This is a genomic window from Streptomyces sp. NPDC085900, from assembly GCF_044540925.1.
Taxonomy (GTDB): domain Bacteria; phylum Actinomycetota; class Actinomycetes; order Streptomycetales; family Streptomycetaceae; genus Streptomyces; species Streptomyces gilvifuscus.
This window is the reverse complement of sequence record NZ_JBITSP010000003.1, coordinates 338,260-394,874: the sequence shown is the minus strand read 5'-3', so window position 1 is coordinate 394,874 and position 56,615 is coordinate 338,260. Positions and strand designations below refer to the sequence as shown.

Genomic DNA, 56,615 nt, shown 5'->3' with positions numbered 1-56,615 from the left:
CATCGAACTGCCCGGTCACCGCACGGCCTTGGTCGTCGGCGACGTCATGGGCCGCGGGCTGCGCGCCGCGGTGGCCATGGGCGAACTCCGGTCCGCGGTCAGAACGCTCGCCCTGCTCGACCTCGAACCGGCCGAGGTGCTCAGCGCGTTGGACGAGATCGCGCGGGGCCTCGGCGCGCCGGGCGGTGTCCAGCAGGCGACCCGCGCGGCCCGCCGCCCGCGCGAGGCGGACCTCTCCGAGGTGTACCTCGCGACCTGCGTGTACGCGGTCTACGACTCGGTGACCCGCCGCTGCACGTTCGCCAACGCGGGGCATCTGCCGCCGGTGCTGGTCGAGCCGGGCGAGGACGCGTTGATGCTGGACGTGCCGCCCGGGATGCCGCTCGGCGTCGGCGGTGAGCCCTTCGAGGAGGTGGAGGTCGAGCTGCCCGAAGGCGCCCTGCTCGCGCTCTACACGGATGGACTGGTCGAAAGCCGCGATCACCCCCTGGACGAGGGCCTCCAGGCCTTCGTCGGCGCCTTGACCGACCCCGCCCACCCGTCACCCGACCAGCCCTCGGCGACGGCGCCGCGCGCCGGCACCCACCGAAACCTGGAGGACGTCTGCGACCACGTCCTCGCCACCCTCGACACCCACCACGGCGAGGACGACATCGCCCTGCTGATGGCCCGTGTCCAGGGGCTGCCGGCCGACTCCGTCGGCGACTGGACGCTGCCGCGTGAGCCGCGCAGTGTCGGGCGGGCGCGGGAGTACGCGCGCGGTCAGCTGCTGTCGTGGGACCTGGAGCCGCTCGTCGACACCACGGAGCTGCTGGTCAGCGAGCTGGTGACGAACGCCCTGCGGTACGGCGAGGGTGAGATCCGTCTGCGGCTGCTGCTCGACCGGACGTTGGTGTGCGAGGTGTGGGACTCGGGGCTGGTGCAGCCGCGCCGGCGGCGGGCCCGGGACACGGACGAGGGCGGCCGAGGGCTTCAGCTGGTGGGGCTGCTGAGCGCGGCCTGGGGGTCGCGGCGGACCCCGCGGGGCAAGACGGTCTGGTTCGAACTGCCGCTGCCCGACGGGGAGACGGGGCTCACGGACCCGGCGGAGGCACTGCTGAGCCTGTTCTGAGTCGCGTCCGGCAGGGCGGGAGACAGCGCGGGCCCGTTGTGGCTGGTCGCGCGGTTCCTCGCGCCCCTGAGGGGGCGCTTGGGCTGGGGCCGGTGGTGTTGCGTGCCGGTAGTGGCTGGTCGCGCAGTTCCCCGCGCCGCTATGGGGGCGCTTGGTGGGCGAGTTGCAGTGCCTGTGTGGCCATGGTGTCCGCCGCCGGTGGTTGGGTGAGGAGCAGTCTGCGGGCTTCCGCCAGGCGGGTGCGGGCCTCGGCGCCGACCAGCCCCCGGTGCGTGGTGACGAAGTCGTCCGCGGTGGTGACGGAGGCGCGCGCGACCAGCCACGCGGCGGCCGACAGCACACCGTCCGGTGGAGCGCCGACCGCCCGCACGATGCGCCGCAGGGCGTCGAGCGGATCGTACGGCCCGCCGGTCAGGTCCTCCCGCACCGCGGCCAGCACCCGGTCGGCCGCGGGGTCCCGCCTCCCGGCGAGTGCCGCCTCGGCGCCCGTGAGCGCGGCCGGAACCAGGGACGCGGCCGAGGTCAGGGCCGAGTCGAGGCGGTCGATGCCGGTGACGAGCGACGCGGCCAGGGCGATGTCCTCCTCGGCGGTACGAAGATGCTGCGCGGCCTGCTCCGCCTCTCCCAGGTCGGAGCTCTGACGGGCCTGGTTGAGGCGGGTCGTGGCGGACACCAGCCGGTCCTTGGCCTGTTCGACGTGGCCGGTGACGGAGGCGGTCGCGGTGCGGCCGTGGCGGCCGGTGAGGTCGGCGACGGTCGCCTCCGCGGCCGCGGTACGGCCGGTGAGGTCGCGGAAGCGGGCCTCCGCGATCTCCAGCGCCGGCCCCAGCCCGTCGCCCTCCAGAGCGCGCAGCCGGTCGAACGCCTCCCTCTCCGCGTCCAGGCGCCGGACCGCCTCGGTGCACCGGCCGACGATCCCGGCGAGCGTGTGCCGGCGGGCCGTGCCGTCGTCCGGGACCCCGTCGTCGTACCGCTGCCGCATCCGGAAGGCGGCGGAGAGTTCGGCCTCGGCGCTCTCCAGGGCGCGCGCGAAGGGCGCTACGGCCTCGGCGCCCGCCCGTTCCCCGGCGAACCCGAGTTCCTCCCTGGCCGCCCGCACCCGGTCGTCCGCCTCGGCGAGCAACGCGCGCGTGCGTCCGTCGAGTTCGGAGGTGTCGGGCAGGGCGGCGGGCACGAGGTCGCCCCCGGCGGGTGTCGTACGGGTCCGGCTCCGGCGGGCGCGCCGTACGTACCCGTAGCCGGCGAGTATCCCCACGGCCCCCACGACGGCCAGCGGCAGGACCAGATCGGTTGTCGACGTCTCGTCCCGCGCGGCGAGGCTCGCGCTCGCGGCCGGCGGATGCCTACGTGTGTCCGGAACCGGGACGGCGGCATTGATCGTCATCCCCGGCAGCACCAGCCACACCACCCCGGCCAGTCCGCCCACCAGGGTGTGCACGACCCGCACGGATATGTGGGACGGCGAGGCCCGCCGCGGCCGTCCCCGGATCAAGGATGACGTCACATTCCGGAGCGTATGGGCAGGAATGCGGGCCCGCGACCGGTATGCGTCCGGGGTGGGGGAGGGGCGGCGTACGGGGCGGGCGAGGGGGCCAAGGGGATGGACACCGCGGAGCGCACGGAGGACACCGGCGAGGAGACCACCGGACGCCGCCGCTGGGCCCGGCTGCCCCGGTGGCCTCGCTGGGCCCGGCGGGTCCGTCGGATCACGGTCGGTGTCCTCCTCGCCGTGCTCCTCCCGCTGCTGGCCGCCGAGGTCACCCTGCGCGTGAACTACACGGGCGATCCGGCCGAGGGCACCCGCACCCGCGACCGCGACGCGCTCTGGCTCGGCCACGCCTGGGTCGACGGGCGCAGGACCGACGCGGACGTCACCGCCCTCGCCCGCCGGCTGCGGGACACCGGCGTCCGCGACCTGTACGTCCACGCCGGCCCCCTGGAGCACGACGGCACACTGCCGAAGTCGGCCTACTCGAAGGCGCGTTGGCTCGTCGACAGCCTGCGGCAGAAGGCCCCGCGGCTGCGGGTGCAGGCCTGGCTGGGCGACGAGGTCGCCCCCGAGAAGCCGTACGCGATGCATCTGGAGCGCCCGGCGACCCGCGCGGCCGTCGTCGCCTCCACCCGGCAGATCCTGGCCGCCGGATTCGACGGCGCGCACTTCGACCTGGAACCCCTGCACTCCGGCGACCGGAACTACCTCGCCCTCCTGGACGCGCTGCACCGCGTCACCCGCGCCCACGGCGCCGTGCTCTCCGTCGCCGCCCACCAGATCGACCCGCTGCCGGGCTTCCACTCCTTCTGGGGCACGGTCACCGGCCACCCCAAGTGGTGGTCGCAGGCGTACTTCGGGCAGGTCGCGCGCCGGGTGGGCCAGATCGCCGTGATGTCGTACGACACCATGCAGCCGCTGCGGAGTCTGTACGGCGGCTATGTGGCGCAGCAGACCTCGCTGGCCCTGGAGGTCACCCCGGACTCCACCGACCTGCTGATGGGCCTGCCGTTCTACCACGAGAACCGGTTCGGCCACTGGGCGCGTGCCGAGACCGTGCCCGCCGCCGTCCGCGGTGTCCGCCTCGGCCTGTCCCGCACGGACGCGCACCGCCCCGGCTTCGGTGTCGCCCTGTACGTCGACTTCGCGGCGACAGAGGCGGACTGGACGGCGTACGAGGAGGACTGGGTCCGGTGAGCCGTACCCGGCAGCACCCGACCCGCGCCCTCAGTCCGCTGCGGACCGCCTCCTGATCTTCGAGCCCAGCCACACCAGCGGGTCGTACTTGCGGTCCACGGCCCGTTCCTTCAGGGGGATCAGCGCGTTGTCCGTGATCCTGATGCCCTCGGGGCAGACCTCCGTGCAGCACTTGGTGATGTTGCAGTAGCCGAGGCCGTGCTCGTCCTGGGCCGTCTTCTTGCGGTCCAGGCCGGTGTCGGCGGCCGCGTCCAGCGGGTGCATGTCCAGCTCAGCGACCCGCATCAGGAAACGCGGCCCGGCGAACGCCGGCTTGTTCTCCTCGTGGTCCCGCACGACATGGCAGGTGTCCTGGCACAGGAAGCACTCGATGCACTTGCGGAACTCCTGCGAGCGGTCCACGTCCTCCTGCATCATCCGGTACTCGCCGGGACCGAGACCGGCGGGCGGCACGAAGGCCGGGACCTCCCTGGCCTTCTGGTAGTTGAAGCCGACGTCCGTGACGAGATCGCGGACGACCGGGAAGGCGCGCAGCGGGGTGACGGTGATCGTCTCCTCCTGCGTGAACACCGACATGCGGGTCATGCACATCAGCCGCGGCCGTCCGTTGATCTCCGCCGAGCAGGAACCGCACTTGCCCGCCTTGCAGTTCCAGCGGACCGCCAGGTCGGGCGCCTGGGTGGCCTGGATGCGGTGGATGATGTCGAGGACCACCTCACCGTCGTTGACCTCGATCTCGAAGTCCTCCAGGCCGCCGCCCTTGACATCGCCCCGCCACACCTTGAAGCGGGCCTTGTAGCTGCTCACTCGTACAGCTCCTCTTCGGCGAGGTACTTGACCAGCTCTTCCTTGTCGAAGAGGGCGAGCAGGTCGGCGCGGATGGGTTCGGTGGTCTCACGGGTGAGCTCGATCTGGCCGCGGACGGGATCCGTCGCGGCCAGCCCTCCCGTGGGGTCGGTCAGCCGGCACAGCAGGTTGATGTTGCGCCACTTGCGGTCCATCGCCCCGAAGTCCTCGCGGGTGTGGCCGCCGCGCGACTCGGTGCGCTCCAGCGCCGCCCGGGCCACGCACTCGCTGACCAGCAGCATGTTGCGCAGGTCCAGGGCGAGGTGCCAGCCGGGGTTGAACTGGCGGTGGCCCTCGACGCCGGCCCTGCGGGCCCGTACGCGAAGCTCCGCGAGCTTCTCCAGGGCCTGCTCCATCTCGCCCTCGCGGCGGATGATGCCGACCAGGTCGTTCATGGTCTGTTGGAGTTCCTGGTGGAGGGTGTACGGGTTCTCCGGCGGCCTGCCGTCGTCCTCACCCGGCGCCGGGCCCTCCGCGGAGAACGGCCGCAGCGCCTCCGCCGCCGCCGTGTCCACCTGTACGTCGTCCACCGGGGGGCGCGCCCCGGTCAGCCCCGTCGCGTACTCGGCCGCGTGCCAGCCGGCCCGGCGTCCGAAGACCAGCAGGTCGGAGAGGGAGTTGCCGCCCAGGCGGTTGGAGCCGTGCATGCCGCCCGCGACCTCGCCGGCCGCGAACAGCCCGGGCACCCCGCGCGCCGCCGCCGAGTCGGAGTCGACGGCGATGCCGCCCATCACGTAGTGGCAGGTCGGGCCGACCTCCATCGGCTCCGCCGTGATGTCGACGTCCGCCAGCTCCTTGAACTGGTGGTACATCGACGGCAGCCGGCGCCGGATGACCTCGGCCGGCATACGCGTCGACACGTCCAGGAAGACACCGCCGTGCGGCGAGCCGCGGCCGGCCTTCACCTCGGAGTTGATCGCGCGCGCCACCTCGTCACGCGGCAGCAGTTCCGGGGGCCGCCGGTTGTTGTCCGGGTCCTCGTACCAGCGGTCGCCCTCCTCCTCCGACTCCGCGTACTTCTCCTTGAAGACGTCGGGGATGTAGTCGAACATGAACCGCTTGCCCTCGGAGTTCCGGAGCACCCCGCCGTCACCGCGGACCGACTCGGTGACGAGGATGCCCTTCACCGAGGGCGGCCAGACCATGCCCGTCGGGTGGAACTGCACGAACTCCATGTTCAGCAGGGGCGCGCCCGCCAGCAGCGCCAGCGCGTGGCCGTCGCCCGTGTACTCCCACGAGTTCGACGTCACCTTGAAGGACTTGCCGATGCCACCGGTGGCGATCACGACGGCGGGCGCTTCGAGGACGAAGAAACGGCCGGTCTCGCGCTCGTACGCGAAGACCCCGGAGACCCGCGAGCCGTCCTTCAGGATCCTGGTGACCGTGCACTCCTGGAAGACCTTCAGCCGCGACTCGTAGTCGCCGGTCTCCTTCTTGTCCTCCTGCTGCAGGGAGACGATCTTCTGCTGGAGCGTGCGGATGAGCTCCAGGCCCGTCCGGTCGCCGACATGCGCCAGGCGCGGGTACTCGTGACCGCCGAAGTTGCGCTGGGAGATCTTTCCTTCCTTCGTACGGTCGAAGAGGGCGCCCCAGGTCTCCAGCTCCCAGACCCGCTGCGGGGCCTCCTGGGCGTGCAGCTCGGCCATCCGCCACTGGTTGAGGAACTTGCCGCCGCGCATGGTGTCGCGGAAGTGGACCTGCCAGTTGTCGTGCGGATTGGCGTTGGCCATCGCGGCCGCGATGCCGCCCTCGGCCATCACCGTGTGCGCCTTGCCGAACAGCGACTTGCAGATCACGGCCGTACGGGCGCCTCGCTCGCGCGCCTCGATGGCGGCTCGGAGGCCCGCGCCCCCGGCGCCGACCACGACGACGTCCCACTCCTGGCGGTCGACCACGGACATCAGTTAGGCCCCACTCATCTCAGTCAGAAGAAGCGCGGATCGTCGAAGGCACCGGACGCGAGCAGATAGACGTAGAAGTCGGCGAGTGCCACGCTCACCAACGACGCCCAGGCGAGCAGCATGTGCCGGGCGTTGAGCTTCCCGACGAACTGCCACGCCTTGTAGCGCACGGGGTGTTTGGAGAAGTGCTTGAGCTTGCCGCCGACGATGTGCCGGCAGGAGTGGCAGGAGATCGTGTACGTCCAGATCAGCGCGATGTTGATCAGGAAGATGACCGTCCCGAGGCCCATGTGGCCCCAGTTCTCGTCCGTGTCGCGGAAGGACAGCACGGTGTCGTAGGTCAGCACGCCGGCGACCAGGATCGCCGCGTAGAAGAAGTACCGGTGGATGTTCTGCAGGATCAGCGGGAAGCGGGTCTCGCCGGTGTACTTCTTGTGCGGTTCGGCGACCGCGCAGGCCGGGGGCGAGGCCCAGAAGCCCCGGTAGTAGGCCTTGCGGTAGTAGTAGCAGGTCAGGCGGAAGCCCAGCGGGAAGATCAGGATGATGATCGCCGGGGAGATCGCCCACCAGCTGCCGAAGAGGTCGGCGTTGGGGCCCGAGGGCATGTTCTTGCAGTTCTCCGCCAGGCACGGCGAGTAGAACGGCGAGACGTACGGCGCCGAGTAGTAGTCCGCGTTCGCGAAGGCCCGCCACGTCGAGTAGACGATGAAGGCGAGCAGACCGGCCGCGGTGGCGGCGGGGGCCAGCCACCAGCGGTCGGTGCGCAGATGCGGGGCGCCGATCGCGGCGCGCGTACCGGTGCGTACGCCGCCGCTGTTCAGATGTGGTTCCGTACCAGTGGCCAATTCTTGACTCCGGTCGGTTTCGGGGGTGCTGCTCAGCGGCGGTGTTCGGGCCCGTGGTGCGCGCCGAGACCCTCGTCGTCGCAGTCCGTCCACTGAGTGTCGTCGTACGGCTGGTCGGGGATCGTGACGAGCTCGGGCTTGCGCGAGGAGGCCTGGAGCGTGGCCGAGGCGCGCAGAAGCGCGACGCTCTCGCGCAGGTGGTCCGCGTCGGCGCGGACACGACGTATGTCCAGGCCACCGCTGCCGAGCTGCTGCTCCAGGCGGCCCACCGACCGGCTCAGGTCGTCGAGGCAGCGCTGGACTGACGTCAGGTCGTCTTGCACGGACATGACGTGACCTCACTTCCTTGGGCCCTGCGGGCCTCAGGTGGCAACGTTCATGCGCCTGCGAGTGTTGCGCGTCACACCTGTCGGTGGGAAGGGATGTGCAGCGATTGGCGGATTGCACGCCTCCAGTGCACGCCCGCATGCGCTTCTTGTGCGCCGGGATGCGCGTTGCGCCCATCGGGTGGCCTTGGCCGCCCCGCCGCCGTGTCGCCCCCGGCAGGCGAACCCTTTCCTCTTCAGTGGTGCCGTAGATCTGATCAACTCCAAAATACCGCCAAATGTGATCAGAAGCCTTATTCACGGCTTGGGCGGGAGCGGCTCCCCGGAGGTAACCAGAGATGTCCCACGACGGCGTCGGACCGCGCGCAGTGACGCGATCGGTAGCCTTCCTCACCGCGGGCGCCCTGGCGGTGCCCCTGCTCGCCGGATGCGGTTCCGACGACGAGTCGGGCAAGCCGCTGGCCGGGCCGGAGATCGCCCCCGCCGCCCGCGCCCAGGTCGCCGACGGCGGCACTCTGCGCTGGGCCGTCGACGACGTGCCGGAGACCCTCAACACCTTCCAGTCGGACGCCGACGCCGTCACCGGCCGGATCGCCCAGGCCGTCCTGCCGTCCATGTACCGGCAGGACGCGGCCGGCCGCCCGGTGCGCAACGCCGACTACCTGGAGTCCGCCAAGGTCGTCGACACCGAGCCCAAGCAGGTCGTGCTGTACAAGCTGAACCAGCAGGCGGTGTGGAGCGACGGCCGCGAGATCGGCGCCGCCGACTTCGCCGCCCAGTGGCGCGCCCTGTCCGGCAAGGACGGCGCCTACTGGACCGCCCGCAACGCCGGCTACGACCGCATCGAGAAGATCGAGCGCGGGGCCAACGACCTCCAGGTCAAGGTCACCTTCGCCCGGCCGTACGCCGACTGGCAGTCGCTGTTCTCGCCGCTGTACCCGAAGGACGTCATGGGCACCCCCGACTCCTTCAACGACGGGGCCCGCCGCGCGCTCAAGGTCACCGCGGGGCCGTTCGCCGTCCAGAAGGTCGACCGCAAGGACGACCGGGTCACCCTCGTCCGCAACCCGCGCTGGTGGGGGCACCCCGCCAAGCTCTCCGAGATCGACCTGGAGGCCGTGGCGCGCGACAAGCGCGCCGAAGTGCTGGCCGCCGGGAAGATCGACCTGGCCGAGATCGACCCCGCCGACGCCGAACGCATCGACCTCGCGGCCCGGGCCAAGGGCACGAGCACCCCGCTGCAGGGCGCCTCCCCACTGCTCGGCCCCGGCGGCGGCCGCCTCGCCGCCAAGTCGCTGCGCTCCTGGGTGCGGGCCCACGACGGCGAACTGTCCGACAGCCGGCTGCGCGCCCTGAAGAAGCGGCTCAGGCAGCTCGAGCGGAAGGAGAAGCAGCAGGCGAACCTGCGCGGCTTCGAGGTCCGCAAGTCGCTGGAGCCCGCCTACACCCAGCTCGCCCTCAACGGCTCCGCGGGCCCCCTCGCCGACGAACGCGTCCGCCGTGCCGTCGCCCGCGCCCTGGACCGCAAGGCCCTCGCCGAGACCGTCCTCAAGCCGCTCGGGCTGCCCGCCCAGCCGGTCGGCAGCCACCTCGCGCTGGCCGGACAGGCCGCCTACGCCGACAACAGCGGCGCCATCGGAGGCCAGGACACCGCGGAGGCGCAGGCGCTGCTCGCCGACGCCGGATGGGTGCGCGGCGGTCCCGTCAAGCCGCAGAAGAAGAAGGGCGACAAGGCCGCGGGCAGCCAGGGGAAGAAGGCGCGGGAGACGTCCGAGGACAGCGACGGCACCTACATCGTGGGCGAGGACAACAAGGCGGACGACCGCAAGGACCGCGGCGGCGAGGACGGGGCCAAGCACCTCGCGGACGGCAAGCAGTACGGCGACGGGCACCTGCGGCAGGGCGGGGCGGCCGGCGCCTACGCCCCCAAGGGCACGGCCGCCCCGGCCGGCGCCTCCTCCGGTCTGCTCGCCAAGGACGGCAAGCCGCTCGTCCTGCGCTTCGTGATCCCCTCCGGCCCCGGCTCCGAGACCCTGCGCACCGTCGCCGAGCGGATCGGCACCATGCTGGCGCGGGTCGGCATCCGTACCGACATCACCAAGGTCTCCGACGACAGCTACTTCAAGGACCACATCGCCAGCGGCGAGTACGACCTCGCCCTGTACTCCTGGCCCGCGTCCGCCTTCCCCGCGACCGACGCCCGGCCCATCTACGCCAAGCCGGTCCCGGCCGCCGACGGCTCCCTGAACGTCGAGCAGAACTACACCCGCGTCGGCACCGACCAGGTCGACCAGCTCTTCGACCAGGCGGCGTCCACGCTGGACAGCGGCGAGAACCACGCCCTGATCCGCAAGGCCGACTCCCGCATCTGGGCCGCGGCCGGCTCCATCCCCCTCTACCAGCGCCCCCAGCTGACGGCGGCCCGCAAAACCCTCGTCAACACCGGCGCCTTCGGCTTCCAGACGCCGGTGTACGAGGACATGGGCTTCCTGAGGAAGGGAGCGAAGCCGTCGGCGAGCGCGTCGGCGAAGGGGTGAGGGCGCGGTAGCTCAGGGGTCGCTCAAGTCGATTGCGGTCACCGCCCGGTGTCCGGACCATGAAACCGGTATGGATCATGGTGCGGGCGCCGGGCGTCCGTGCGCGGGGGAACGGGGACGGGCATGCGTGGTACGAGCCGGGGAAGCTGGGCGGTGGGGCTCGCGGCGGTGACGCTGGCGGCGGGGCTGACGGGGTGCACCGGGGGCGGAAAGAGCCACGGCGCGGAGGCCAGGGCCGTGGTGAAGGCCTGCGCCGACGGCACCTTCACCTGGTCCGGGATCAGGAGGACGGACGAGCTGACCGGCGTGTCCGAGATGGAGGTGCTGGGCGCCGGCGGCGGCCCACTCACCGACACGGTGCGGCGCGTGCATACGCCCCGCCCCTCGGTGCGCGCGACGGGGCCGGACCTGTCCGCCGCCGAGGTCCTCTTCTCGCTGGGCAAGAGGATCGGCGAGATCGACTCCGACGCGCGCACCCTTGCCGAGGACGACGAGGGCACGACGTACACCTTCACGGACGTGCACGCCAAGGCCCCGACGCTGGGCAACCGCATCACCCGGACCCATGGAGCCGGGCACATCGTGCAGTACGCCGGAGTGCGAATGGTGGAGGGTGACTTCCGCTACTCCTGTCCCGGGGACGGGATCACCACGGGCCACGCGCGCAACTGGACGGTCGACATGGCCGGAATCCTCGACTGCCAGACGGATGTCGGGCACTCCGTCCTCGCCCGTCAGGCGGCCGGGCGCTCCTGCGAACCGGGCTCTCCGGCCACCCGGAAGCGCTGACGCCGGCCGCCCGCGCGAGCCGCCGCGGCCGACGCCCCGTACCATGGGGTGAGGCCGTGGCGTGTCCAGCCCGGCAGGGTCCGCGTATCACCGACGTACGTGCTGGCCTTCCTCACACTCCAGGAGTACGCCTTCATGGCCACGCGCCACGACATCCGTAACGTCGCCATCGTCGCCCACGTCGACCACGGCAAGACGACCATCGTCGACGGAATGCTGAAGCAGGCCGGCGCCTTCGCCGCCCACCAGCTCGACTCGGTCGACGACCGCATGATGGACTCGAACGACCTGGAGCGTGAGAAGGGCATCACGATCCTCGCCAAGAACACGGCGGTGAAGTACCACCCCAAGGACGGCGGGGACGTCATCACCATCAACATCATCGACACCCCCGGCCACGCCGACTTCGGCGGCGAGGTCGAGCGTGGTCTGTCGATGGTCGACGGCGTCGTGCTGCTCGTCGACGCCTCCGAGGGCCCGCTTCCGCAGACCCGCTTCGTCCTGCGCAAGGCCCTGCAGCAGCGCCTGCCCGTCATCCTGTGCATCAACAAGACGGACCGCCCGGACTCCCGAATCGACGAGGTCGTCAACGAGACCTACGACCTCTTCCTCGACCTGGACGCGGACGAGGAGCAGATCGAGTTCCCGATCGTCTACGCCTGCGGCCGTGACGGCATCGCCTCGCTGACCAAGCCGGAGAACGGCACCGTGCCGGCGGACTCCAACAGCCTGGAGCCGTTCTTCTCCACGATCCTGGAGCACATCCCGGCCCCCACCTACGACGAGGCCGCCCCGCTCCAGGCCCACGTCACCAACCTGGACGCCGACAACTTCCTCGGCCGTATCGCGCTGCTCCGCGTCGAGCAGGGCGAGCTGCGCAAGGGCCAGACCGTCGCGTGGATCAAGCGGGACGGCTCCATCGCCAACGTCCGCATCTCCGAGCTGATGATGACCGAGGCGCTGACCCGCAAGCCGGCCGAGATGGCCGGCCCCGGTGACATCTGCGCCGTCGCCGGTATCCCGGACATCATGATCGGCGAGACGCTGGCCGACCCGGAGAACCCGATCCCGCTGCCGCTGATCACGGTCGACGAGCCCGCGATCTCCATGACCATCGGCACCAACACCTCGCCGTTGGTCGGCCGTGGCGGCACCGGCAAGGGCGCCGACAACAAGGCGGCCGTCAAGGACCGCAAGGTGACCGCCCGTCAGGTCAAGGACCGGCTGGACCGCGAGCTGATCGGTAACGTCAGCCTGCGCGTGCTGGAGACCGAGCGCCCGGACGCCTGGGAGGTCCAGGGCCGTGGTGAGCTGGCGCTGGCCATCCTCGTGGAGACCATGCGCCGGGAGGGCTACGAGCTGACGGTCGGCAAGCCGCAGGTCGTGACGAAGGACGTGGACGGCAAGGTCTACGAGCCCGTCGAGCGCATGACCGTCGACGTCCCCGAGGAGCACATGGGCGCGGTCACGCAGCTCATGGGCGTCCGCAAGGGCCGGATGGACAACATGTCCAACCACGGCTCGGGCTGGGTGCGCATGGAGTTCGTCGTGCCCTCGCGCGGACTCATCGGCTTCCGGACCGAGTTCCTGACCCAGACCCGCGGCACCGGTATCGGCCACTCCATCCATGAGGGCTTCGAGCCCTGGTTCGGCACCCTGCAGACCCGTAACAACGGTTCCCTGGTCGCCGACCGCGCGGGTGCCGTCACGGCGTTCGCCATGACGAACCTTCAGGAGCGCGGCGTGCTGTTCGTCGAGCCCGGCACCGAGGTGTACGAGGGCATGATCGTCGGCGAGAACTCCCGCGCCGACGACATGGACGTCAACATCACCAAGGAGAAGAAGCTCACCAACATGCGGTCCTCGACGGCCGACGTGGCCGAGTCGATCGTGCCGCCGCGCAAGCTGTCGCTGGAGCAGTCGCTGGAGTTCTGCCGCGACGACGAGTGCGTCGAGGTGACCCCGGAGGCCGTCCGCATCCGCAAGGTGAACCTGGACGCCCGCGAGCGCGCCCGCGCGGCCAGCAGGGCCAAGCACGGCTGATTCAGGCCGTCGTACGACGTTGCCGGGCGCTCCGCGAAGGCGGGGCGCCCGGTTTCGCGTTGTGACGCAGGCGACCCGGCAGGGGTGACGGCGTGGCAGGGGGGCGGCGCCGCAGGGATAGGGAAAACCCTACTTCTGGTTCCGGATCGGCAAAACGCGGAAGGGGCCGCATTACCCTGCTGGCAGTGTGGTCCTTTGCTCCCCCTGTGAGTGCCGTTCAACGGCATTGCGGCGCAGGTCTGTTGGCCGAAAGCCGTGCGGGCGGAGGAGCTGTCGGCGTCGATGCACAGCCGCTGGGGAACCGCAAGCGAATTTTCATGCCCTCCGCGTCCGGTATACGGACATGCGGGTCCGATAGGTGTGTAACAAGTCCGTTTCGCAGGGATCTTTCGGCAAACCCTTTGTCCGGATTTTGGAAGATGTACGCGTCAGGTGTGATCGAACCGAGACCTTGTGGGTGTGGTTCGGCCAGGGCGCATGGCAGATAGTTAGGCGCGTAGAGCTCGGATCAACGGGTCACGCGCTGCAGGCGGCGCCGACTCACGAGCGCGGGGGACACCTGACCGTTTCAGGCACCGGTGACGGTGACGTGTCATGTGTCCCTCCATGCGGTGAACCAATGGACTCATGAGGAGGAGCCCCATGCGTGGTGCCAAGAGCGCCAAGTGGGTTGCGATAGCTGCGGTTGTGGCGCTGGGGGCCACTGCGTGTGGCGGTGGCGGGGACAGCAAGGGCGACAGCAAGGCCGCGGTCGACCCGAACGGGATTTTCTCGGTCGAGTCCGGTGAGCCGCAGAACCCGCTGCAGCCGGCCAACACCATGGAGTCCTACGGCAGCCTTGTCGTCAAGTCGCTGTTCTCGCAGCTGGTCAGCTACGACTCCGCGGGCAAGATCGTCATGGTCAACGCCCAGTCGGTGGACAGCAAGGACAACAAGACCTTCACGGTCAAGCTGAAGTCGGGCTGGAAGTTCCACGACGGCACCCCGGTCACCGCCACGTCGTACGTCAAGGCGTGGAACTGGGCGGCGAACCCGGCCAACAAGCAGACCAACAGCTTCTGGTTCTCCGACATCCAGGGCTACGACCAGGTCGCGCCGGCCAAGGGCAAGCCCAAGGCCACCGAGATGTCCGGTCTGAAGGTCGTCGACGACAACACCTTCACCATCACGCTCTCCAAGGCCATGCCGTACTTCGTGTACAAGCTCGGCTACGAGGTCTTCTCGCCGCTGCCGGAGTCCTTCTACAAGGACCCGAAGGCCGCCGGCGAGCACCCGATCGGCAACGGCCCGTACAAGTTCGTCAGCTGGCAGCACAAGAAGCAGATCCAGGTCGCGAAGTACGCCGACTACAAGGGTCCGGACGCGGCCAAGAACGGCGGCGTGATCTTCAAGAACTACGCCAGCCCCGAGACGGCGTACGAGGACCTCAAGTCCGGCAACGTCGACGTCCTCACCCAGATCGCCCCCAAGGACCTGCCCGTCTACAAGCAGGACCTCGGCAGCCGCGCGATCGACCAGTCGTTCTCCGCGATCCAGACGATCGCCGTGGCGTACTACACCAAGCAGTGGAAGAACATCGACCCCAAGGTCATCCAGGGCCTGTCGATGGCGATCGACCGCAACACCATCACCAAGACCGTCCTGAACAACACCCGTGAGCCCGCCACCGGCTGGGTCGCCAAGGGTGTTCTGGGCTACAAGCCGAACGTCGCGGGTGACGTCACCACGTACAACCCGACGAAGGCCAAGCAGCTCATCAAGGAAGGCGGCGGCGTTCCGGGCAACAAGATCTCCATCCAGTTCAACGCCGACGGCGGTCACAAGGACTGGGTCGACGCGGTCTGCAACTCCATCACCAACGCGACCGGCGTGAAGTGCGTCGGCGACTCCAAGGCCGACTTCCAGGCCGACCTGAACGCGCGTGACGCGCACCAGGTCAAGTCGCTGTACCGCTCCGGCTGGGTGCTGGACTACCCGTTCATCGCCAACTTCATCCGTGACCTCTACGGCACGAAGTCGGACGGCAACCAGGGCGGCTTCTCCAACAAGAAGATCGACGAGGAGATCGCCGCCGCCGACAGCGCCGGCACGCTGGAGGAGTCGGAGCAGAAGTACCAGGAGATCGAGGCCCAGCTCAAGGACTCGATGCCGAGCATTCCGCTCTGGTACTACAAGGTCAACGCGGGCTACTCCGAGAAGGTCAGCGGCGTCAAGTTCAACCAGGCCGGCGACCCGATCCTGGAAAGCGTTCAGGTCGCGAAGAAGTAACCACAAGCCCGTATCCGGGGCGCGGAGGAGTCGCGCCCCGGCAACGGCCGTGGCTGGGGGGCCCTTTCCGCGCGCATCATTCAACGATGCGCGGGGAAAGGGCCCGTCGGCTGCCGCTGTGACTGACATGGAGGCACGATGGGGCGCTACGTCGCACGACGACTGCTCCAGATGATCCCGGTGTTCCTCGGGACAACCCTGCTGATCTTTCTCATGGTCTACGCCCTGCCCGGTGACCCCGTGCGCGGGCTGTTCGGCGACAAGGGCGGCAGCCCACAGGTGATTGCCCAGCTCAGGCACCAATACGGCCTGGACCAGCCGATCTGGATGCAGTACTGGCACTACATGAAGAACATGATCGTGCATGCCGACTTCGGCACGCAGATCGCGAGCGGCCGTCCGGTCACCGACGTCCTCGGCGACGCCTTCCCCGTGACCCTTCGCCTGGCCGCTCTCGCGTTCCTCATCGAGATGGTGTTCGGCATCGCGCTCGGCATCGTCGCGGGCCTGCGCGCAGGACGCATCACGGACAACGCCATCCTGCTGTTCACGCTGCTGCTGATCTCGGTGCCGGTGTTCGTCCTCGGTTACATCCTCAAGGTCATCTTCGCCTTCGACCTGAACTGGCTGCCGCCGAACGTCAACGACTCCACGAACGTCAACGAGTTGCTGATGCCGGCGATCGTGCTGGCGACCGCGTCACTGGCGTACGTGACCCGCCTCACCCGTACGTCGATCGCCGAGAACCTGCGGGCCGACTACATCCGCACGGCCGTCGCCAAGGGCCTGCCGAGGCGGCGTGTGGTGGGCGTGCACCTCATGCGCAACTCGCTGATCCCCGTGGTCACTTACCTCGGTACGGACATCGGCGCGCTGATGGGCGGCGCCGTCGTCACCGAAGGCCTGTTCAACATCCAGGGCATCGGCGGCACGATCGCCCAGTCGATCGTGCGCCGCGAGGGCACCACCCTGGTGGGTCTCGTGACCATCCTGGTCCTCGTGTACCTCCTCGCCAACCTGCTCGTAGACCTGCTTTACGCGGTCCTTGACCCGAGGATTCGCTATGCCTGACGTGACCAAGACCGTGCCCGAGGCCGCCGCCGAGGACGCCGCAGTCGCGGCCGCCGGCGGACCGCTGCCCGAGCCGAAGCCGGAGAAGACCCGCAGCCTGTGGGGCGACGCCTGGCAGGATCTGCGGCGCAGCTGGATCTTCATCGTCTCGGCGGGGCTCATCCTCCTGCTGCTGACGATCACCTTCTTCCCCGGCTGGTTCACCGGTGCCGACCCCACCCACGGCGACCTGGCCAAGCACTTCCTGCAGAAGCCGAAGATGGGCAACTTCTTCGACCCGGACTGGCTGGGCTACGACCAGCAGGGCCGCAGTGTCTACGCCCGTGTCATCTACGGTGCCCGGGCCTCCATCGCGGTGGGCTTCGGCACCACCATCGCGGTGACGCTCGTGGGCGGCCTGGTCGGCATGATCGCCGGCTACTTCGGCGGGATCGTCGACTCGATCCTGTCCCGGCTGACCGACGTGTTCTTCGGCATCCCGTTCCTGCTCGGCACCATGGTCGTGCTCAACTCCTTCCAGGACCGCACGACCTGGGTCGTCATCGGCGCGCTGAGCTTCTTCGGCTGGACCCAGATAGCCCGCGTGATGCGCGGCGCGGTGATCACCACCAAGCAGGCCGACTACGTGCACGCCGCCCAGGCCCTGGGCGCGAGCACGCCGCGCATCCTGTTCCGGCACATCCTGCCGAACACCCTGGCCCCGGTGATCGTCGTGGCCACCATCTCGCTCGGCGTCTACATCTCCGCCGAGGCGACCCTGTCGTACCTGGGCCTCGGCCTGAACGGCGTGTCCTGGGGCAACGACATCTCCGACGGCGGCAACCAGATCCGAGTGGCGCAGTGGATCATGCTGTACCCGTCGATCATGCTCATCATCACCGTGTTGGCGTTCATCATGCTCGGTGAGGCCGTCCGCAACGCCCTTGACCCGAAGATGCGCTGAGGGAGGCGTACGTGACCATCATCGAAGAAGTTTCCGTGCCCTCGCCGCGCGAAGGCGACGGCGGTCCGCTGCTCGAAGTGCGTGACCTGCACGTCGAGTTCCACACCCGCGAGGGCGTGGTCAAGGCCGTCAACGGCGTCAACTACAGCGTCGGCGCGGGCGAGACGCTCGCCGTCCTCGGCGAGTCGGGCTCCGGCAAGTCGGTGACCGCGCAGGCCATCATGGGCATCCTCGACATGCCTCCGGCGAAGATCCCGCACGGCGAGATCCGCTTCCGGGGCGAGGACATGCTCCAGATGTCCGGTGAGGACCGCCGCAAGATCCGCGGCCGGCGCATCGCCATGATCTTCCAGGACGCGCTCAGCTCGCTGAACCCGGTGCTGTCGGTCGGCTACCAGCTCGGCGAGATGTTCCGTGTCCACCACGGCATGTCCAAGAAGGACGCCAAGGCCAAGGCCATCGAGCTGATGGACCGGGTGAAGATCCCGGCCGCCGCGGCCCGGGTGAACGACTACCCGCACCAGTTCTCCGGCGGTATGCGCCAGCGCATCATGATCGCCATGGCGCTGGCCCTGGAGCCCGAGCTGATCATCGCCGACGAGCCGACCACGGCCCTCGACGTGACGGTCCAGGCCCAGGTGATGGACCTGCTCGCGGACCTGCAGCGCGAGTACAACATGGGCCTGATCCTGATCACCCACGACCTCGGCGTGGTCGCCGACGTCGCGGACAAGATCGCCGTGATGTACGCGGGCCGGATCGTCGAGACGGCCCCCGTCCACGAGCTGTACAAGCGGCCCGCGCACCCCTACACGCGCGGTCTGCTGGACTCGATCCCGCGCCTGGACCAGAAGGGCCAGGAGCTGTACGCGATCAAGGGTCTGCCGCCCAACCTGCTGCGCATCCCCACCGGTTGTGCCTTCAACCCGCGCTGCCCGAAGGCCCAGGACATCTGCCGCACGGACATCCCGCCCCTGCTGCCGGTGACCGAGCAGGACGGTGGCGAGCTGCCGGGCCGCGCCTCGGCCTGCCACTTCTGGAAGGAGACGCTCCATGGCTGAGCTCAGCAAGAACGACGAGCCGCAGGACGCCACGCCGAACGTCTCCGAGGTGGACGTCGTGGACGCCCACTCCGAGGAGGAGGCGGTCGCCGCCATCGAGGCGCCCGTCGAGCGGGGCGAGCCGATCCTTCAGGTGCGCGGCCTGGTCAAGCACTTCCCGCTGACCCAGGGCATCCTGTTCAAGAAGCAGGTCGGCGCGGTCAAGGCCGTCGACGGCGTCTCCTTCGACCTGCACCAGGGCGAGACCCTGGGCATCGTGGGCGAGTCCGGCTGCGGCAAGTCGACGGTGGCCAAGCTCCTGATGAACCTGGAGCGGGCGACGGCCGGCGAGATCTTCTACAAGGGCCAGGACATCACCAAGCTGTCCGGGCGCGCGCTGAAGGCGGTCCGCCGCAACATCCAGATGGTGTTCCAGGACCCGTACACCTCGCTCAACCCCCGTATGACGGTGGGCGACATCATCGGCGAGCCCTTCGACATCCACCCCGAGGTGGCCCCGAAGGGCGACCGGCGCCGCAAGGTGCAGGAGCTGCTGGACGTCGTCGGCCTCAACCCCGAGTACATCAACCGCTACCCGCACCAGTTCTCGGGCGGTCAGCGCCAGCGCATCGGCATCGCCCGCGGCCTGGCCCTCAACCCCGAGATCATCATCTGCGACGAGCCGGTCTCGGCCCTGGACGTGTCCGTCCAGGCCCAGGTCATCAACCTGATGGAGCGACTGCAGGACGAGTTCAACCTCTCCTACATCTTCATCGCGCACGACCTGTCGATCGTCCGGCACATCTCGGACCGTGTGGGTGTGATGTACCTCGGCAAGATGGCCGAGATCGGCACCGACGAGCAGATCTACGACCACCCGACGCACCCCTACACCCAGGCGCTGCTGTCGGCGGTCCCCGTGCCGGACCCGGAGGCCCGCGACCACCGCGAGCGGATCATCCTGACCGGTGACGTGCCCTCCCCGGCCAACCCGCCCTCCGGCTGCCGCTTCCGCACCCGGTGCTGGAAGGCCCAGGACAAGTGCGCCGAGGAGGTCCCGCTGCTCGCGATCCCGGAGCGCTTCAAGGACACCGACTCCCCGGCGGCCCACGAGTCGGCCTGCCACTTCGCGGAGGAGAAGGACGTCGTCCACGCGTAGCCTGCGGCGGCTGAGCGGTTCGTTCCCGGTACCCCGAGTTGCAGGGGGTGCCGGGAACTTGCGTTTCGGGGGGCGGGGCGATGTGCGGCTGCGGCGCCGTCGTGGTCGGTCGCGCAGTTCCCCGCGCCCCTTGGGTGTTTCCGGTGCCCCCTCACTTGGGGTGCTGGGAACTTTCGTTTCGGGGGTGGGGCGTTGTGCGGCTGCGGGGTCGTTGTGGCTGGTCTCGCAGTTCCCCGCGCCCCTTGGGTGTTTTCGGTACCCCCTCACTTGGGGTGCCGGGGACTTGCGTTTCGGGGGTGGGGCGTTGTGCGATTGCGGGGTCGTTGTGGCTGGTCGCGCAGTTTCCCGCGCCCCTTGGGTGTTTTCGGTACCCCGCTCTCCGGGGGTGCGGCGTTGTCGTGGAAAGAAGGCCGAGTTGCTGCATCACGTCGAGTTGTGGGTGCCGGATCTGGGCCGGGCGGTGGGGGAGTGGGGCTGGCTGCTGGAGCGGCTCGGATGGACGCCGTACCAGGAGTGGGAGCGGGGCAGGAGCTGGCGGGCGGCCGGGACCTACCTGGTCGTCGAGGAGTCCGCGGCGATGAACGGCACCGCCCACGACCGGATGCGGCCCGGCCTCAACCACCTGGCCTTCCACGTCGGTTCGCGGTCCGGCGTCGACGCGCTGGCCGAGGCCGGTCCGGCGCACGGCTGGCAGCCGCTCTTCGCCGAGCGCTACCCGTATGCCGGCGGGCCCGGCCACTACGCCGCCTACCTCGCCAACTCCGACGGGTTCGAGGTCGAGTTGGTGGCGCGCGAGGCTACGTAGTCACCCGTGCCCGTGCCCAGTGGCAGGCCACCTGGGCCTCGCCGCTGCCGGCCAGGATCTCCAGGTCCCGGGTCCGGCAGGCGTCCGCCACCCCGGCGCGTTCCGCCTCGCCGCCCGCCAGGATCTGGCAGCGGGCGTGGAAGCGGCAGCCGGAGGGGATGCGGGAGGGGTCGGGGGGTTCGCCGGTCAGGACGACCGGGGCGCCGGGCGCCTCCGGGAGGACCGACAGCAGGGCCTGGGTGTACGGGTGCCGGGGTGCCGTCAGGACCTGCTCCACCGTGCCCGTCTCCACGATCCGCCCCAGGTACATCACCGCCACCCGGTCGGCGACGTTCCACGCCAGCCCCAGGTCGTGCGTCACCACCAGCGCGGACAGGCTCAGTTCGGTGCGCAGACGCAGCAGCAGGGAGAGGATCTCACCGCGCACGGAGGCGTCCAGCGAGGCCACCGGCTCGTCGGCGACGATGAGTTCGGGCTGCAGGACCAACGCGCCCGCGATGACGACCCGTTGGCGCTGGCCCCCGGACAACTCGTGCGGGTAGCGCAGGAAGAACCGCTCGGGGGGCCGCAGTCCGGCACGGGAGAGGGCCTCGGCGACCGCCGCCCGCTCGTCGCCCGGATGCCCGTGGATGCGCAGCCCCTCGGCCACCGCCTCGTACACCGTGTGCCGCGGGTTCAGCGAGCCGCTGGGGTCCTGCAGGACCAGCTGGACGCGTCGGCGGTAGGCCTTCAGCGCCCGGGAGGAGTACTCCAGCGGCTTCCCGTCGAAGCGGACGCTCCCCGAGGACGGTTCGACCAGCCCCAGCAGCGAGCGCGCCAGTGTCGTCTTGCCGCAGCCCGACTCGCCGACCAGCGCCACGATCTCCCCGGCGCCGATGTCGAGCTCCACGCCGTCCACCGCCCGGGCGGGCGCGGCGCCGTGGCGGCCGGGGAAGGTCACGTGCAGGTCCCGCGCGCTCAGCAGGGGCGCCGGAGTCGTCATGTCGTGCTCCTCACGTCCTCCGCCGGGCCGGCCGGCGGCGGAACCGTCGCCCCGACGTGCACACAGGCCGCCCGGCGTCCCGCACCGGCCTCCCGGAGCCACTGGTCCTCGACCGCGCACGCGCCGAGGGCGACCGGGCAGCGCGGGTGGAAGGTGCAGCCGGAGGGCAGGTCCGCCGGGTCGGGCGGGTCACCGGCCAGGCCGCGCGGGGCGAACCGGGACGCCGGATCGCCGATGCGCGGGAACGCCGACGACAGGGCCTTGCCGTAGGGGTGCAGGGCGTCTTCGTACACGGCCCGCGCGGGGCCCTCCTCCACCACCCGGCCCGCGTACATCACGGCCAGCCGGTCGCAGGTGTCGGCGAGGACCGCCAGATCATGGCTGATCATGATCAGGCCCAGCTCCTGCTCGGACACCAGCTGTTCGATGAGCCGGAGGATCTGCGCCTGGATCATCACGTCCAGGGCGGTGGTCGGCTCGTCGGCGATGACGAGCCGCGGGTCGCAGGCCAGCGCCATGGCGATCATGACGCGCTGCCGCTGGCCGCCGGAGAGCTCGTGCGGATACGCCCGCGCCCGCGCGCCCGGCAGGCCCACCTGCTCCAGCAGCTCACCGGCCCGCCGCTTCGCCGCCGCCGGCGTCGCGTCGCCGTGCAGCAGGATCGGCTCGGCGATCTGGTCGCCGACCCGGTGCACGGGGTTGAGCGAGTGCATGGCCCCCTGGAAGACGATCGAGGCGCCCGCCCAGCGCACCGCGCGCACCCGCCCCCACCGCATCGTCAGGACGTCCTCGCCGTCGAGCAGGACCTGCCCGCCCACCTTCGTGCCGGCCGGCAGCAGCCGCAGCAGGGCCAGCGCCAGCGTGGACTTGCCGCAGCCCGACTCACCGGCGACCCCGAGCTTGCGGCCCGCCTCAAGCGACAGGTCCACACCCCGTACGGCCTCGGCCCCGCCCGGATACGTCACGGTCAGATCCCGGACCTCCAGCAGCGTCAACGGGCCACCCCCAGCCTGGGATTGAGCACGGACTCCACGGCCCGGCCGCACAGCGTGAACGCCAGCGCCACCAGGGCGATCGCGATGCCCGGCGGCACCAGGTACCACCAGTCGCCGGCGCTGACCGCGCCCGCCTCGCGCGCGTCCTGCAGCAGCCCGCCCCACGAGATCACCGTGGGATCGCCGAGCCCGAGGAACGCGAGCGTCGCCTCGGCGAGGACGGACGAGGAGATCATCAGCGTGGTCTGCGCCAGCACCAGCGGCATCACGTTGGGCAGCACGTGCCGGCTCATGATGTGCCAGTGCCCGCCGCCGAGCGCCTTCGCCCGTTCGATGTACGGCCGTGACTCCACCGCCAGTGTCTGGGCGCGCACCAGCCGGGCCGTCGTCGGCCAGGAGGTGACGCCGATGGCGAGGATCACCGTGCCCAGGGAGCGGGTCATCACGGTGGCCAGCGCGATGGCGAGGACCAGCGCCGGCATCACCAGGAACCAGTCGGTGATCCGCATCAGCACGGTCGCGTACGCGCCCTTGAAGTGCCCGGCGGTGACCCCGACGACCGTGCCGATCACCACCGACAGCACGGCCGCGAGCAGCCCGACCAGCAGCGAGACGCGCGAGCCCCACACCACCAGCCCCAGCACACTGCGCCCGAACCGGTCGGTGCCCAGCGGGAAGTCGAGGCTCGGCGCCTGCAGCGGATCGCCGGGTGCGTCGGTCACGCCGGCCACGCCGGAGCCGACGGTCAGCGGCGCGGTCAGCGCCATCAGGGCGAACAGGACGAGCGCGGCCAGGCCGATCACTCCTGCGCGGTGGGTGCGGTAGCTGCGCCAGAACCGGGCGGCGGACAGGCGGCGGCGCTGCCAGGCGAGCCGGCCGGGCGTCGTTGGCGCCACGTCGGTCGTCATCGGCCCACCCGGGGGTCGAGCAGCGGATAGAGCAGGTCGGCCAGCGTGTTCATGACGATCACCGCCGAGGCGAAGAAGAGGAACAGGCCCTGCACGAGCGGCAGGTCGGGCACGCTCAGCGCCTGGTAGAACAGTCCGCCCAGGCCCGGCCAGGAGAAGACGGTCTCGACCAGGATGACGCCGGCGACGGTCCGGCCGAGGTTGACGAAGACGAGGGTGACCGTGGGCAGCAGGGCGTTCGGTACGGCGTGCCGGCGGCGCACCAGGTCGTCCCTGAGCCCCTTGGCGCGGGCCGTCGTGAGGTAGTCGCTGCCCATCTCGTCCAGCAGCGCCGAGCGGGTGACGAGCAGCGTCTGGCCGTACTCGACCGCGACCAGGGTGATCACCGGCAGGACCAGGTGGTGGCCGACGTCGAGGACGTAGGCGAAGCCCTCCTTGCCGCCCGACTCCATGCCGCCGGTCGGGAACAGCCCGGGGATCGGGCCGAGGCCCACGGCGAACACGATGATCATCAGCAGGCCGAGCCAGAAAGACGGGACGGAGTAGAGGGTGAGCGCCAGGCCGGTGTTGAGCTTGTCGCCGAGCCTTCCGTGCCGCCAGGCCGAGCGGGTGCCGAGGAACATGCCGAGCGCGGTGTAGAGCACGAAGGCGGTGCCGGTCAGCAGCAGGGTGTTCGGCAGCGCCTCCGTGATCTTGTCGATGACCGGGGCGCGGAACTGGTACGAGGTGCCCAGGTCACCGGTGAGCGCCTTGCGGCAGTAGTCGGTGAACTGCTCCCACATCGGCAGGTCGAGCCCGAACTCACGGCGGTACTCGGCAAGTTGGGCGGCCGAGACCGGCCGGCCGCCCGTCATGGTCTTGACCGGGTCGCCCGGGATCAGCCGGAACAGGAAGAACCCGGTGACCAGGACGGCCAGCAGCGAGACGGCGGCACCGCCCGCCTTGCCGGCCACGTACCGGGGATAGGCGGTGCCGGTACGGGGCCGTCTCGCCCGGGCGACGGGCGCGGTGACTGCGTCGGAGACCATGAACCACCTATTCGCGGTCGTCGGCGGTCGTACGGCGGCGCATCGCGAAGAACACCCCGGCCGCGGCGAGGACCACGACCCCCGCTACTACGCCGACGATCACCCCGGTCGAGGAACCCCCGGAGGAGGAGCCGGAGTCCGCCGGCACGGCCGACCACCAGCTCCAGTAGCCGTCCTGGCCGTAGATGTTGCCGGCGGACTTCGGCATCGTCTCGATCGACTTGATCTGGTCGGTGCGGTAGGCCTCGACGGCGTTCGGGTACGCCATGACGTTCATGTACCCCAGGTCGTACAGCCGCGACTCCATCTGCTTGACGATGTCGGCCCGTTTGGCGGAGTCGTACTCGGCGAGCTGCTTGGAGTACAGCTCGTCGTAGGGCTTGTCGCAGATGAAGTTGTCGGTCGCGCCGGTGTCCTTCGGGGTGGCCGGCAGGGCGCCGCAGGTGTGGATCGACAGCACGAAGTCGGGGTCGGGGTTGACCGACCAGCCGTCGAAGGCGAGGTCGTACTTCCCGGCGAGCCAGGGGTCGGTGACGTTGTCCAGGCAGTCCAGGGTCATGCCGATGCCGAGCTTGCCCCACCACTCCTTGAGGTACTGGCCGACCGCCTTGTCGTTGGGGTCGGTGGCGTGGCACAGGACGCGGTAGTTCAGCGGCTTGCCGTTCTTGCCCGCTCGCTTGCCGTCGGCGTTCTTCTTGTAGCCCGCCTGGTCCAGGAGTCGAGCGGCCTTCGCGGGATCGTAGGAGAGGTCCTGGCTCGTGGAGGGCTTCCAGAAGTACGTCGAGAAGCGGGGCGGGATGTAGCCCTGGCCCTCGACCGCGTGGCCCTGGAACACCTTGTCGATGACGGCCTTGCGGTCGACCGCCATGAACAGCGCGTTGCGCACCCGCTGGTCCAGCAGGGAGGGGTCGCCGTCGCCGAACTTCTGGCCGTTCCGCGCCTTCGCGCCCGGGTTGGTGGCCAGGGCGTAGAAGCGGCGGCCGGGGCCCTCGTTGACGTGGATGTCCTTCTGGCCCTTGAGGGAGGCCGCCTGAGCGGGCGTCAGGGCGGGCTGGCCCGCCACGAAGGAGACCTCGCCCTTGCGCAGGGCGGCCACCGCGGCGTCCTGGTCCTTGTAGTACTTGAAGACCAGCTCGTCGAACTTGGGCGCCCCGCGCCAGAAGTCCTTGTTGGCCTTCAGCCGGACGTAGCTGTCCGCCTTGTAGTCGGTGAGCACGAACGGGCCGTCACCGACGATGGGGAAGGACTTGTCGTTGTTGAACTTCGAGAAGTCCTTGACGTCCTTCCAGATGTGCTCGGGCACGATCGGCACGTCCAGCGCCGTCATCGTCGCCTGCGGCTTCTTCAGCCGGATGACCAGCTGGGAGGGGCTCGGGGCGGACACCGTGCGGAAGTTGGCGACGAAACTGCCGTTCGCCGTGGCCGCCGCCTCGTCGGTCATCATCTTGTTGAACGTCCAGGCCGCGTCCTGGGCGGTGACCTTCTGTCCGTCCGACCACTTGGCGCCGGAGCGGATGGTGTACGTCCAGGTGAGCTTGTCGGCGGACGGCTTCCAGCTGGTGGCGAGGCCCGGCACGGGGTGCGCGTCCCCGGGGTCGTAGTCGGTGAGGTACTCGTACGTCAGCCGCAGGATGCTGGTGCTGAGCAGCCGTACCGCGAGGAAGGGGCTGAGCGAGTCGACGCTCTGGGCGACCGCGACGGTGAGCGTCTTCTTGCCCTCGGCCGCCTGGGCCCGCTGGGGCGCCGGGTTGAGCGGGGTCGCGAGGCCTGCCGAGACGGTCAGGGCGACGGCGCCGGCGGCCGCGACGAGCCGGGCCGTGCGGTGGCGTGGGCTTCTCGGCTGTGAACGCCTGGTGCCGTGCTGGTCTTGTGGACTCATGAATCGTGACCTCGCGTCATCGCTCGCACAGGGAGGGCTTGTTCGGACTTCAGGACCGGGTTCCGCCTGGTGACGCCAGCTGGGTGATGAGTGTGTCTATCAGCGGGTGTCTTCGCCCGTCAACGGCCCACCAAACCTGATGTGGCCTGCGGAAACGGTGATTTGATGTTCGATCCGGCCAATATTGGTAGAGACCGGTGAAGGGGCCCTGGTGGAGGGCTGGCGCCGTCAGAGGACGGATTCGGCCACCGTGATGATCTCGTGACTGTCGGCCTTCAGCGGGCCGCGTTCCCAGTCGCCGTACTGTTCCGTCACGCGAAGGCCCGCGCCGTCGAGCGACCTTGACAGAGCGTCGGCCGAGAGGAAGCGCCGGGTGGAGCGGCAGCTCTGCGGGCGGGGCCAGGGGGCGCCCTCGAACGTCGTCGTGAAGGTCACCCGTTCGCCGCCGCCGGTCCCCTCCACCTCGCGCCACACCCGTACGGCACGGCCGTCCGGGCCGGCGACGCGGCGCGCGTGCTCCGGCGTCCACTCCGACCAGGCGCCCGCCGCCGGATTCCGGGTGCCGAACACGAACCGCCCACCGGGGGCCAGCGCGGCGCGCACACCGCTCAGCGCGAGCCGCAGCTCCTCGTCGCCCACGAGCACCTGGAAGGTGTGCCCGGTCATCAGGACCAGCTCGAACTCGCCACCCCAGGCCCGCGATCCCAGATCCCCGAGCACCCATTCGACGCCGGGTTCGCGACGCCGTGCCTGGACGAGCATCGCGGCGGCCGGATCCAGCCCGGTCAGCCGCCCCCGGTGCCCCGCCCGACGGGCCCGCGCGAGCAGCCGGCCGGTGCCGCAGCCCGCGTCGAGCACCGACCCGGCGGACATCGCCAGACCCAGACAGAAGTCGTCGCCCGGCCCCCACGGGTGGAGGGCGTCGTAGAGGGAGGCGAGGGAAAGATCGGCGAACGATCGGTCGACCACGCGCGGAAGTGTGTCACAAGCCACCGAACGCAAGGACGTGAACAACCGTCTTCTTGCCTCACTCGACGCCGCTTCTTGCTTTCGCCGTTTCCCGGCCCCTCAGCGCACCACCATCCCGCGCAGCACGATGCGCCGCGGATGCCGCAGCACCCCGGGCTCGCGGCGCGGATCGGTGTCGTAGACGGTGATGTCGGCCAGGGCGCCCTCGGTGAGACCGGTCAGTCCCAGGAAGGCGCGGGCGGTCCAACTGGCCGCGCCGACCGCACGCTCGGCGGGCAGACCGGCCGCGATCAGGTGCTCCACCTCCGCGGCGACGTTGCCGAAGGGCGCGGAGTCGGTGCCGGCCAGCACGGTGACTCCGGCGTCGTGGGCCTCGCGCACCCTGCGGATCATGGTCGCGTGGCCCGCGTGCCACAGGCGTCCGCGCGCGGTGTCCCTGGGGCGGTGCGGGGCGCTGCGGGCGAAGGCGGTGAGCGTGGGCACGTACACCGTGCCCTGCCCGGCCATGAGTCCGACGCACTCCGCGGGCATCGCCATCCCGTGCTCCACGGAGTCCACCCCCGCCCGGACGGCGTTCAGCACACCCGCGGCCGACTGACAGTGCGCCGCCACCCGTCCGCCTGCCGCGTGCACCGCGTCGGTGACGGCGCGCAGCACCTCGTACGGCACCGGGTCCGCCTCGAAGTCCCAGTCGCCCATGAGCTTGCACCAGCCGTCGTGCGCCGCCGCCTCGGCGACCGCCGCCGCGACCAGGTCGTCGGTGACGGTGTGGAACGGCGCGCTCCGTGACAGGCCGGCCCAGGCCGGCCAGCGCCCCGCGGTCACCATCCGGGGCGCGTCCGGCGCCTCGCGCAGCCCGGCCGGTATCTCGCCGAGCAGCCCGGGAAAGCGCAGCGCCGTCGTGCCCGCGTCCCGGTGCCGGGCGACCTGCGCGGCGAACACCTCGGGATCGAACGTCGTTTCGTCATCCGGCCGGCTGCCCGGATGTGTGTGCACGTCGACCAGACCGGGGAGCAGGAACCCTCCGTCGGCCACGGTGTCGGCCGGCTGCGACGGGCGGTCGAAGGTGATCCGGTCGCCGAGCGTCCACAGGTCCCGGACCGACCCGTCGGGCAGCACGGTTCCGCGCAGGTGAAGGGGCATGTGGGCGGAGCCTATCGGGCGCCGTCCTGCGAATGGGTGCGTCGGAGTGCGGGGTGTTCGTATTGATCACATATTGGCCCGTAACGGACCGGTATTCCTGAGGAGGCACTCCATGCGCGGAGCCACGCACGCCAAGTGGGCCGCATGCGCGGCGGCGGTCGCGCTCGCCGCGACGGCCTGTGGTGGCGGTGGGAGCGACAGTGGAAGCGGCAGCGGGTCCGGCGGCGGGGTGCTCAGCTCGTCCTGGGGTGATCCGCAGAACCCGTTGGAACCGGCCAACACCAACGAGGTGCAGGGCGGCAAGGTCCTGGACATGATCTTCCGCGGGCTGAAGCGGTACGACCCCAAGACGGGCGCCGCCCAGGACATGCTCGCCGAGAAGATCGACACCACGGACTCGCAGAACTTCACCATCACCGTCAAGAGCGGCTGGAAGTTCAGCAACGGCGAGGCGGTCACCGCCAAGTCCTTCGTCGACGCGTGGAACTACGGCGCCAGCCTGAAGAACAACCAGAAGAACGCGTACTTCTTCGGCTACATCGAGGGCTACGACAAGACGCACCCGGACACCGGCAAGCAGACCGCGGACACCCTCTCGGGCCTCAAGGTCACCGGCGACCTCACCTTCACCGTCAAGCTCACCCAGAAGTTCTCGACCTTCCCCGACACCCTCGGCTACGCGGCCTACTCCCCGCTGCCGCAGGCGTTCTTCAACGACCACGCCAACTGGATCAAGAAGCCGGTCGGCAACGGCCCGTACACCGTGCAGTCGTACACCAAGGGCTCGAAGATGTCGCTGCGCAAGTGGGACGCCTACCCCGGCACCGACAAGGCGCAGAACGGCGGCGTCGACCTCAAGGTCTACACCGACAACAACACCGCCTACACCGACCTGATGGCGGGCAACCTCGACCTCGTCGACGACATCCCCGCCGCCCAGCTCAAGAACGTCAAGAACGACCTCGGCGACCGCTACCTCAACACCCCCGCCGGCATCATCCAGACGCTCGCGTTCCCGTACTACGACAAGGCCTGGAACACGAGCGGCTCGGTGAAGGTCCGCAAGGGCCTGTCCATGGCGATCAACCGCCAGCAGATCACCCAGACGATCTTCCAGAAGACCCGCACCCCCGCCACCGACTGGACCTCGCCCGTGCTCGGCACCAAGGGCGGCTTCCAGGACGGGCTGTGCGGGGACGGCTGCACCTACAACCCGAGCCAGGCCAAGAAGCTCGTCCAGGAGGGCGGCGGCCTGCCCGGCGGACAGGTCAAGATCACGTACAACGCGGACACCGGCTCGCACAAGGAGTGGGTGGACGCCGTCTGCAACTCCATCAACAACGCCCTCGGCAACGACAAGGCCTGCGTCGGCAACCCGGTCGGCACCTTCGCGGACTTCCGCAACCAGATCGGGCAGCACAAGATGACCGGGCCGTTCCGGGCCGGCTGGCAGATGGACTACCCGCTCATCCAGAACTTCCTGCAGCCGCTCTACTACACCAACGCCTCCTCCAACGACGGCCAGTGGTCCGACAAGGACTTCGACAACCTCGTCAACCAGGCCAACGCCGAGACCGACACCGCCAAGGCGATCGGCATCTTCCAGAACGCCGAGAAGGTCGTCCGCGACAACATGGCCGCCATCCCGCTGTGGTACCAGAACGGCAGCGCCGGCTGGTCCGACCGCCTGTCGAACGTGGCCCTCAACCCGTTCAGCGTCCCGGTGTACAACGAGATCAAGGTCGGCTGAGCCCCCATGGGCAGGTACGTGCTCCGGCGTCTGCTCCAGATGATCCCGGTGTTCATCGGGGCCACGCTGCTGATCTTCCTGATGGTGAACGTGATGGGCGACCCCATCGCGGGCCTGTGCGGCGAGCGGCAGTGCGACCCGGCCACGGCCGCCCAGCTGAAGAAGGAGTTCGGGCTCGACAAGCCCGTGTGGCAGCAATACCTGACCTACATGGGGAACGTCTTCACCGGCGACTTCGGCACCGCCTTCAACGGGCAGAAGGTGACCGAGCTGATGGCGACGGCGTTCCCCGTCACCATCCGCCTGACGATCGTCGCGATCTTCTTCGAGATCGTCATCGGCATCACGCTGGGCGTCATCACGGGCCTGAAGCGGGGCCGCCCCGTCGACACCTCCGTCCTCCTCCTCACCCTCGTCGTCATCTCCGTCCCCACCTTCGTCACCGGCCTGCTGCTGCAACTGCTGCTCGGCGTCGAGTGGGGCTGGATCAAACCCTCGGTCTCCCCGGAGGCCACCTTCGGCGAGCTGATCGTGCCGGGCCTGGTCCTCGCCTCGGTCTCCCTCGCCTACGTCACCCGGCTGACCCGCACCTCCATCGCCGAGAACCGCCGCTCCGACTACGTCCGCACCGCCGTCGCCAAGGGCCTGCCCCGGCAGCGGGTGATCGTCCGGCACCTGCTGCGCAACTCCCTGATCCCCGTGGTCACCTTCATCGGCACCGACATCGGCGCCCTGATGGGCGGCGCCATCGTCACCGAGCGGATCTTCAACATCCACGGCGTCGGCTACCAGCTCTACCAGGGCATCCTCCGGCAGAACACCCAGACCGTCGTCGGCTTCGTGACCGTCCTCGTCCTCGTCTTCCTGGTCGCCAACCTGCTCGTCGACCTCCTGTACGCCGTACTCGACCCGAGGATCCGCTATGCCTGAGCAGCCGTACGAACCGGAGGGCGCCATCGCCGGCACCGGCATGGGCGGCGCGATGGACCTCGCGACGAGCGAGGCGACGACCCTCGAGAAGACGCCGGGCGGACCGGAGGGCACCGGCCCGGCCGGCAAGCCCCGCTCACTGTGGTCGGACGCCTGGCGCGACCTGCGCCGCAACCCCGTCTTCATCATCGCGGGCGTCGTCATCCTCTTCCTGGTCTTCATCTCCCTGTGGCCCTCGTCCATCACCTGGATGAGCCCCCTCAAGTGCGACCTGGCCAAGGCCCAGCAGGGCTCCCAGCCCGGTCACCCCTTCGGCTTCGACGGCCAGGGCTGCGACGTCTACACGCGCACCGTCTACGGCACCCGTACGTCCGTCACGGTCGGCGTCTGCGCCACGCTCGGCGTCGCGCTCCTCGGCTCGGTGCTGGGCGGCCTCGCGGGCTTCTTCGGCGGCGCGTGGGACTCGTTCCTCTCCCGAATCACCGACATCTTCTTCGCCATCCCGGTCGTGCTGGGCGGTCTGGTCCTGCTGTCGGTGGTGACCAGCAACACCGTGTGGCCGGTCGTCGGTTTCATCGTGCTGCTGGGCTGGCCGCAGATCGCCCGCATCGGCCGCGGCTCCGTCATCACCGCCAAGCAGAACGACTACGTCCAGGCCGCCCGCTCCCTCGGCGCCTCCAACTCCCGCATCCTGCTGCGGCACATCGCGCCCAACGCGGTCGCCCCGGTGATCGTCGTCGCCACCATCGCGCTCGGCACCTACATCGCCCTGGAAGCCACCCTGTCCTTCCTCGGCGTCGGCCTGAAACCCCCGAACGTCAGCTGGGGCATCGACATCTCCGCCGCCTCCCCCTACATCCGCAACGCCCCGCACATGCTCCTGTGGCCGGCCGGCGCCCTCGCCATCACCGTCCTCGCCTTCATCATGCTCGGCGACGCCGTCCGCGACGCCCTCGACCCGAAGCTGAGGTGAGCCGTCGTCATGCTGCTCGAAGTGCGTGACCTGCACGTGGAGTTCCGGACCCGGGACGGGGTCGCCAAGGCCGTCAACGGGGTCGACTACAGCGTGGACGCGGGCGAGACGCTCGCCGTGCTCGGCGAGTCCGGGTCCGGCAAGTCGGTCACCGCGCAGGCCGTGATGGGGATCCTCGACATCCCGCCCGGGCGGATCACCAGCGGCGAGATCCTCTTCCAGGGCAGGGACCTGCTCAAGCTCAAGGAGGAGGAGCGCAGGAAGGTCCGCGGCGCCGAGATGGCGATGATCTTCCAGGACGCCCTCTCCTCCCTGAACCCCGTCCTGACCGTGGGCGACCAGCTCGGCGAGATGTTCATCGTGCACCGCGGGATGTCCAGGAAGGACGCGCGGGCCAAGGCCGTCGAGCTGATGGACCGGGTCCGCATCCCGGCCGCGGCGGCACGCGTCGGGGACTATCCGCACCAGTTCTCCGGCGGTATGCGCCAGCGCATCATGATCGCCATGGCGCTGGCCCTGGAGCCGGCCCTCATCATCGCCGACGAGCCCACCACCGCCCTCGACGTCACCGTCCAGGCCCAGGTCATGGACCTGCTCGCGGACCTGCAGCGCGAGTACAACATGGGGCTGATCCTCATCACCCACGACCTCGGCGTGGTCGCCGACGTCGCGGACAAGATCGCCGTGATGTACGCGGGCCGGATCGTGGAGTCGGCGCCGGTGCACGACATCTACAAGGCTCCCGCCCATCCCTACACGCGCGGCCTCCTCGACTCCATCCCGCGCCTCGACCAGAAGGGCCAGGAGCTGTACGCGATCAAGGGTCTGCCGCCCAACCTGATGCACATCCCGCCGGGTTGCGCCTTCAACCCGCGCTGCCCGATGGCCCAGGACGTGTGCCGGACCGACGAGCCGCCGCTGTACGAGGTCGACGAGGACCGGGGCAGTGCCTGCCACTTCTGGAGGGAGTGCCTCCATGGCTGACCGGTCCGAGCCGATCCTCGAAGTGAGCGGGCTGGTCAAGCACTATCCGCTGACCCAGGGCATCGTGATCAAGAAACAGGTCGGCGCCGTCAAGGCGGTCGACGGTGTGGACTTCACGCTCCACAAGGGCGAGACCCTCGGCATCGTCGGGGAGTCCGGCTGCGGCAAGTCGACCGTCGCCAAGATGCTCGTCAACCTCGAGCGGCCGACCCAGGGGCTGATCAAGTACAAGGGCGAGGACATCGGCAAGCTGTCCGCCAGGGCCCTGAAGGCCGTCCGCCGCAACATCCAGATGGTCTTCCAGGACCCCTACACCTCCCTCAACCCCCGTATGACGGTGGGCGACATCATCGGGGAGCCGTACGAGATCCACCCCGAGGTGGCACCCAAGGGCGACCGGCGCAAGAAGGTCCAGGAACTGCTGGACGTCGTCGGCCTCAACCCCGAGTACATCAACCGCTATCCGCACCAGTTCTCCGGCGGCCAGCGCCAGCGCATCGGCATCGCGCGCGGGCTGGCGCTGCGCCCGGAGATCATCGTCGCCGACGAGCCGGTCTCCGCGCTCGACGTCTCCGTGCAGGCCCAGGTGGTCAACCTCCTCGACCGGCTGCAGAGCGAGTTCGAGCTGAGCTACGTCTTCATCGCCCACGACCTGTCGATCGTCCGGCACATCTCCGACCGGGTGGGCGTGATGTACCTGGGGCGGATCGTGGAGATCGGTCGGGACGAGGAGATCTACGACCACCCCACGCACCCGTACACCCAGGCGCTGCTGTCCGCCGTCCCCGTGCCCGACCCGGAGGCCCGCGAACACCGGGAGCGCATCATCCTCACCGGCGACGTCCCCTCCCCGACGAACATCCCCTCCGGCTGCCGTTTCCGCACCCGTTGCTGGAAGGCGAAGGAGCGGTGCGCGCAGGAGGTGCCGGCGCTGGCGGTACCGGCGGAGTTCCGGCACACCAGCGGCCCGGCCGCGCACGCCTCCGCCTGCCACTTCGCGGAGGAGAAGCAGGTGGTCCCGCCCGAGGAGGCGCAAAGCAACGGACCGGGGTGACATGGCGCACCCCGGTCCGTTCACGGCACCCGCACGGCCGTACGTTCTTCAGAGTGGCGCGTCCGTATATCGGGACCGGGTCGGCCAAGTTGCCTGCGTGTTAACGCGGTTCATGCGTTTTTGTGCGGTTGTGCGAGCCCCAGCGACCGCTTGAGGAAGTCGACCTGGAGCAGCAGCAGGTTCTCCGCGACCTGTTCCTGCGGGGTCATGTGCGTCACCCCGGACAGCGGCAGCACCTCGTGCGGACGGCCCGCGGCCAGCAGGGCGGAGGACAGGCGCAGGGCGTGCGCGACGACCACGTTGTCGTCCGCCAGGCCGTGGACGATCATCAGCGGGCGGTGCGGTTCGGCGGGCGCCGACAGGCCGTCGTCGGTGACGAGCGAGCTGTTCGCGTACGCCTCCGGGCTCGCCTCCGGGTCGCCCAGATACCGCTCCGTGTAGTGCGTGTCGTACAGCCGCCAGTCGGTGACCGGGGCGCCGGCGATGCCCGCGTGGAAGACGTCCGGCCGGCGCAGCACCGCCAGGCCCGCCAGCCAGCCGCCGAAGGACCAGCCGCGGACGGCCACCCGGGAGAGGTCCAGCGGGAAGCTCTTCGCGAGGTCCTGCAGCGCCTCCACCTGGTCGTCCAGGGAGACGGTGAAGTCGCCGTGGACGGCCTTCTCCCAGGCGGGGGAGCGGCCCGGGCTGCCCCGCCCGTCGGCGACGACCACCGCGAAGCCCTGGTCGGCGAACCACTGCGAGGTGAGATGGGCGTTGTGCGCGGCGACCACGCGGGGTCCGTGCGGACCGCCGTACGGATCCATGAGCACCGGCAGGGGGGTCTCACCGTCGTGATCACGGGGGAGCAGGACGGCGCACGGGATGCGCCGTGCGCCCCCCTCGGTGAGCCGCACGCGCGGGGACATACCGGGATCTTCCGCGTACGAGGCGATCGTCGCCGTGTGCTTGTCGCCGCGCAGCACCCGCACGCGGGCGCCCGGCCGGTCCAGTGCGGCCGACGCCAGCACGGTCACGCCCCCGGCGCGCACCGCGGAGTGCACGCCGGGTTCCTGCGAAAGGCGCTCCACTCCGAGTTCGTTGACGCGATAGACGTGCACCTCGCCGACCTCGGCGGCGCCCTCGGGGGCCTCCTCGCCGGCCGAGGCCGAGACCAGCACGTCCTCGGCCGTCACGTCCAGGACCGCGCGGACGTGCAACTGCGGTCCAGTCAGCGGGCGTTCACCCACCGCGAGCACTCGCGCGCCGCCCTCGTCGGCGATCCGCACGAGCTGCCCCGAGGGGCTCCAGCAGGGGACCCCGGGGAAAAGATCCAGCCAAACTGGATCTTCGTCCGCGTGCACCAGCCGGGTCGCCCCGGTGCCCGGGTCCACGGCCAGGTAGAGCTGACTGCGCTGGTCGCGCGCCTGTACGAGCAGCAGTGGCGCTCCCGCCTCTGACCAGTGAACATGCGCCAGATACGGATAGCGCGCCCAGTCCCAGACCACCTCCGTGCGCGACCCGTCCAGGCCGATCACGAACAGCCGTACGTCCGCGTTGTCGGTGCCCGCCGCCGGATACGGGACGTGCTGTGGATCACGTTCCGGATGGGCAGGGTCGGAGATCCACCAGCGCCGCACCGGCGTGTCGTCCACGCGCGCGACCAGCAGCCGGTCCGACTCCGGCGACCACCAGAAGCCCCGCGAACGGCCCATCTCCTCGGCCGCGACGAACTCGGCGAGCCCGTAGGTGACGTTCTCCGACTCCGGCTCCGCGAGCGCCCGTCCGCCCTCCCCCTCGGCGCCCACGACCCGCAGGGCGCCCCGGGCGACGTACGCGACGAACCGGCCGTCGGGGGAGGGGCGCGGGTCGATCACCGGTCCCGGAGCGGGCAGTTCACGTGCCGTGCCGGCCCTCAGCTCGGCCGTGAAAAGCCGCCCTGACAACGCGAAAGAGGCCAACTCCACGTCCGCGTCGGTGGCATAGCCGACGATGCCCGCACCGCTCTCGCGGCTGCGTTCGCGGCGCGCCCGCTCCTCGGCGGACAACTTCTCGTGATCCCCTCCGAGCAGGGCGCGCGGATCGGCCGCGACGCGCTCCCGGCCCCCCGACACATCCAGCACCCACAGGGAACTCGCCCTGTCGGTACCGGAGGTGGAGCGCAGGAACACGACACGGGCGCCGTCGGGCGCCACCGTGAAAGCCCGCGGCGCGCCGAGGGTGAAACGCTGGGTGCGCGCGTGCCGGCGGGGGAAGGAGTCGGACCTCGTCGTCATGGACCGACCATATTGGCCATGCGCCCCCTTGTGCGGCCGTGCGCCGATCGATGCGCAGGCCCGGATAGTTATGATCACTAGCGCATAGTGGGTATGAACCTGCTGGTCCTTGTGGATTTATCTGCGAGGAATGCGTTGCCCCTTGGTCCGACCCCCGCGTACTTGGGATCTTTGGAGGTGAGCCGCCGTGGCACTCTCGATTTCGGCGGTGGTGCTGCTGGCGATCGTCGTCTTCCTGTTGGTCAAGAAGTCCGGACTGAAGGGCGGGCATGCGCTCGTCTGCATCCTGCTGGGGTTCTACCTCGCCTCATCGACCGTCGCACCCACGATCAACGACCTGACGACGAACATCGCCAGCATGATCGGCAGCATCAAGTTCTGACATGCGTAGGGTGGGGGCCATGACGGAATCCCCCGCCCGGCGCCTCCTCCTGGTGCACGCGCACCCGGACGACGAGTCGATCAACAACGGCGCGACCATGGCCAGGTACGCGGCCGAGGGTGCCCGGGTGACCCTGGTCACCTGCACGCTCGGCGAGCGCGGCGAGGTCATCCCGCCCGAGCTGCGCCACCTCACCGGCGCGGCCCTGGGCGAGCACCGGCTGGCCGAGCTCACCGCGGCCATGGGCGAGCTGGGCGTCGAGGACTTCCGTCTGCTCGGCGGCCCGGGCCGCTACGGCGACTCGGGAATGATGGGCATCGCCGACAACGACGACCCCGCCTGCTTCTGGCAGGCGGACGTCGACGAGGCCGCCGCCCTGCTCGCCGAGGTGATCCTGGAGGTGCGCCCCCAGGTCCTCGTCACCTACGACGAGAACGGCGGCTACGGCCACCCCGACCACATCCAGGCCCACCGTGTCGCCATGCGCGCCGCCGAACTGGCCGCCGCACAGGGCTGGGAGATCCCCAAGGTGTACTGGAACCGGGTGCCCCGGTCGGTCGCCGAGGAAGGCTTCGCCCGGCTCGGGGGCGAGTTGTCCGGTACGCCCTTCTCCAAGGCCGCCGCCGTCGACGACGTACCGGGCGTGGTGGCCGACGACCGTGTCACCGCCGAGATCGACGGCACCGCGTACGCGGTCGCGAAGGCCGCCGCGATGCGCGCGCACGCCACGCAGATCGACGTCGCCCCGCCGTACTTCGCCCTCTCCAACGAACTCGCGCAACCCCTCTTCACCACCGAGTACTACGAGCTGGTGCGCGGGAAGGCCGCGGCGGAGAGGGAGAACGACCTGTTCGCCGGGCTGGTTTCCGGCAAGGAGGAGTCATGAACGACCGCGGCTCCGCGCTCGCCCAGCCCCTGCGGCCCCCGTCCGCGGGGCGGGTCCTGCTCTACCTCGGCCTCTTCCTGCTCGGCGCGGTCGTCGGGGCGGCCGGTTCGCTCGTGCAGGCCGGCTGGTTCCCCGGCGGGCTGCTGCTCGCGCTCGCCGGCGAGGCCGGGCTCTGCCTCGGCGGCGGATGGGCCGTCCGCGGCCGGGGCGGGGCCGTCGCGCCGGCCGCCGGCTGGATCGTCGCCGTCATCCTGCTCACGGCCACCCGGCCCGAGGGCGACTTCCTTTTCGGCGCGGGAGGCGGCTCGTACCTCTTCCTCCTCGGTGGCATGGCCGTTGCTGTGATCTGCGCCACCATCGGGCAGGGGCGGCAACCGGGTGGCGGTGACGCCCGACTTGGCAAGTGACGTACCACTTCGCCATTAACCGTGCGTGGGAGTCCCGTGTGGGTTTCCCCGGCGGTCGTGGGATACGGGCCAGAAGTGGCCAGTATGGTGGTGCGCGCCGCCGAGCTGCCCGTGAGGTCGTGTCGGGCGGTGGAGCCAACCGGGAGAACCTGCCTTGAGTCGTGAAACTGACACTCCGTCCTCCGGGCCCAACGGGCGCGGCGGAGCCGCATACCCGTCGGGGACGCCCCCGTACGGGACCCCCACGGCTTCCGATGCCGGTGCGGACGCGGCCCGTTCGGCCGAGCGGCCGGAGGAGCGCAAGACCGAGACCACGCTGACGACCCGGATCCGGATCAACATCCCCGGGTCGCGGCCCATCCCGCCGGTCGTCGTGCGCACGCCCGTGGCAGAGGCCGAGGGCGGCTCCGAGGAGACCGGCCAGACCGAGCTCCCCACGTCGGGGACGACCCAGACCATGGGCGTCGTCGAGGCCCCCGCCGAGCCGGCCGGGCCCGCCGACGAGAAGACGAGCGACTGGTTCGCGCCACGCAAGTCCGGTCCGGCCAAGGGCGGTCAGGGCGGCGGCGCCACCAACGGCGCCGGATTGCCGGGCGGTTCGGCCCCCGCCGCGGGCGCCCCGGCGGCCGGCGCGCGTCCGTCCGGTCCCGGCGCGGCCCTGCCCGGCGGTTCCCGGCAGGGCGCGGGCCGCCCCGGTGGTGTGGTCGGCTCCATGAGCGTGCCCGGCGGCGCACGGCCCGGCGGGACGAACGGCGCCGGACTCCCCGGTGCGACCGGCGGACCGGTGGCTCCCGGACACGGCGGCGGCACCGGCTCCTTCGACGTGACCGAGGCGCTGGCCGCGGGACCGCTCGGCGGCAACGGCACCCGCAACGGCGGTGAGCCGCGCCGCGACGAGCTGCCGTACTTCGCCGAGGGCGACCGCGGCGGACAGAACGGGCACAACGGCCAGAACGGTCAGGGTGGTTACGGCGGCCAGGGCGGCGCCAACGGCTTCGACGCCCCGGGCGGCCAGGGCGGTCCCCAGGGCCCCGCGGGCCCGACCGGCGGCCCGGTGACCGGCGACGGCCCGAAGGTGCCGCCCATCGGCACCGGTCCCTCCGGCTTCGCGGGCCCGTCCGGCCCCGGCACGGGCACCGGCCCGCTGGGCCCCGGCGCCGGCCACGGCCCCCTCGGTCCGGGCGCCGACACCGGCGCGGGCCCCTACGGCCCGGGCTCCGGCAACGGCCCCCTCGGTCCCGGCTCCGGCATCGGCGTCGGCCCCCAGGGCGCCGGCCTCGGCCCCGGCGGCGGCCTCAGCGACGACACCGCGATCCTCACCCCGCAGAAGCCGGCCCCCGAGCCCGGCCCGCAGGGCTACCCGGCCCCCGACAACATCTCCGGGCAGACCGTCACCAGCGGCATCCCGGTCGTGCCGCCGGGCGCGGGCTCGCCGTTCGGCCAGAGCGAGCGCCCCGAGGGCGCGGGGCCGCACACGCCCCCGAAGCTGCCCGAGCCGAACTCGCAGAAGCAGAAGTCGTCCGCGTCCTCCGCCCCGAAGAAAAAGAAGGGGCGCAACAAGCTGGTCCTTCTCGCCGGCGTGGTGATCGTCGTCGGCGTCGGCGCGTACGGCGCCGGGCTGCTGATGAACCACTCCGACGTCCCCAAGGGCACCACCGTGCTGGGCGTCGACATCGGCGGCGGCACCCGCGACGACGCCGTCAAGAAGCTCGACGCCGCCTTCGGCGACCGGGTCGACAAGCCGCTGAAGCTGTCCGTCGGCGGCAAGACCGTCGCCCTCAAGCCGGACCAGGCGGGCCTGCAGTTCGACGAGCAGTCCACGGTCGCGAAGGCCGCGCAGGCCGACTACAACCCGGTCTCCGTCATCGGCTCCCTCTTCGGCAACCACCGGGTCGTCGACCCGGTCATGCCGGTCGACGAGGAGAAGCTGAACGCCGCCCTGCAGTCCGTGGCCGGCGGCTCCGGCTCGATGACCGAGGGCACGATCAAGTTCGAGTCCGGCAAGGCCGTCGCCGTCTACGGCAAGGCGGGCAAGGGCATCGACCCCGCCAAGTCCGCCCAGGCCGTCGTGGAGGCGTACCGCAACCAGGTCGGGACCGGCTCCACCGACCCCGTCGCGGTCGTGACCACGACCAAGCAGCCGACGATCTCCAACGCCGAGGTCGACCGCGAGATGAAGGCCTTCGCGAAGCCCGCGATGTCGGGGCTCGTCACGGTCAAGACGGACACGGGCGTCACCCTGCCGCTGAGCCCGCAGAACTCCCTGTGGAAGTTCCTCAGGGTCGAGGCGGTCAACGGCAAGCTCGTCGACAAGCCGGACCTCAACGCGCTCAAGCAGCTGTACGGCGGTCAGTTCGACGGCGTCCTGATCACCCGCGGCACCGGCAAGAAGACGGCCGTCACCCCGCAGGACGTCTACGTCGCACTGCGCCAGGCCCTGCTGAGCAAGACCAACCGGGTCGGGGTCATCCAGACCAACCCCTGACGTCAGGCCCGCGAAGGGGGCACCCGGCACTCGCCGGGTGCCCCCTTGCGTCGTATGACATCTGTCATCCGGCAGTCAGGACCGCCGACACTGCCGGGGCCCGGGCCCTCGCGGCCACGATGGATCACATGACGACGACAGCGAAAGCGGCCACCGGCACCCCGGTGGTCGGCTTCGACCAGGTGAGCAAGACCTACGGGACCGTACGGGCCGTCGACGGGCTGACCCTCGCCCTGCACCCGGGGGAGACGGTCGCCCTGCTCGGCCCGAACGGGGCCGGCAAGTCGACCACCCTGGACCTGCTGCTCGGCCTGAAGAACGCCGACAGCGGCTCGGTACGGGTCTTCGGCACCAGCCCGCGCGAGGCCATCGTCGCCGGGCGCGTGGGCGCCATGCTGCAGAGCGGCGGGCTGATGGACGAGGTGACGGTCGCCGAACTGGTCCGGCTCGGCTGCGACCTGCACCCCAGGCCGTACAAGGTGGCCGACGTCCTCGCCCGCGCAGGCATCACCCAGATCGCCGACCGCAAGGTCAACAAGCTCTCCGGCGGCCAGGCCCAGCGCGTCCGCTTCGCCCTCGCCACCGCCGGCGACAGCGACCTGATCGTCCTGGACGAGCCGACCACCGGCATGGACGTCTCCGCCCGCCAGGCCTTCTGGGCCACCATGCGCGAGCAGGCCGACCAGGGCCGGACCGTGCTGTTCGCGACCCACTACCTGGAGGAGGCGGACGCGATCGCCGACCGCGTGCTCGTCCTGCACCGGGGACGGCTCCTCGCGGACGGCACCGCGGCCGAGATCAAGGCGAAGGCCGGGGCGCGGCGGGTCTCGTTCGACCTGGAGGGCCCCATCGACGAGGCGGCCCTGCGCGACCTGCCCTTCCTCACCTCCCTCGACGTTTCAGGCCAGACCGTCCGCATCCAGTCCGCCGACGCCGACGCGACCGTGCACGCCGTCTACGGCCTCGGCCTCTACCCCCGCAACCTCGAAGTGGCCGGGCTCGGCCTGGAGCAGGCCTTCGTCGCCATCACCGCAGCCGAGGAGGCCAAGCAGTCGTGAACAGTCTCATCAAACTGGAACTCACCCGTGCCCTGCGCAACCGCAGGTTCCTGTTCTTCTCGGTGATCTACCCCTCGGTGATCTTCCTGCTCGTCTCCAACCAGAGCGGGAACGTCGACGGCTCCGGCCTGAGCGTCGCGAAGTACGTCATGGTCTCCATGGCCTCCTTCGGCGCCCTGACCGCCGTCCTGATGGGCAACAGCGAACGCATCGCCAAGGAACGGGAGGGCGGCTGGGTACGGCAGCTGCGGCTGACCACGCTGCCCGGGCGCGGATACGTCCTCGCCAAGACCGCCGGCGCCGCCGTGATCAGCCTGCCGTCGATCGTGGTCGTCTTCCTGGTCGCCGCCGCCGTGAAGGACGTACGGCTCGACGCCTGGCAGTGGTTCGCCCTCACCGGCGCCATCTGGGCCGGCAGCCTGGTCTTCGCCGCCCTCGGCGTCGCCATCGGCTACCTCGCCTCCGGGGACGCGGTCCGCCCGATCACGATGATCGTCTACTTCGGCCTGTCGATCCTCGGCGGCCTGTGGATGCCCTCGTCCACGTTCCCGGGCTGGCTGCAGGACATCGCCAAATGGCTGCCCACGCACGCGTACGCTGCCCTCGGAAGGGCCATCGAGCAGAGCCAGGCCCCGCACGCCCAGGACATCGCCATCCTCGTCGCCTTCTTCTTCCTCTTCGCGGGCGGCGCGGCCTGGCTGTACCGGAAGGACACGCTGAAGGCGTGAGCACGATGACGGACGACGGGCTGCCCGAGGAACTCCGGGCCGAGAACGCGATCCGGGTGGGGCAGCCGCCCCGCAGCCGGGCCGAGGCGATGCGCAAGATCGTCTGGATACTGCCCTGGCTGATCTTCCTCGGTTCGCCGGTGCAGGACCTGAACTCCGGCCACCACACCCCCGCCGCGACCGCGGCGGGCTGGGTGGCCCTGGCCTGCTTCACCGGCGTCTATCTGACCCTGGTCTTCCGGAACATGGGCCGGCCGTTCTCCGGCGGGGCCGTAGGGGCGTTCGTCGCCCTGCTCGGCGCGCTCGCCGTGGCCCTGACCCTCACCCTCGGCGGCAACTGGATCGGCCTGTTCGTGTACGTCTCCGTCGCCTGCGGCGCCACCCTGCCGCAGCGCATCGCGTACTGGGCGGTCGGGGCGAACACCCTGGCGATGATCCTGGTCGGACTGCGCGTCGGCGAGGACGACTGGAGCCTGGTCCTGGTCGTGCTGCTGCTCGGCTTCGCGATGATGGGCGTCAAGCAACTGGTGCGCACGACGGTCGAGTTGCGCAAGGCGCGCGCGACGGTGGCCCAGCTGGCCGCCAACGAGGAGCGGCTGCGGCTCGCCCGCGACCTGCACGACCTCCTCGGCCACTCCCTCTCCCTGATCACGCTGAAGAGCGAGCTCGCCGGCCGGATGCTCCCCGACCACCCCGACAAGGCGGCCCAGCAGGTCGCCGACATCGAACAGGTCAGCCGGCAGGCCCTCGTCGACGTCCGGGCGGCCGTCTCCGGCTACCGGCGCACCCGCCTGACCGACGAACTCGCCGGCGCGCAGGTCGCCTTGAAGGCGGCCGGTGTCATCGCCGAGGTGCCCACCGAGCCGGACCTCACGGACGTCCCGGAGGAGAGCGAGTCCGCCCTCGCCTGGGCGCTGCGCGAGGCGGTCACCAACGTCGTACGGCACAGCGGCGCCACGCGCTGCACGGTGGAGCTGCTGCGCCGCCAGACCTTGGACGGCGCGGTGCTCGAACTCTCCGTGGAGGACAACGGCTCGGGCGGCTCCGGCAAGGGCCCCGGCAACGGGCTGACGGGCCTGACCGAGCGGCTGGAGAAGGCCGGCGGCACCCTGGAGGCGGCCCGTGTCAGGAAGGGCTTCCGGCTGGTCGCCCGCGTCCCCCTGGGCGCCGCACCGGCCGTAGGATCCGGTGCATGAGCCCTACGATCAAGGTGCTGCTCGCCGAGGACCAGTCGATGGTCCGCGAGGCCCTGGCCGCCCTGCTCGGCCTGGAGGACGACATCGAGGTCGTCGCCCAAGTGGCGCGTGGCGATGAGGTGCTGGCCGCGGTGCGCGAGCACGAGGTGGACGTGGCCCTCCTCGACATCGAGATGCCGGGCTGCACGGGCATCGAGGCGGCGGCCCAGGTCCACAAGGCCCTGCCGGCGGTGAAGCTGGTGGTCCTCACCACCTTCGGCCGCCCCGGCTATCTGCGCACCGCGATGGAGGCGGGCGCCGACGCCTTCCTGGTGAAGGACGCTCCCGCCGCCCAACTGGCGCAGGCGGTACGGAAGGTGCTGGCGGGGGAGCGGGTCATCGACCCGACCCTGGCGGCGGCGGCCCTGGCGGAGGGCGCCAACCCGCTGACCGACCGCGAGCGCGAGGTGCTGCGCGCGGCGGCCGACGGCTCGACGAACGCGGAACTGGCCGCGGCCCTGCACCTCTCGCAGGGCACGGTCCGCAACTACCTCTCCACGGCGATCCAGAAGCTGGCGGTCCGCAACAGGGCGGAGGCGGTGCGGACAGCGCGGGAGAAGGGCTGGCTGTAACCCCCAAGGGGCGCGGGGAACTGCGCGACAAGCCACGACGAACCCGCACCCGCGCTGCCACCGAAGCCCCTCCGGCGAACCGGCGAACGACGAGCCTCAGTTGAGCATCGCCCGCGCCGAACGGGCCTGCCCCCGCACCCGCTCCGCCGCACCCTCGTCGACCGCACTGATCAACTCCGCGTACTCCTCCAGCTCCACGGCCCCGTCGACGAAGTCACCCCGCTGGACGAGCAGTTGCGCCCGCTCGTACCGCAGCCGCGCCGGATGCGAGGGCAGCAGCAGCGACAGCTCCACCGCCCACAGCGCCACGTCCGACCGCTCGGGCCGGGCGGCGGCCCACGCGCGGATGTTGTTCAGAATCCGCAGGATCACCTCCAGCGGGTCCGCGGGCGTGAGCATCGACGGATGCAGCGGCGCCCCCGTGGCCCCGGCGACCAGCAGCTCGGCATCGCTGCCGCTCAGCACCCGGCCGCCGTCGAACGGGTCGGCGAGCACCTGCTGCTCCTGCGGACCGAAACCGACCACGAAGTGCCCCGGCAGCGCCACCCCGTACACCGGCGCCCCGGCCCGCCGCGCGACCTCCAGCCAGACCACCGACAGCAGGATCGGCAGCCCGCGCCGCCGCCGCAGCACCTCGTGCAGCAGCGACGACTCCAGCCGCTGGTAGTCGGCCGGGGAGCCGCGGAAACCCTCTCTCTCGCCCAGCAGGTGCTGCAGCGCCGTCGCCCACGACAGGGGGCCGCCGGGCCGGAACGGCAGCTGCCCGGCCAGCCGGTCCAGCTCCATCTGTGCCGTGTCCATGCCCGCCTCGTCGAGCGCCCCGTCGGCCTCGGCGCCCAGCAGCAGACAGAGCGTGGACAGGTCGGGCCGCTCGGACCGGGCCTCTTCGGCGAACCGCCGCCGCAGTTCCGCGGACCGCTCGGGGGGCGGGGGATAGGGGGGACGCATAGCAGGCTCGTGCCCTCTCGCGGCGATCCGTTACCGGCCACCGCCGCCGGCGGCCGGTTCCCGGTAGTGGTGGTACGCGTGGTGCGCGGCGAACCCCATTCCGGCGTACAGCGCCCGCGCCCCCGCGTTGTCCTCCTCGACCTGCAGCCAGGCGGCCGAGGCGCCCTCGTCGAGCGCCCGCCGGGCCAGCGCGGCCATCACGGTCGTCGCAAGGCCCCGGCGCCGCATCGCGGGATCCACCTCGACGGCGGCGAAGGAGGCCCACCGCCCGTCCACGACACACCGCCCGATCGCGGCGGGAACCTCGGCCCCCGGCACCGTGGCGAACCACACCGAGGGGCCGCTCCCCAGCACCTTCAGCGCCACCTCGCTCACTCCCTTGCGCTGGTACCGCCCGAGCCACGCCTCGTCGGCCTCCCGGGACAGCACGACACCGGTGCCCTCCGCCCGGTCGGCGAGCGGCGCGAGCGCCCCGGTCCACAGCTCGGCCGTCACCTCGCGCAACCAGCCGCGCCGCTCCAGCTCGGCGCAGAGCAGCTCCTGAGTGCCCTCGCCGCCGGTCGCGGTCTGGACGTACGCGGGCAGCCCGCGGTCGCCGTACCAGCGTCGTACGACGGTCAGGGCCTCGTCGAGGGGCAGGCCGGGGTCGCCGAGCGGCAGCACGGAGTTGGCCCGGCGCGTGAAGCCGGCGGCCGCCCGCAGCTCCCACTCACCGAGCCGCTCGCTCTCCACCGGCCGCCACGCGCGCGCGGCGACGAGCGCCAGCTCCCGGTAGGAGGCGGCGGGCCCCCGGCGACGGGCCGGCGCCGCCGGCACGACCTTTCCCGCGACCAGCGAGGATTCCGGGATGCGGACGCTCTCGCCGCCCTTTCTTGTGATGAGCAGCACACCGTCGTCCCATGATGTGAGAACACCCACCGTGTCGGTGAACTTCTCGATGGAGTCCCCAGGATCGCTCAAGCGTCGTACGGAGACACGTTTTCCCACGTCAGCAGCGGTGATACGGACCTCGAGACGTCCGCCGGCCGAGATTTCCACAGGTCAGTTCACCCCTCCTGTTCGGATCATGCCCCGGAACGGAGATACTAGGGGCGGGCATCGACGACGCCGCGCTCCCGCGCGCCAGGCGGCGGAGCCTGAGGAGGCCCGCCAGCGCCCTATCGAGGAGGAACGACAGCGTGACCTACGTCATCGCGCAGCCTTGTGTCGACGTCAAGGACAAGGCGTGCATCGAGGAGTGCCCGGTCGACTGCATCTACGAGGGCCAGCGGTCCTTGTACATCCACCCGGACGAATGCGTCGACTGTGGTGCCTGTGAGCCGGTATGCCCGGTCGAGGCGATCTTCTACGAGGACGACACTCCGGAGGAGTGGAAGGACTACTACAAGGCGAACGTCGAGTTCTTCGACGAGCTCGGCTCCCCGGGCGGCGCAAGCAAGCTGGGCCTGATCGAGCGCGACCACCCCTTCATCGCCGCGCTGCCGCCGCAGGCCTGATCACGCGAGCGGCCCGCACATCGTGCCGCCTCGGTCCCGTACGGCCTGATCGCCCTTGATCGCCGTGCGGGACCGAGGCGTTTGCCGTACGACCCGAAAGCGAGGGTTAGTCCCGTGTCCGCAGTCTCCGACCGCCTCCCCACCTTCCCCTGGGACAAGCTGGAGCCGTACAAGAAGACGGCCGCCGCGCACCCGGGCGGCATCGTCGACCTCTCCGTCGGCACCCCTGTGGACCCGGTCCCCGACCTGATCCAGAAGGCGCTGATCGACGCGGCGGACTCCCCGGGCTATCCGACGGTGTGGGGCACCCCGGCGCTGCGCGACGCCATCACCGGCTGGGTCGAGCGCCGGCTGGGCGCCCGCGAGGTCACCCACCGGCACGTGCTGCCGATCGTCGGTTCCAAGGAACTGGTCGCCTGGCTCCCCACCCAGCTGGGCCTGGGCCCCGGCGACAAGGTGGCCTACCCGCGGCTGGCCTACCCCACCTACGAGGTCGGCGCCCGCCTGGCCCGCGCCGGTCACGAGGTCTACGACGACCCGACCGAGCTGGACCCGCGGGGACTGAAGCTGCTGTGGCTCAACTCGCCGTCCAACCCCACGGGCAGGGTGCTGCCGAAGCAGGAGCTGACGCGCATCGTGGCCTGGGCGCGAGAGCACGGCATCCTCGTGTTCTCCGACGAGTGCTACCTCGAACTGGGCTGGGAGGCCGACCCGGTCTCGGTCCTGCACCCGGACGTCAACGGCGGCTCCTACGAGGGCATCGTCTCCGTCCACTCGCTCTCCAAGCGCTCGAACCTCGCGGGCTACCGCGCCGCCTTCCTGGCCGGCGACCCGGAGGTCCTCGCCCCGCTCCTGGAGATCCGCAAGCACGGCGGCATGATGACGTCGGCTCCCACGCAGGCGGCCGTGGTCGCGGCCCTCGGCGACGACGCGCACGTGCGTGAGCAGCGGGAGCGGTACGCGGCCCGCCGCACGGCCCTGCGCGAGGCGCTCCTCGCCCACGGCTTCCGCATCGAGCACAGCGAGGCCAGCCTCTACCTGTGGGCGACCCGGGACGAGTCCTGCTGGCAGACCGTGGCCCACCTGGCCGAGCTGGGCATCCTGGTGGCCCCCGGCGACTTCTACGGCACGGCGGGCGAGAAGTTCGTCCGCGTGGCGCTGACGGCGACGGACGAGCGCGTTCGCGCGGCGACCGAACGTCTGGCGTGAGGTGACGTCCCCGGGGGCGCGGGGCCGCGCTGCATCCGCGGCTGCCGCCGCGTGGGCGCGCCCGGCCCCCACGGATCCGCACCCGGCACACGACGAGAAGGGGCCCAGGGAATCACCCTGAGCCCCTCCGGCGCGCGGCGGCGTCAGCCGACCGGCAGTCCCTTCAGCGGCAGCGTCTGGGCCGACGGCAGGCCGCCGCCCTTGGCCACCGAGTCGGTCGGCAGCCCGCCCTTGGTCGCCGTCTTGGCCGTGTCGCCGAGCAGGCCCCCGGCCGACCCCGCGGCCTGGCCCGCGGTCTTCTGCGCGGCGGGCGTCGCCTTCTTCACGGCCTGTGCGCCGGTCTTGCCGGCGGCGGGCACCGCCTGCTTGACCGCCTTGCTGCCGGCGTCGCCCGCGAGCCCGGTGACGTGCTGCGTCGCCCCGTCGGCAGTGTTGCCGACGTTCGCGCCGTCCAGGGCGGTCAGCCCGCCGAGGCTCGGGGTGGAGGGCAGTTCGGTGGCCGCGCTCGCGGAGCCGGCCGCACCTACCCCGGCAGCCGCTCCCGCTGCGACGAGCAGCGCGGCACGGGCGATCCGACGGGTCAGGGGGAGGGACATGATGCTCCTGTTGATCGACTGAATGTTGATCGTCCGGGCTCGGACGCAGTGACTACCGCTCGAAGCCCGCGAAGGTTGCGGAGCACAAACGTAAAGAGTTGGCAATGCGTCGCATTATCGGCTGCGGATAAACCCGGGCAAAGGTCCCCCGGTCCGAAAGTGTGCGGAATCCTTCCCGCCCTTTGTTCCCAACGGTTTTTGCAGTTGCGAGGGTGACGGCGCGAAAACCTGCCCACAGCACCGTGCCGACGGCCTTCGGCTAACTCGCCCGGGTGAATCCCCGTACTACTGCCCAGTGACGATTCGGACGGCTCCCGCGCCCTTTTCCGACCCGTCGGGGCCGGCCGCACCGGTCGTGCGCCATTGGCTGTCGGTGTTCCCGGCGACCCACTCACGCCCGCCGAACGAGACGCGCTCGATGTGCAGGGCGGTGGCGTTGGCCACGGCCCAGTGCGCCAGCTGCCAGCCGCGCCGCTGCGCCGTGCGCCCCTTGGCGGGGCCGGCGCCGGCGTCCACGGGCAGCGTGACCGTCCGCGCGCTCGCGCTCGGAGCCGGCGAGGACGCCGGCGTACCGCCGCCCACCTCGGCGCCGGCCGGCTGCAGCACGTCGCGGCCGAAGTCCCGTACGAGAGCGGCCCGTACCGCGTCCGGCCCGGCCACCCGCACCGTGTCGGCGTCCACCCGGCCCTGGCAGGTCAGCGTGGCCGGCGAGTACCCGGTGAGGGCTGCCGCGAGCAGCGTGGCGTCCGGCTCGTGCTTGGCGTACGCCTCCGGGAAGCCGCTGCGCTGCACGCGCTGGGCGGCCACGGTCAGCGGCAGCTTCGTGTAGTCCGGCACCTTGGCGAGGTGCTCGTAGAAGATGTTCGCCGCGTACGACGGGTCCAGGATCTGCTTCTTCGTGCCCCAGCCCTGCGAGGGACGCTGCTGGAAGAGACCGATCGAGTCCCGGTCGCCGTGCTCGATGTTGCGCAGCCCCGACTCCTGGATCGAGGTCGCCAGTGCGATGGCCACCGCCCGCTCGGGCATGCCGCGTCCGGTGCCCACGGCGGCGATCGTCGCTGCGTTCACCGCCTGCTCCGGAGTGAACTCGTACTCCTCGCCGTCCTGTCTGCCCGAGACCACCTTGCAGCCCGGCCCGTGGCCTCCGGTGACGTACTGCACGACGAGGTAGCCCGCGAGGGCGAGCAGGACCACGAGCGCCGCCCCGATTCGCACGAGGCGGCCACGGCGCTTGAGGGTGGATGACGGCTCCGGCACGCCGTACAAGGTAGCCGAGGCGCCTTCGGGCCACGGCGCCCGGTACGGGCCGGTGGCCGGCGCCCGGCGGGTTAGGGTCGAGGCCATGGCCGACAGCCCACTTGACCTCACTCTGAACGCCGCCGAGCTCACCGCGCAGCTCGTCGACTTCCCCTCCGAGAGCGGCACCGAGAAGCCTCTCGCCGACGCGATCGAGAGCGCCCTGCGCGCCCTGCCCCACCTCACGGTCGACCGCCACGGCAACAACGTTGTGGCCAGGACGGACCTGGGGCGCCCGGAGCGGGTGATCCTCGCCGGCCACATCGACACGGTCCCCATCGCGGACAACCTGCCCTCGCGGCTGGACGAGGACGGCGTCCTGTGGGGCTGCGGCACCTGTGACATGAAGTCCGGGGTGGCGGTCCAGCTGCGCATCGCGGCCACGGTCCCGGCCCCCAACCGCGACCTGACCTTCGTCTTCTACGACAACGAGGAGGTCCAGGCCGAGCTCAACGGCCTCCGGCACGTCGCCGAGACCCACCCGGAGTGGCTGGCGGGCGACTTCGCGGTGCTGCTGGAGCCGTCGGACGGCCAGGTCGAGGGCGGGTGCCAGGGCACGCTGCGGGTGCTGCTGAAGACGAAGGGCGAGCGCGCCCACTCCGCGCGCGCCTGGATGGGCTCCAACGCGATCCACGCGGCGGCGCCGATCCTCGCGAAGCTCGCCGCGTACGAGCCGCGCAACCCGGTGATCGACGGCCTGGAGTACCGCGAGGGCCTGAACGCGGTGGGCGTCTCGGGCGGGGTGGCCGGCAACGTCATCCCCGACGAGTGCGTCGTGACCGTGAACTTCCGCTACGCGCCCGACCGCACGGAGCAGGAGGCGATCGCGCACGTCCGCGAGGTCTTCGCGGACTGCGGCGTCGAGGAGTTCGTGATCGACGACCACAGCCCCGGCGCCCTGCCCGGCCTCTCCCACCCGGCGGCGGCGGCCTTCATCGAGGCCGTCGGCGGCACCCCGATGCCGAAGTACGGCTGGACGGACGTGAGCCGCTTCTCGGCCCTCGGCGTCCCGGCGGTCAACTACGGCCCCGGAAACCCGCATTTGGCGCACAAGCGGGACGAACGGGTGGAAACCGCCAAGATCCTCGCCGGTGAGGAACGCCTGCGCAACTGGCTGACACGCTGAGGTCCCTCCTCCGTAACCCGCGTAGACCTACGCTGAGGTGGAAACACCCGCAAGTGGAGGGAGCGCATATGGCTACCGGGAACCCCGAGGGCAAGAAGGTGCCACCGGACGAGCAGCGCCTGGGCCCCGTCCTCCGGAGGCGGGGCCAGGTGACGTCCAGCACCACCGACCAGCGGCTGCTGGACGCGGGCGGCCCCTCGGACTGGGTGCACACCGACCCCTGGCGTGTGCTGCGCATCCAGTCGGAGTTCATCGAGGGCTTCGGCACCCTGGCCGAACTCCCGCCCGCGATCAGCGTCTTCGGCTCGGCCCGCACACCCGTCGACTCGCCCGAGTACGAAGCGGGCGTGCGGCTGGGCAGCGCGCTCGTCGAGGCCGGCTGGGCGGTCATCACCGGCGGCGGCCCGGGCGCCATGGAGGCCGCCAACAAGGGCGCGTGCGAGGCGGGCGGCACCTCGGTGGGCCTCGGGATCGAGCTCCCCTTCGAGCAGGGCCTCAACCCCTACGTCGACATCGGCCTGAACTTCCGCTACTTCTTCGTCCGGAAGATGATGTTCGTCAAGTACGCGCAGGGCTTCGTCGTACTGCCCGGCGGCCTCGGCACCCTCGACGAGCTCTTCGAGGCCCTCACCCTCGTCCAGACCCAGAAGGTCACCCGCTTCCCCATCGTCCTGTTCGGCACCGAGTACTGGGGCGGCCTCGTCGACTGGCTGAAGAACACGCTGATCGCCCAGGGCAAGGCGTCCGACTCGGACCTGCTCCTCTTCCACGTGACGGACGAGGTGGAGGAGGCCGTGGCCCTGGTCTCCAAGGAGGCGGGCCGCTAGGTCGCGCCGGGCCGGAGATCGAGTGCGGGGGCTACGCCAGCCCCCGCCGGGCCACCGCGGGCGGGCGGTGCCCCGCGATCGACGCCACCATGTCCAGCACCTGACGGGTCTCCGCGACCTCGTGCACCCGGTACACCTGTGCCCCCAGCCACGCGGAGACGGCGGTGGTGGCCAGCGTGCCCACCACCCGCTCCTTCACCGGCTTGTCCAGCGTCTCGCCCACGAAGTCCTTGTTGGACAGCGAGACGAGCACGGGCCAGCCGGTGTCGACCATCTCGCCCAGCCGCCGTGTCGCCTCCAGGCTGTGCCGCGTGTTCTTCCCGAAGTCGTGCCCGGGATCGATCAGCACGGACTCCCGCGGCACCCCCAGCGCCACCGCCCGCTCCGCAAGCCCGAGCGTCACCCGCAGGATGTCCGCCATGACGTCGTCGTACGTCACCCGGTGCGGCCGCGTCCGGGGCTGCGCGCCCCCCGCGTGCGTGCACACCAGCCCCGCCCCGTGCCGGGCCGCCACCTCCGCGAGCCCCGGGTCCACACCGCCCCACGCGTCGTTCAGCAGGTCCGCCCCCGCCTCGCACACGGCCTCGCCGACCTCGGCCCGCCAGGTGTCGACGCTGATCACGACGTCGGGGAACCGCCGCCGCACCTCCGCCACGAACCCGACGGTCCGCCGCGCCTCCTCCTCGGCGGTCACCTCCTCGCCCGGCCCGGCCTTCACACCCCCGATGTCGACGATGGCGGCCCCCTCGGCCACCGCGTGCTCCACGCGCGCGAGGGCGGGCTCGTCGAGGAACGTCGCGCCCTGGTCGTAGAAGGAGTCCGGAGTCCGGTTCACGATCGCCATGATCACCGGCTCGTGCGCCTCGAACTCACGCCCGCCCAGCCTGAGCATCCGCTGTGACCTCTCGTAGTACGACCTGGGTGTCCTGGCCTTTCGGCCGTCTGCGACCCTAACTGTCAGACTCGCATGGCACGATCGGACCCTGACACACGAGGCTCGTCGAGCTTCCTGACACCGAGCGTGGGGACCACCGCGATGGTTATGTTCTTGTTCCTGGTCGTCGCTCTCGCCGTCGTGGTCGCCGCGGTCACCCTGGCCGTGGTGGGCGGCGGCGAGGGCGAGGGCCCGTTGCCCGAGGCGGCCCCGGACCGGCTGCGGGACCCGTTGCCGCTGGACCGCCCGGTGGGCCGGGCGGACATCGACGCCCTCCGCTTCCCCCTCGCCGCCCGCGGCTACCGCATGGCGGACGTCGACGACGCCCTCAACCGGCTCGCGGCCGAACTCTCCGAGCGCGACGCCCGCATCGCCGACCTGGAGTCGGCCCTTGCGGGCGCCCGGGCGGCGGCCCACGCCCCGCACATCTCCATGGAGAAGCCGTCGCACGAGCAGGGGGAGCAGCGGTGACCGACGGCGCCGCCATCGCCGGCCCGGACGGCGCGCTGCGCTGCCCCTGGGCCCTGTCCACCGAGGACTACGTGGCCTACCACGACGAGGAGTGGGGCCGCCCGGTCCACGGCGACGACGCCCTCTTCGAACGCCTCAGCCTGGAGGCCTTCCAGTCCGGCCTGTCCTGGATCACCATCCTCCGCCGCCGTCCCGGCTTCCGCGCCGCCTTCGCCGACTTCAGGATCGGGAAGGTCGCCGCCTTCACCGAGTCCGACCGCGCCCGGCTGCTCCTCGACGCCGGCATCATCCGCAACGCCGCCAAGATCGACGCGACCCTGTCGAACGCGCGCGTACTGGCCGAGTGGGCGCCGGGCGAGCTGGACGAACTGATCTGGTCCCACGCCCCGGAGCCGGGGCCGGCCCCGAGGACGCTCGCGGACGTCCAGGCCGTCACACCGGAATCGACGGTCCTGTCCAAGGCCCTGAAGAAGAGGGGCCTGCGCTTCGTGGGCCCGACCACGGCATACGCCCTCATGCAGGCGTGCGGCCTGGTCGACGACCACCTGGAGGCGTGCGTCGCACGCCTCGCGTGAGGGCGCGGGCGGGGATCAGCGGCCCAGGTACTTCGGCTTCTCCTTGTTGACGAACGCCTGCACCGCGATGACGTGGTCCTCGGACTTCCCCGCCCGGGTCTGCAGCTCGTCCTCCTTCTCCAGGCTCTCCTGGAGGGAGTGGGACAGTGCGTAGGCAAGGGACTCCTTGATCGCCCCGTACGCCACCGTCGGCCCCTCCGCCAGGGCCCGCGCCACCTTCTCGACCTCGGCACGGAACTCACCGGCCGGCACCAGACGGTTCACGATGCCGAGCTCCTGGGCCTCCTGCGCGGTGATGCTCCGCGGGAAGAGCAGCAGATCGGCGGCGCGGCCGGGCCCGACGACCCGCGGCAACGTCCACGAGATCCCGGAGTCGGCGGTCAGCGCCACCCCGGCGAAGGACGTGTTGAAAGCGGCGTTGTCGGCGACGACCCGGTAGTCCGCGGCGAGCGCCAGCCCGAAGCCCGCGCCCGCGGCCACCCCGTTCACCCCGGCCACCACCGGCTTCGGCATCTTCACCAGGGCCCGCACGATCGGGTTGTAGTGCTCCTTCACCGTGCTCATCGTGTGCGACGACCCCGTCTCCCGGTCCGACGCCAGCAGCCCGATGTGCTCCTTGAGGTCCTGGCCCACGCAGAACGCCCGCTCACCGGCGGCGGTCAGCAGCACCGCCCGTACGGCGTCGTCACCGGCCGCCTCCTGGACCGCCTCCCGCAGCGCGACCTTCGTCGCGATGTTCAGCGCGTTCATCGCCTCGGGGCGGTTCAGCGTGATCGTCGCGAGTCCGGCGCTCACCTCGTAGAGCACGGTGTCGGCCATGGTGTGTCCCCTCCGCTGTCGCGGCTGCGGGCGTACCGGCCGGTACGCCCCTGTCCACAGGACAGCATGGCGGAGATCACCGCCGTACGACCTGAACGGACGTGTGACCTGCGTCAAAGAATTCTGCGGGGTTTTTCGCCGCCGGAAACCCACGCGGTCGCGCAGTATCGCAGTCACATCGCCGAATTGGGTGGTTTTGCTCGCGCGCGTTGCCCAAGCGATGCCGACTGATGTTGGTCATCGGGTCCTGAGATGCGGGATAATGGCTTGGAAGCAATGTGTTCGATGCCGGTGTCGCGTGTCCAAGTCCCACGCCTGGACCGCGCGTGCCCTCCAGGGCCGTCGGCTTTGACGATGAGCTGGTTTCAGGAAGGGGAACGAGCATGGCGGCCATGAAGCCGCGAACGGGTGATGGCCCGCTCGAGGTGACCAAGGAGGGGCGGGGCATCGTCATGCGCGTTCCGCTCGAAGGCGGCGGTCGGCTCGTCGTCGAGCTGACCCCTGACGAGGCCGACGCGCTCGGCGACGCCCTCAAGAAGGTCGTCGGCTGACGCGGAAGCGACCATACCCCTACAGCCGCCCCGGCATCCAAACGATGCCGGGGTCGCTGTTTTCCCGGCGCGCGTACGTCCCTCACCTGCCGTTCGCGGCAGGGTCAGCGCTTGACCGCGCACAGCAGGCCGTCGCCCACGGGTAGTAGCGACGGCACCAGTTCCTGGCTCTCGCGCACCGCGCGCAGCAGCTCCCGCAGCCGCAGCACCTCGGTCGGCTGCGGGCTCGAGTCGACCGTGCGGCCGTTGGCGAAGACGCCCTCGAAGACCACCAGACCGCCCGGACGGAGCAGGCGCAACGATTCAGCGAGGTAGTCCATGACCTCCTGCCGGTCGCCGTCGCAGAAGACGAGGTCGTAGCCGGCGTCCGCGAGGCGGGGCAGGACGTCCAGGGCGCGGCCGGGGATGAAGCGCGCCCGGTTGCTGGCGAAGCCCGAGGCGCGGAAGGCCTGACGGGCGAACTGCTGGTGCTCGGGCTCCGGATCGACCGTGGTCAGGACACCGTCCGGGCGCATGCCGTGCAGGAGATGGATACCGGAGACGCCGGTGCCGGTGCCGATCTCGGCCACCGCCTTGGCGTCCACCGAGGCCGCCAGCAACCGCAGCGCCGCGCCCGTGCCGGGCGACACCGAGCGCAGCCCCGCCTCACGGGCCCGGTCACGGGCCCAGCGCAGGACTTCGTCCTCGGCGACGTAGGCGTCGGCGAACGCCCAGCTCGTCTGCCGGTTGCCGGTAATGACCCTCTCCTGTCCCCGTGGTTGCCTGGGCGTGACTGTATCCGTTGGGCCCGGGAACCCGCAGATGGGACCGGGCGTTTAGAGGGGTGTGGACGACGGCGGGGGGACACAGTTGGATCACGACGACGGGCGGAGCGTCGAGCAACAGCAGACGCAGCGGGCCGAGCCGTATCAGCCCAGATCAAATTCTCGTAAAACCGCTTATCCGGTCCTAACGGGCGAGGTGGCTATGGTAGGGGCTCCACTGGACACCACCAGAGATGACAGGGGAGGTGCGGCCGCGCCCAACGGGGATCGGGGTGGAGTGCTGCGGCGCTTCCTCGGGTCGGCGGGCAGGCCGAAATCCGTGAACGACACCGCTGCTGACCCCAGCCACGCCGCTGACCACGCCCAGACCGCGACTTTCTCCACCGACGCGGACGGGCAGGCGTGGACTCCGCCCACCTGGGAGGAGATCGTCAGCATGCACAGCGGCCGGGTCTACCGGCTCGCCTACCGCCTGACCGGCAACCAGCACGACGCCGAGGACCTCACGCAGGAGGTCTTCGTCCGCGTCTTCCGCTCCCTGTCGACGTACACGCCGGGCACCTTCGAGGGCTGGCTGCACCGCATCACCACCAACCTCTTCCTGGACATGGTCCGCCGCAAGCAGCGCATCCGCTTCGACGCGCTCGGCGAGGACGCGGCCGAGCGGCTGCCCAGCCGCGAGCCCAACCCCCAGCAGATCTTCAACGACGCCCACTTCGACGCGGACGTCCAGCAGGCCCTGGACACCCTCGCGCCCGAGTTCCGCGCCGCGGTCGTCCTGTGCGACATCGAAGGACTGTCGTACGAGGAGATCGCCGCGACCCTGGGCGTCAAGCTCGGCACGGTCCGTTCCCGGATCCACCGCGGCCGTTCGCAGCTGCGCAAGGCCCTCGCGCACCGTTCCCCCGAGGCCAGGGCGGCCGAGCGCCGCTCCTTCGTGCCCCGGGTGGCCGCTCTGGGGGGAGGGGGCGCGACCGCGTGAGTGGATCACGACCCAACCCGGCGGAACGCCGCCTGGCCGAACAGCATCTGG

General features: G+C 70.8%; 53 protein-coding genes (2 of these 53 only partly in view). 33 read left to right on the top strand and 20 right to left on the bottom strand.

Going from position 1 to position 56,615, the window contains the following annotated elements:
- On the top strand, positions 1–1,111 hold the end of the coding sequence (locus ACIGDI_RS11180) for a SpoIIE family protein phosphatase (RefSeq protein ID WP_399893868.1). 1,655 nt of this gene lie to the left of the window's left edge; 1,111 of the gene's 2,766 nt are visible here — the last part of the coding sequence; the start codon falls outside the window, past its left edge; it ends in the stop codon at positions 1,109–1,111.
- Positions 1,112–1,250: 139 nt separating this feature from the next.
- Here ACIGDI_RS11180 and ACIGDI_RS11175 read toward each other — a convergent pair whose 3' ends face one another.
- On the bottom strand, positions 1,251–2,615 hold the full coding sequence (locus tag ACIGDI_RS11175) for a hypothetical protein (RefSeq protein WP_399893865.1): 1,365 nt from the start codon (positions 2,613–2,615) through the stop codon (positions 1,251–1,253).
- 96 nt (positions 2,616–2,711) lie between these two features.
- On the opposite strand from ACIGDI_RS11175, the gene ACIGDI_RS11170 reads away from it, so the two are divergent.
- Positions 2,712–3,797, top strand: a complete 1,086-nt coding sequence (locus ACIGDI_RS11170; RefSeq protein WP_399893862.1) for a hypothetical protein — start codon at positions 2,712–2,714, stop codon at positions 3,795–3,797.
- A gap of 30 nt (positions 3,798–3,827) precedes the next feature.
- Here ACIGDI_RS11170 and ACIGDI_RS11165 read toward each other — a convergent pair whose 3' ends face one another.
- Genes ACIGDI_RS11165 through ACIGDI_RS11150 form a run of 4 tightly spaced genes read right to left on the bottom strand, consistent with a single transcriptional unit; the run spans position 3,828 to position 7,718 of the window.
- The gene (locus ACIGDI_RS11165) at positions 3,828–4,604 is read right to left on the bottom strand and encodes a succinate dehydrogenase/fumarate reductase iron-sulfur subunit (RefSeq protein ID WP_200704867.1); all 777 of its coding nucleotides are present in this window, start codon (positions 4,602–4,604) and stop codon (positions 3,828–3,830) included.
- Positions 4,601–6,544 (bottom strand): fumarate reductase/succinate dehydrogenase flavoprotein subunit, encoded by a 1,944-nt coding sequence (locus tag ACIGDI_RS11160; protein WP_399893859.1) that lies wholly within the window; start codon positions 6,542–6,544, stop codon positions 4,601–4,603. Before ACIGDI_RS11160 ends, ACIGDI_RS11165 begins: the two co-directional genes overlap by 4 nt.
- A 23-nt stretch (positions 6,545–6,567) precedes the next feature.
- The gene (locus ACIGDI_RS11155; protein ID WP_399893856.1) at positions 6,568–7,389 is read right to left on the bottom strand and encodes a hypothetical protein; all 822 of its coding nucleotides are present in this window, start codon (positions 7,387–7,389) and stop codon (positions 6,568–6,570) included.
- A gap of 32 nt (positions 7,390–7,421) precedes the next feature.
- On the bottom strand, positions 7,422–7,718 hold the full coding sequence (locus ACIGDI_RS11150; RefSeq protein ID WP_399893853.1) for a hypothetical protein: 297 nt from the start codon (positions 7,716–7,718) through the stop codon (positions 7,422–7,424).
- A 335-nt stretch (positions 7,719–8,053) separates the two neighbouring features.
- Between ACIGDI_RS11150 and ACIGDI_RS11145 the strand changes: the two genes are divergently transcribed.
- From ACIGDI_RS11145 to ACIGDI_RS11105, 9 genes are all read left to right on the top strand, one after another.
- Complete coding sequence (locus ACIGDI_RS11145) at positions 8,054–10,252, top strand: ABC transporter family substrate-binding protein (RefSeq protein WP_399893850.1); 2,199 nt, start codon at positions 8,054–8,056, stop codon at positions 10,250–10,252.
- A gap of 123 nt (positions 10,253–10,375) precedes the next feature.
- Complete coding sequence (locus tag ACIGDI_RS11140) at positions 10,376–11,041, top strand: hypothetical protein (protein WP_399893847.1); 666 nt, start codon at positions 10,376–10,378, stop codon at positions 11,039–11,041.
- Positions 11,042–11,176: 135 nt separating this feature from the next.
- Complete coding sequence (typA, locus tag ACIGDI_RS11135; protein WP_200704868.1) at positions 11,177–13,084, top strand: translational GTPase TypA; 1,908 nt, start codon at positions 11,177–11,179, stop codon at positions 13,082–13,084.
- 642 nt (positions 13,085–13,726) lie between these two features.
- Positions 13,727–15,352, top strand: coding sequence for an ABC transporter substrate-binding protein (locus ACIGDI_RS11130; protein WP_399893843.1), 1,626 nt, complete (start codon positions 13,727–13,729; stop codon positions 15,350–15,352).
- A 138-nt stretch (positions 15,353–15,490) separates the two neighbouring features.
- Positions 15,491–16,423, top strand: coding sequence for an ABC transporter permease (locus tag ACIGDI_RS11125; RefSeq protein WP_384817879.1), 933 nt, complete (start codon positions 15,491–15,493; stop codon positions 16,421–16,423).
- Positions 16,416–17,366, top strand: coding sequence for an ABC transporter permease (locus ACIGDI_RS11120; protein WP_399893840.1), 951 nt, complete (start codon positions 16,416–16,418; stop codon positions 17,364–17,366). The genes ACIGDI_RS11125 and ACIGDI_RS11120 overlap by 8 nt, the downstream gene beginning before the upstream one ends.
- Before the next feature lie 11 nt (positions 17,367–17,377).
- Entirely contained in the window at positions 17,378–18,427 is a 1,050-nt protein-coding gene (locus ACIGDI_RS11115) for an ABC transporter ATP-binding protein (RefSeq protein WP_399893837.1), read from the top strand.
- Positions 18,420–19,565: an ABC transporter ATP-binding protein gene (locus tag ACIGDI_RS11110; protein ID WP_399893834.1), complete on the top strand. Its 1,146-nt coding sequence runs from the start codon at positions 18,420–18,422 to the stop codon at positions 19,563–19,565. The genes ACIGDI_RS11115 and ACIGDI_RS11110 overlap by 8 nt, the downstream gene beginning before the upstream one ends.
- A gap of 415 nt (positions 19,566–19,980) precedes the next feature.
- Positions 19,981–20,370, top strand: a complete 390-nt coding sequence (locus ACIGDI_RS11105) for a VOC family protein (protein WP_399893831.1) — start codon at positions 19,981–19,983, stop codon at positions 20,368–20,370.
- Here the strand turns inward: ACIGDI_RS11105 and ACIGDI_RS11100 are convergent.
- From ACIGDI_RS11100 to ACIGDI_RS11070, 7 genes are all read right to left on the bottom strand, one after another.
- The gene (locus ACIGDI_RS11100; RefSeq protein ID WP_399893828.1) at positions 20,363–21,352 is read right to left on the bottom strand and encodes an ABC transporter ATP-binding protein; all 990 of its coding nucleotides are present in this window, start codon (positions 21,350–21,352) and stop codon (positions 20,363–20,365) included. The two genes, ACIGDI_RS11105 and ACIGDI_RS11100, sit on opposite strands and share 8 nt — an antisense overlap.
- Complete coding sequence (locus ACIGDI_RS11095; RefSeq protein ID WP_399893825.1) at positions 21,349–22,347, bottom strand: ABC transporter ATP-binding protein; 999 nt, start codon at positions 22,345–22,347, stop codon at positions 21,349–21,351. The genes ACIGDI_RS11100 and ACIGDI_RS11095 overlap by 4 nt, the downstream gene beginning before the upstream one ends.
- The gene (locus ACIGDI_RS11090) at positions 22,344–23,255 is read right to left on the bottom strand and encodes an ABC transporter permease (RefSeq protein WP_399893822.1); all 912 of its coding nucleotides are present in this window, start codon (positions 23,253–23,255) and stop codon (positions 22,344–22,346) included. The genes ACIGDI_RS11095 and ACIGDI_RS11090 overlap by 4 nt, the downstream gene beginning before the upstream one ends.
- Positions 23,252–24,283, bottom strand: coding sequence for an ABC transporter permease (locus tag ACIGDI_RS11085; RefSeq protein WP_399893819.1), 1,032 nt, complete (start codon positions 24,281–24,283; stop codon positions 23,252–23,254). Before ACIGDI_RS11085 ends, ACIGDI_RS11090 begins: the two co-directional genes overlap by 4 nt.
- Before the next feature lie 7 nt (positions 24,284–24,290).
- Positions 24,291–26,162, bottom strand: a complete 1,872-nt coding sequence (locus ACIGDI_RS11080) for an ABC transporter substrate-binding protein (RefSeq protein ID WP_399893816.1) — start codon at positions 26,160–26,162, stop codon at positions 24,291–24,293.
- A gap of 228 nt (positions 26,163–26,390) precedes the next feature.
- On the bottom strand, positions 26,391–27,131 hold the full coding sequence (locus ACIGDI_RS11075) for a class I SAM-dependent methyltransferase (RefSeq protein WP_399893813.1): 741 nt from the start codon (positions 27,129–27,131) through the stop codon (positions 26,391–26,393).
- A gap of 99 nt (positions 27,132–27,230) precedes the next feature.
- Positions 27,231–28,274, bottom strand: coding sequence for an amidohydrolase family protein (locus ACIGDI_RS11070; protein WP_399893810.1), 1,044 nt, complete (start codon positions 28,272–28,274; stop codon positions 27,231–27,233).
- A 112-nt stretch (positions 28,275–28,386) separates the two neighbouring features.
- Between ACIGDI_RS11070 and ACIGDI_RS11065 the strand changes: the two genes are divergently transcribed.
- Genes ACIGDI_RS11065 through ACIGDI_RS11045 form a run of 5 tightly spaced genes read left to right on the top strand, consistent with a single transcriptional unit; the run spans position 28,387 to position 33,965 of the window.
- The gene (locus ACIGDI_RS11065; protein WP_399893808.1) at positions 28,387–30,024 is read left to right on the top strand and encodes an ABC transporter substrate-binding protein; all 1,638 of its coding nucleotides are present in this window, start codon (positions 28,387–28,389) and stop codon (positions 30,022–30,024) included.
- 6 nt (positions 30,025–30,030) lie between these two features.
- Positions 30,031–30,954: an ABC transporter permease gene (locus tag ACIGDI_RS11060; protein WP_399893805.1), complete on the top strand. Its 924-nt coding sequence runs from the start codon at positions 30,031–30,033 to the stop codon at positions 30,952–30,954.
- On the top strand, positions 30,947–31,927 hold the full coding sequence (locus tag ACIGDI_RS11055) for an ABC transporter permease (RefSeq protein WP_399893802.1): 981 nt from the start codon (positions 30,947–30,949) through the stop codon (positions 31,925–31,927). Before ACIGDI_RS11060 ends, ACIGDI_RS11055 begins: the two co-directional genes overlap by 8 nt.
- Positions 31,928–31,936: 9 nt before the next feature.
- Positions 31,937–32,911, top strand: a complete 975-nt coding sequence (locus ACIGDI_RS11050; protein WP_200701593.1) for an ABC transporter ATP-binding protein — start codon at positions 31,937–31,939, stop codon at positions 32,909–32,911.
- A complete protein-coding gene (locus tag ACIGDI_RS11045; RefSeq protein ID WP_399893798.1) occupies positions 32,904–33,965 on the top strand; it encodes an ABC transporter ATP-binding protein in 1,062 nt (353 codons plus the stop codon). The genes ACIGDI_RS11050 and ACIGDI_RS11045 overlap by 8 nt, the downstream gene beginning before the upstream one ends.
- Positions 33,966–34,075: 110 nt before the next feature.
- Here ACIGDI_RS11045 and ACIGDI_RS11040 read toward each other — a convergent pair whose 3' ends face one another.
- Positions 34,076–36,217, bottom strand: coding sequence for a prolyl oligopeptidase family serine peptidase (locus tag ACIGDI_RS11040; protein ID WP_399893795.1), 2,142 nt, complete (start codon positions 36,215–36,217; stop codon positions 34,076–34,078).
- A gap of 187 nt (positions 36,218–36,404) precedes the next feature.
- On the opposite strand from ACIGDI_RS11040, the gene ACIGDI_RS11035 reads away from it, so the two are divergent.
- From ACIGDI_RS11035 to ACIGDI_RS11000, 8 genes are all read left to right on the top strand, one after another.
- Positions 36,405–36,599, top strand: a complete 195-nt coding sequence (locus ACIGDI_RS11035; protein ID WP_142142280.1) for a hypothetical protein — start codon at positions 36,405–36,407, stop codon at positions 36,597–36,599.
- 19 nt (positions 36,600–36,618) lie between these two features.
- On the top strand, positions 36,619–37,485 hold the full coding sequence (mshB, locus tag ACIGDI_RS11030; protein WP_399893791.1) for an N-acetyl-1-D-myo-inositol-2-amino-2-deoxy-alpha-D-glucopyranoside deacetylase: 867 nt from the start codon (positions 36,619–36,621) through the stop codon (positions 37,483–37,485).
- Positions 37,482–37,892: a DUF6113 family protein gene (locus tag ACIGDI_RS11025; protein ID WP_399893788.1), complete on the top strand. Its 411-nt coding sequence runs from the start codon at positions 37,482–37,484 to the stop codon at positions 37,890–37,892. The genes mshB and ACIGDI_RS11025 overlap by 4 nt, the downstream gene beginning before the upstream one ends.
- Positions 37,893–38,046: 154 nt before the next feature.
- Positions 38,047–40,377: a hypothetical protein gene (locus tag ACIGDI_RS11020; RefSeq protein ID WP_399893785.1), complete on the top strand. Its 2,331-nt coding sequence runs from the start codon at positions 38,047–38,049 to the stop codon at positions 40,375–40,377.
- Positions 40,378–40,505: 128 nt separating this feature from the next.
- On the top strand, positions 40,506–41,435 hold the full coding sequence (locus ACIGDI_RS11015) for an ABC transporter ATP-binding protein (RefSeq protein ID WP_399893782.1): 930 nt from the start codon (positions 40,506–40,508) through the stop codon (positions 41,433–41,435).
- On the top strand, positions 41,432–42,163 hold the full coding sequence (locus ACIGDI_RS11010; RefSeq protein ID WP_399893779.1) for an ABC transporter permease: 732 nt from the start codon (positions 41,432–41,434) through the stop codon (positions 42,161–42,163). The genes ACIGDI_RS11015 and ACIGDI_RS11010 overlap by 4 nt, the downstream gene beginning before the upstream one ends.
- Positions 42,164–42,168: 5 nt before the next feature.
- The gene (locus ACIGDI_RS11005; RefSeq protein WP_399895227.1) at positions 42,169–43,359 is read left to right on the top strand and encodes a sensor histidine kinase; all 1,191 of its coding nucleotides are present in this window, start codon (positions 42,169–42,171) and stop codon (positions 43,357–43,359) included.
- Entirely contained in the window at positions 43,356–43,970 is a 615-nt protein-coding gene (locus ACIGDI_RS11000) for a response regulator transcription factor (protein WP_200701585.1), read from the top strand. Before ACIGDI_RS11005 ends, ACIGDI_RS11000 begins: the two co-directional genes overlap by 4 nt.
- Before the next feature lie 96 nt (positions 43,971–44,066).
- Here the strand turns inward: ACIGDI_RS11000 and ACIGDI_RS10995 are convergent, their stop codons facing one another.
- Together ACIGDI_RS10995 and ACIGDI_RS10990 are read right to left on the bottom strand one after the other, a co-directional pair.
- On the bottom strand, positions 44,067–44,918 hold the full coding sequence (locus ACIGDI_RS10995) for a transglutaminase-like domain-containing protein (RefSeq protein ID WP_272177176.1): 852 nt from the start codon (positions 44,916–44,918) through the stop codon (positions 44,067–44,069).
- A 30-nt stretch (positions 44,919–44,948) separates the two neighbouring features.
- Entirely contained in the window at positions 44,949–45,956 is a 1,008-nt protein-coding gene (locus ACIGDI_RS10990; protein WP_399893775.1) for a GNAT family N-acetyltransferase, read from the bottom strand.
- Between the two features lie 140 nt (positions 45,957–46,096).
- Here ACIGDI_RS10990 and fdxA point away from each other — a divergent pair, with 140 nt between their 5' ends.
- Both fdxA and ACIGDI_RS10980 read left to right on the top strand, forming a co-directional pair.
- Positions 46,097–46,414 carry a ferredoxin gene (fdxA, locus tag ACIGDI_RS10985; protein ID WP_004926152.1) on the top strand — a complete coding sequence of 106 codons (318 nt, stop codon included), beginning with the start codon at positions 46,097–46,099 and terminating at the stop codon, positions 46,412–46,414.
- Positions 46,415–46,528: 114 nt separating this feature from the next.
- The gene (locus ACIGDI_RS10980) at positions 46,529–47,623 is read left to right on the top strand and encodes a bifunctional succinyldiaminopimelate transaminase/glutamate-prephenate aminotransferase (RefSeq protein ID WP_399893771.1); all 1,095 of its coding nucleotides are present in this window, start codon (positions 46,529–46,531) and stop codon (positions 47,621–47,623) included.
- Between the two features lie 143 nt (positions 47,624–47,766).
- On the opposite strand, the gene ACIGDI_RS10975 is transcribed toward ACIGDI_RS10980, so the two are convergent.
- Both ACIGDI_RS10975 and ACIGDI_RS10970 read right to left on the bottom strand, forming a co-directional pair.
- Positions 47,767–48,219, bottom strand: coding sequence for an ATP-binding protein (locus ACIGDI_RS10975; RefSeq protein ID WP_399893768.1), 453 nt, complete (start codon positions 48,217–48,219; stop codon positions 47,767–47,769).
- 285 nt (positions 48,220–48,504) lie between these two features.
- Entirely contained in the window at positions 48,505–49,476 is a 972-nt protein-coding gene (locus tag ACIGDI_RS10970) for a heavy metal transporter (RefSeq protein ID WP_399893765.1), read from the bottom strand.
- Between the two features lie 85 nt (positions 49,477–49,561).
- On the opposite strand from ACIGDI_RS10970, the gene dapE reads away from it, so the two are divergent.
- On the top strand, positions 49,562–50,641 hold the full coding sequence (gene dapE / locus ACIGDI_RS10965; RefSeq protein ID WP_399893762.1) for a succinyl-diaminopimelate desuccinylase: 1,080 nt from the start codon (positions 49,562–49,564) through the stop codon (positions 50,639–50,641).
- 68 nt (positions 50,642–50,709) lie between these two features.
- Positions 50,710–51,468: a TIGR00730 family Rossman fold protein gene (locus tag ACIGDI_RS10960; protein ID WP_399893759.1), complete on the top strand. Its 759-nt coding sequence runs from the start codon at positions 50,710–50,712 to the stop codon at positions 51,466–51,468.
- 31 nt (positions 51,469–51,499) lie between these two features.
- On the opposite strand, the gene folP is transcribed toward ACIGDI_RS10960, so the two are convergent.
- A complete protein-coding gene (gene folP, locus ACIGDI_RS10955) occupies positions 51,500–52,360 on the bottom strand; it encodes a dihydropteroate synthase (protein ID WP_399893756.1) in 861 nt (286 codons plus the stop codon).
- A gap of 144 nt (positions 52,361–52,504) precedes the next feature.
- On the opposite strand from folP, the gene ACIGDI_RS10950 reads away from it, so the two are divergent.
- A complete protein-coding gene (locus tag ACIGDI_RS10950) occupies positions 52,505–52,873 on the top strand; it encodes a DivIVA domain-containing protein (protein WP_399893753.1) in 369 nt (122 codons plus the stop codon).
- Positions 52,870–53,448, top strand: coding sequence for a DNA-3-methyladenine glycosylase I (locus tag ACIGDI_RS10945; protein ID WP_399893750.1), 579 nt, complete (start codon positions 52,870–52,872; stop codon positions 53,446–53,448). Before ACIGDI_RS10950 ends, ACIGDI_RS10945 begins: the two co-directional genes overlap by 4 nt.
- A 15-nt stretch (positions 53,449–53,463) precedes the next feature.
- Here ACIGDI_RS10945 and ACIGDI_RS10940 read toward each other — a convergent pair whose 3' ends face one another.
- Entirely contained in the window at positions 53,464–54,267 is an 804-nt protein-coding gene (locus ACIGDI_RS10940; RefSeq protein ID WP_399893747.1) for an enoyl-CoA hydratase/isomerase family protein, read from the bottom strand.
- A gap of 383 nt (positions 54,268–54,650) precedes the next feature.
- Between ACIGDI_RS10940 and ACIGDI_RS10935 the strand changes: the two genes are divergently transcribed.
- Positions 54,651–54,818, top strand: a complete 168-nt coding sequence (locus tag ACIGDI_RS10935) for a DUF3117 domain-containing protein (protein ID WP_003966491.1) — start codon at positions 54,651–54,653, stop codon at positions 54,816–54,818.
- 104 nt (positions 54,819–54,922) lie between these two features.
- Here the strand turns inward: ACIGDI_RS10935 and ACIGDI_RS10930 are convergent, their stop codons facing one another.
- Positions 54,923–55,621: an O-methyltransferase gene (locus ACIGDI_RS10930; protein WP_307825810.1), complete on the bottom strand. Its 699-nt coding sequence runs from the start codon at positions 55,619–55,621 to the stop codon at positions 54,923–54,925.
- Positions 55,622–55,859: 238 nt separating this feature from the next.
- Between ACIGDI_RS10930 and sigE the strand changes: the two genes are divergently transcribed.
- On the top strand, positions 55,860–56,564 hold the full coding sequence (gene sigE / locus ACIGDI_RS10925; protein ID WP_351474699.1) for an RNA polymerase sigma factor SigE: 705 nt from the start codon (positions 55,860–55,862) through the stop codon (positions 56,562–56,564).
- Positions 56,561–56,615: the 5' portion of an anti-sigma factor family protein gene (locus ACIGDI_RS10920; RefSeq protein ID WP_399893742.1), read on the top strand. The gene runs 953 nt beyond the window's last position; 55 of the gene's 1,008 nt are visible here — the first part of the coding sequence; the start codon lies at positions 56,561–56,563; the stop codon falls past the right edge of the window. The genes sigE and ACIGDI_RS10920 overlap by 4 nt, the downstream gene beginning before the upstream one ends.

Bases quoted from the DNA above. Each gene is read 5' to 3' on its own strand.
- ACIGDI_RS11170 (WP_399893862.1), top strand. From the start codon at position 2,712: ATGGACACCGCGGAGCGCACGGAGGACACCGGCGAGGAGACCACCGGA.
- ACIGDI_RS11160 (WP_399893859.1), bottom strand. From the start codon at position 6,544: ATGTCCGTGGTCGACCGCCAGGAGTGGGACGTCGTCGTGGTCGGCGCC.
- ACIGDI_RS11150 (WP_399893853.1), bottom strand. From the start codon at position 7,718: ATGTCCGTGCAAGACGACCTGACGTCAGTCCAGCGCTGCCTCGACGAC.
- ACIGDI_RS11145 (WP_399893850.1), top strand. From the start codon at position 8,054: ATGTCCCACGACGGCGTCGGACCGCGCGCAGTGACGCGATCGGTAGCC.
- ACIGDI_RS11140 (WP_399893847.1), top strand. From the start codon at position 10,376: ATGCGTGGTACGAGCCGGGGAAGCTGGGCGGTGGGGCTCGCGGCGGTG.
- typA (WP_200704868.1), top strand. From the start codon at position 11,177: ATGGCCACGCGCCACGACATCCGTAACGTCGCCATCGTCGCCCACGTC.
- ACIGDI_RS11130 (WP_399893843.1), top strand. From the start codon at position 13,727: ATGCGTGGTGCCAAGAGCGCCAAGTGGGTTGCGATAGCTGCGGTTGTG.
- ACIGDI_RS11125 (WP_384817879.1), top strand. From the start codon at position 15,491: ATGGGGCGCTACGTCGCACGACGACTGCTCCAGATGATCCCGGTGTTC.
- ACIGDI_RS11120 (WP_399893840.1), top strand. From the start codon at position 16,416: ATGCCTGACGTGACCAAGACCGTGCCCGAGGCCGCCGCCGAGGACGCC.
- ACIGDI_RS11110 (WP_399893834.1), top strand. From the start codon at position 18,420: ATGGCTGAGCTCAGCAAGAACGACGAGCCGCAGGACGCCACGCCGAAC.
- ACIGDI_RS11100 (WP_399893828.1), bottom strand. From the start codon at position 21,352: ATGACGACTCCGGCGCCCCTGCTGAGCGCGCGGGACCTGCACGTGACC.
- ACIGDI_RS11090 (WP_399893822.1), bottom strand. From the start codon at position 23,255: ATGACGACCGACGTGGCGCCAACGACGCCCGGCCGGCTCGCCTGGCAG.
- ACIGDI_RS11085 (WP_399893819.1), bottom strand. From the start codon at position 24,283: ATGGTCTCCGACGCAGTCACCGCGCCCGTCGCCCGGGCGAGACGGCCC.
- ACIGDI_RS11080 (WP_399893816.1), bottom strand. From the start codon at position 26,162: ATGAGTCCACAAGACCAGCACGGCACCAGGCGTTCACAGCCGAGAAGC.
- ACIGDI_RS11070 (WP_399893810.1), bottom strand. From the start codon at position 28,274: ATGCCCCTTCACCTGCGCGGAACCGTGCTGCCCGACGGGTCGGTCCGG.
- ACIGDI_RS11065 (WP_399893808.1), top strand. From the start codon at position 28,387: ATGCGCGGAGCCACGCACGCCAAGTGGGCCGCATGCGCGGCGGCGGTC.
- ACIGDI_RS11060 (WP_399893805.1), top strand. From the start codon at position 30,031: ATGGGCAGGTACGTGCTCCGGCGTCTGCTCCAGATGATCCCGGTGTTC.
- ACIGDI_RS11055 (WP_399893802.1), top strand. From the start codon at position 30,947: ATGCCTGAGCAGCCGTACGAACCGGAGGGCGCCATCGCCGGCACCGGC.
- ACIGDI_RS11050 (WP_200701593.1), top strand. From the start codon at position 31,937: ATGCTGCTCGAAGTGCGTGACCTGCACGTGGAGTTCCGGACCCGGGAC.
- ACIGDI_RS11045 (WP_399893798.1), top strand. From the start codon at position 32,904: ATGGCTGACCGGTCCGAGCCGATCCTCGAAGTGAGCGGGCTGGTCAAG.
- ACIGDI_RS11040 (WP_399893795.1), bottom strand. From the start codon at position 36,217: ATGACGACGAGGTCCGACTCCTTCCCCCGCCGGCACGCGCGCACCCAG.
- mshB (WP_399893791.1), top strand. From the start codon at position 36,619: ATGACGGAATCCCCCGCCCGGCGCCTCCTCCTGGTGCACGCGCACCCG.
- ACIGDI_RS11025 (WP_399893788.1), top strand. From the start codon at position 37,482: ATGAACGACCGCGGCTCCGCGCTCGCCCAGCCCCTGCGGCCCCCGTCC.
- ACIGDI_RS11015 (WP_399893782.1), top strand. From the start codon at position 40,506: ATGACGACGACAGCGAAAGCGGCCACCGGCACCCCGGTGGTCGGCTTC.
- ACIGDI_RS11005 (WP_399895227.1), top strand. From the start codon at position 42,169: ATGACGGACGACGGGCTGCCCGAGGAACTCCGGGCCGAGAACGCGATC.
- ACIGDI_RS11000 (WP_200701585.1), top strand. From the start codon at position 43,356: ATGAGCCCTACGATCAAGGTGCTGCTCGCCGAGGACCAGTCGATGGTC.
- ACIGDI_RS10995 (WP_272177176.1), bottom strand. From the start codon at position 44,918: ATGCGTCCCCCCTATCCCCCGCCCCCCGAGCGGTCCGCGGAACTGCGG.
- ACIGDI_RS10975 (WP_399893768.1), bottom strand. From the start codon at position 48,219: ATGTCCCTCCCCCTGACCCGTCGGATCGCCCGTGCCGCGCTGCTCGTC.
- dapE (WP_399893762.1), top strand. From the start codon at position 49,562: ATGGCCGACAGCCCACTTGACCTCACTCTGAACGCCGCCGAGCTCACC.
- ACIGDI_RS10960 (WP_399893759.1), top strand. From the start codon at position 50,710: ATGGCTACCGGGAACCCCGAGGGCAAGAAGGTGCCACCGGACGAGCAG.
- folP (WP_399893756.1), bottom strand. From the start codon at position 52,360: ATGCTCAGGCTGGGCGGGCGTGAGTTCGAGGCGCACGAGCCGGTGATC.
- ACIGDI_RS10950 (WP_399893753.1), top strand. From the start codon at position 52,505: ATGGTTATGTTCTTGTTCCTGGTCGTCGCTCTCGCCGTCGTGGTCGCC.
- ACIGDI_RS10940 (WP_399893747.1), bottom strand. From the start codon at position 54,267: ATGGCCGACACCGTGCTCTACGAGGTGAGCGCCGGACTCGCGACGATC.
- ACIGDI_RS10935 (WP_003966491.1), top strand. From the start codon at position 54,651: ATGGCGGCCATGAAGCCGCGAACGGGTGATGGCCCGCTCGAGGTGACC.